Source organism: Peribacillus frigoritolerans, assembly GCF_030676415.1.
GTDB classification, from domain to species: Bacteria; Bacillota; Bacilli; order Bacillales; family DSM-1321; genus Peribacillus; species Peribacillus frigoritolerans_A.
In genome coordinates this window covers 56,479-114,149 of record NZ_JAUUTW010000017.1, presented here as the reverse complement: position 1 = coordinate 114,149, position 57,671 = coordinate 56,479, and the positions used below count along the sequence as shown (strand labels likewise).

The 57,671-nt window shown below is 36.5% G+C and carries 61 protein-coding genes and 4 pseudogenes (2 of these 65 only partly in view); 19 read left to right on the top strand and 46 right to left on the bottom strand.

Annotated elements, in window-relative coordinates:
* The 8 genes and pseudogenes from Q8G36_RS17005 to Q8G36_RS16970 form a co-directional block, all read right to left on the bottom strand.
* Nucleotides 1-368: the beginning of an ABC transporter ATP-binding protein gene (locus Q8G36_RS17005; protein ID WP_305160892.1), read on the bottom strand. It extends 448 nt beyond the left edge of the window; only the first 368 of its 816 coding nucleotides appear in the window; the start codon lies at nt 366-368; the stop codon falls past the left edge of the window.
* Nucleotides 361-891, bottom strand: a complete 531-nt coding sequence (locus Q8G36_RS17000) for a sigma-70 family RNA polymerase sigma factor (protein WP_305160893.1) — start codon at nt 889-891, stop codon at nt 361-363. The genes Q8G36_RS17005 and Q8G36_RS17000 overlap by 8 nt, the downstream gene beginning before the upstream one ends.
* A 412-nt stretch (nt 892-1,303) precedes the next feature.
* The gene (locus tag Q8G36_RS16995; RefSeq protein WP_098186145.1) at nt 1,304-1,738 is read right to left on the bottom strand and encodes a hypothetical protein; all 435 of its coding nucleotides are present in this window, start codon (nt 1,736-1,738) and stop codon (nt 1,304-1,306) included.
* Between the two features lie 287 nt (nt 1,739-2,025).
* Nucleotides 2,026-2,700 carry a hypothetical protein gene (locus Q8G36_RS16990; RefSeq protein ID WP_305160894.1) on the bottom strand — a complete coding sequence of 225 codons (675 nt, stop codon included), beginning with the start codon at nt 2,698-2,700 and terminating at the stop codon, nt 2,026-2,028.
* 420 nt (nt 2,701-3,120) lie between these two features.
* Entirely contained in the window at nt 3,121-3,591 is a 471-nt protein-coding gene (locus Q8G36_RS16985; protein WP_305160895.1) for a hypothetical protein, read from the bottom strand.
* 172 nt (nt 3,592-3,763) lie between these two features.
* Nucleotides 3,764-4,242: pseudogene (locus Q8G36_RS16980) on the bottom strand (VOC family protein).
* A gap of 207 nt (nt 4,243-4,449) precedes the next feature.
* Nucleotides 4,450-4,797 carry a hypothetical protein gene (locus tag Q8G36_RS16975; RefSeq protein ID WP_305160896.1) on the bottom strand — a complete coding sequence of 116 codons (348 nt, stop codon included), beginning with the start codon at nt 4,795-4,797 and terminating at the stop codon, nt 4,450-4,452.
* Between the two features lie 151 nt (nt 4,798-4,948).
* Nucleotides 4,949-5,146 (bottom strand): hypothetical protein, encoded by a 198-nt coding sequence (locus Q8G36_RS16970; RefSeq protein WP_054399311.1) that lies wholly within the window; start codon nt 5,144-5,146, stop codon nt 4,949-4,951.
* Between the two features lie 453 nt (nt 5,147-5,599).
* Here Q8G36_RS16970 and Q8G36_RS16965 point away from each other — a divergent pair, with 453 nt between their 5' ends.
* Nucleotides 5,600-5,902, top strand: a complete 303-nt coding sequence (locus tag Q8G36_RS16965; RefSeq protein WP_305160897.1) for a hypothetical protein — start codon at nt 5,600-5,602, stop codon at nt 5,900-5,902.
* 177 nt (nt 5,903-6,079) lie between these two features.
* On the opposite strand, the gene Q8G36_RS16960 is transcribed toward Q8G36_RS16965, so the two are convergent.
* The 3 genes from Q8G36_RS16960 to Q8G36_RS16950 form a co-directional block, all read right to left on the bottom strand.
* Complete coding sequence (locus Q8G36_RS16960) at nt 6,080-6,337, bottom strand: hypothetical protein (protein WP_305160898.1); 258 nt, start codon at nt 6,335-6,337, stop codon at nt 6,080-6,082.
* Nucleotides 6,338-6,540: 203 nt separating this feature from the next.
* Nucleotides 6,541-7,995 (bottom strand): pyridoxal phosphate-dependent decarboxylase family protein, encoded by a 1,455-nt coding sequence (locus Q8G36_RS16955; protein WP_305160899.1) that lies wholly within the window; start codon nt 7,993-7,995, stop codon nt 6,541-6,543.
* A gap of 1,023 nt (nt 7,996-9,018) precedes the next feature.
* Nucleotides 9,019-10,110, bottom strand: a complete 1,092-nt coding sequence (locus Q8G36_RS16950; protein ID WP_305160900.1) for an NADH:flavin oxidoreductase — start codon at nt 10,108-10,110, stop codon at nt 9,019-9,021.
* 157 nt (nt 10,111-10,267) lie between these two features.
* Between Q8G36_RS16950 and Q8G36_RS16945 the strand changes: the two genes are divergently transcribed.
* Nucleotides 10,268-11,134 carry a LysR family transcriptional regulator gene (locus tag Q8G36_RS16945; protein ID WP_305160901.1) on the top strand — a complete coding sequence of 289 codons (867 nt, stop codon included), beginning with the start codon at nt 10,268-10,270 and terminating at the stop codon, nt 11,132-11,134.
* Nucleotides 11,135-11,364: 230 nt separating this feature from the next.
* Here Q8G36_RS16945 and Q8G36_RS16940 read toward each other — a convergent pair whose 3' ends face one another.
* Nucleotides 11,365-11,850 carry an HIT family protein gene (locus tag Q8G36_RS16940; protein ID WP_305160902.1) on the bottom strand — a complete coding sequence of 162 codons (486 nt, stop codon included), beginning with the start codon at nt 11,848-11,850 and terminating at the stop codon, nt 11,365-11,367.
* 325 nt (nt 11,851-12,175) lie between these two features.
* On the opposite strand from Q8G36_RS16940, the pseudogene Q8G36_RS16935 reads away from it, so the two are divergent.
* Nucleotides 12,176-13,410 (top strand): annotated as a pseudogene (locus tag Q8G36_RS16935) (IS110 family transposase).
* 211 nt (nt 13,411-13,621) lie between these two features.
* Here the strand turns inward: Q8G36_RS16935 and Q8G36_RS16930 are convergent.
* The 3 genes from Q8G36_RS16930 to Q8G36_RS16920 form a co-directional block, all read right to left on the bottom strand.
* A complete protein-coding gene (locus tag Q8G36_RS16930) occupies nt 13,622-14,089 on the bottom strand; it encodes a VOC family protein (RefSeq protein WP_305160903.1) in 468 nt (155 codons plus the stop codon).
* A 196-nt stretch (nt 14,090-14,285) separates the two neighbouring features.
* On the bottom strand, nt 14,286-15,707 hold the full coding sequence (locus Q8G36_RS16925) for a sensor histidine kinase (RefSeq protein WP_305160904.1): 1,422 nt from the start codon (nt 15,705-15,707) through the stop codon (nt 14,286-14,288).
* A complete protein-coding gene (locus Q8G36_RS16920) occupies nt 15,704-16,429 on the bottom strand; it encodes a response regulator transcription factor (RefSeq protein WP_214751461.1) in 726 nt (241 codons plus the stop codon). The genes Q8G36_RS16925 and Q8G36_RS16920 overlap by 4 nt, the downstream gene beginning before the upstream one ends.
* A gap of 241 nt (nt 16,430-16,670) precedes the next feature.
* On the opposite strand from Q8G36_RS16920, the gene Q8G36_RS16915 reads away from it, so the two are divergent.
* Genes Q8G36_RS16915 through Q8G36_RS16905 form a run of 3 tightly spaced genes read left to right on the top strand, consistent with a single transcriptional unit; the run spans nt 16,671 to nt 19,088 of the window.
* Nucleotides 16,671-17,582: an ABC transporter ATP-binding protein gene (locus Q8G36_RS16915; RefSeq protein ID WP_305160905.1), complete on the top strand. Its 912-nt coding sequence runs from the start codon at nt 16,671-16,673 to the stop codon at nt 17,580-17,582.
* Entirely contained in the window at nt 17,579-18,337 is a 759-nt protein-coding gene (locus Q8G36_RS16910; RefSeq protein ID WP_214751455.1) for an ABC transporter permease, read from the top strand. The genes Q8G36_RS16915 and Q8G36_RS16910 overlap by 4 nt, the downstream gene beginning before the upstream one ends.
* Before the next feature lie 16 nt (nt 18,338-18,353).
* Complete coding sequence (locus tag Q8G36_RS16905; protein WP_305160906.1) at nt 18,354-19,088, top strand: ABC transporter permease; 735 nt, start codon at nt 18,354-18,356, stop codon at nt 19,086-19,088.
* A 266-nt stretch (nt 19,089-19,354) separates the two neighbouring features.
* On the opposite strand, the gene Q8G36_RS16900 is transcribed toward Q8G36_RS16905, so the two are convergent.
* From Q8G36_RS16900 to Q8G36_RS16880, 5 genes are all read right to left on the bottom strand, one after another.
* On the bottom strand, nt 19,355-20,194 hold the full coding sequence (locus Q8G36_RS16900; protein ID WP_305160907.1) for a tyrosine-type recombinase/integrase: 840 nt from the start codon (nt 20,192-20,194) through the stop codon (nt 19,355-19,357).
* Between the two features lie 244 nt (nt 20,195-20,438).
* Nucleotides 20,439-20,717 carry a DUF3784 domain-containing protein gene (locus Q8G36_RS16895; protein WP_305160908.1) on the bottom strand — a complete coding sequence of 93 codons (279 nt, stop codon included), beginning with the start codon at nt 20,715-20,717 and terminating at the stop codon, nt 20,439-20,441.
* A gap of 194 nt (nt 20,718-20,911) precedes the next feature.
* Nucleotides 20,912-21,346 (bottom strand): DUF4362 domain-containing protein, encoded by a 435-nt coding sequence (locus tag Q8G36_RS16890; protein WP_305160909.1) that lies wholly within the window; start codon nt 21,344-21,346, stop codon nt 20,912-20,914.
* A 185-nt stretch (nt 21,347-21,531) separates the two neighbouring features.
* A complete protein-coding gene (locus Q8G36_RS16885; RefSeq protein WP_305160910.1) occupies nt 21,532-22,098 on the bottom strand; it encodes an undecaprenyl-diphosphatase in 567 nt (188 codons plus the stop codon).
* Between the two features lie 195 nt (nt 22,099-22,293).
* Nucleotides 22,294-22,779 carry an HIT family protein gene (locus Q8G36_RS16880; RefSeq protein WP_305160902.1) on the bottom strand — a complete coding sequence of 162 codons (486 nt, stop codon included), beginning with the start codon at nt 22,777-22,779 and terminating at the stop codon, nt 22,294-22,296.
* A 157-nt stretch (nt 22,780-22,936) separates the two neighbouring features.
* Between Q8G36_RS16880 and Q8G36_RS16875 the strand changes: the two genes are divergently transcribed.
* The 4 genes from Q8G36_RS16875 to Q8G36_RS16860 all read left to right on the top strand — a co-directional run bounded on the left by Q8G36_RS16875 (nt 22,937) and on the right by Q8G36_RS16860 (nt 26,648).
* Nucleotides 22,937-23,464 (top strand): isochorismatase family protein, encoded by a 528-nt coding sequence (locus Q8G36_RS16875; protein WP_305160911.1) that lies wholly within the window; start codon nt 22,937-22,939, stop codon nt 23,462-23,464.
* A gap of 800 nt (nt 23,465-24,264) precedes the next feature.
* Complete coding sequence (locus Q8G36_RS16870) at nt 24,265-25,422, top strand: FAD-dependent oxidoreductase (RefSeq protein WP_305160912.1); 1,158 nt, start codon at nt 24,265-24,267, stop codon at nt 25,420-25,422.
* A 32-nt stretch (nt 25,423-25,454) separates the two neighbouring features.
* A complete protein-coding gene (locus Q8G36_RS16865; RefSeq protein ID WP_305160985.1) occupies nt 25,455-26,123 on the top strand; it encodes a TetR/AcrR family transcriptional regulator in 669 nt (222 codons plus the stop codon).
* 222 nt (nt 26,124-26,345) lie between these two features.
* Entirely contained in the window at nt 26,346-26,648 is a 303-nt protein-coding gene (locus Q8G36_RS16860; protein WP_305160913.1) for a hypothetical protein, read from the top strand.
* 508 nt (nt 26,649-27,156) lie between these two features.
* On the opposite strand, the gene Q8G36_RS16855 is transcribed toward Q8G36_RS16860, so the two are convergent.
* From Q8G36_RS16855 to Q8G36_RS16835, 5 genes and pseudogenes are all read right to left on the bottom strand, one after another.
* A complete protein-coding gene (locus tag Q8G36_RS16855) occupies nt 27,157-28,386 on the bottom strand; it encodes an NAD(P)/FAD-dependent oxidoreductase (protein WP_305160914.1) in 1,230 nt (409 codons plus the stop codon).
* A 619-nt stretch (nt 28,387-29,005) separates the two neighbouring features.
* Nucleotides 29,006-29,221 carry a hypothetical protein gene (locus tag Q8G36_RS16850; protein ID WP_305160915.1) on the bottom strand — a complete coding sequence of 72 codons (216 nt, stop codon included), beginning with the start codon at nt 29,219-29,221 and terminating at the stop codon, nt 29,006-29,008.
* Nucleotides 29,218-29,364 (bottom strand): hypothetical protein, encoded by a 147-nt coding sequence (locus tag Q8G36_RS16845; RefSeq protein ID WP_305160916.1) that lies wholly within the window; start codon nt 29,362-29,364, stop codon nt 29,218-29,220. The genes Q8G36_RS16850 and Q8G36_RS16845 overlap by 4 nt, the downstream gene beginning before the upstream one ends.
* Nucleotides 29,365-29,474: 110 nt before the next feature.
* Nucleotides 29,475-29,741, bottom strand: a complete 267-nt coding sequence (locus Q8G36_RS16840; protein ID WP_305160917.1) for a hypothetical protein — start codon at nt 29,739-29,741, stop codon at nt 29,475-29,477.
* Nucleotides 29,742-29,991: 250 nt separating this feature from the next.
* Nucleotides 29,992-30,380 (bottom strand): annotated as a pseudogene (locus Q8G36_RS16835) (recombinase family protein).
* A gap of 157 nt (nt 30,381-30,537) precedes the next feature.
* Here Q8G36_RS16835 and Q8G36_RS16830 point away from each other — a divergent pair.
* Complete coding sequence (locus Q8G36_RS16830; RefSeq protein ID WP_057277283.1) at nt 30,538-30,795, top strand: DUF2533 family protein; 258 nt, start codon at nt 30,538-30,540, stop codon at nt 30,793-30,795.
* 210 nt (nt 30,796-31,005) lie between these two features.
* Entirely contained in the window at nt 31,006-32,541 is a 1,536-nt protein-coding gene (spoVB, locus tag Q8G36_RS16825; protein ID WP_305160918.1) for a stage V sporulation protein B, read from the top strand.
* 531 nt (nt 32,542-33,072) lie between these two features.
* Here spoVB and Q8G36_RS16820 read toward each other — a convergent pair.
* The 6 genes from Q8G36_RS16820 to Q8G36_RS16795 form a co-directional block, all read right to left on the bottom strand.
* Nucleotides 33,073-33,546 (bottom strand): YrvL family regulatory protein, encoded by a 474-nt coding sequence (locus Q8G36_RS16820; RefSeq protein ID WP_305160919.1) that lies wholly within the window; start codon nt 33,544-33,546, stop codon nt 33,073-33,075.
* Between the two features lie 567 nt (nt 33,547-34,113).
* Nucleotides 34,114-34,401 (bottom strand): hypothetical protein, encoded by a 288-nt coding sequence (locus Q8G36_RS16815; protein WP_284469652.1) that lies wholly within the window; start codon nt 34,399-34,401, stop codon nt 34,114-34,116.
* On the bottom strand, nt 34,401-34,700 hold the full coding sequence (locus tag Q8G36_RS16810) for a DUF2089 family protein (protein ID WP_096341105.1): 300 nt from the start codon (nt 34,698-34,700) through the stop codon (nt 34,401-34,403). The genes Q8G36_RS16815 and Q8G36_RS16810 overlap by 1 nt, the downstream gene beginning before the upstream one ends.
* A gap of 969 nt (nt 34,701-35,669) precedes the next feature.
* Complete coding sequence (locus Q8G36_RS16805; RefSeq protein WP_305160920.1) at nt 35,670-35,939, bottom strand: hypothetical protein; 270 nt, start codon at nt 35,937-35,939, stop codon at nt 35,670-35,672.
* A 690-nt stretch (nt 35,940-36,629) separates the two neighbouring features.
* A complete protein-coding gene (locus Q8G36_RS16800) occupies nt 36,630-37,136 on the bottom strand; it encodes a hypothetical protein (protein ID WP_305160921.1) in 507 nt (168 codons plus the stop codon).
* Nucleotides 37,137-37,403: 267 nt separating this feature from the next.
* The gene (locus Q8G36_RS16795; RefSeq protein WP_305160922.1) at nt 37,404-37,949 is read right to left on the bottom strand and encodes a TetR/AcrR family transcriptional regulator; all 546 of its coding nucleotides are present in this window, start codon (nt 37,947-37,949) and stop codon (nt 37,404-37,406) included.
* A 236-nt stretch (nt 37,950-38,185) separates the two neighbouring features.
* Here Q8G36_RS16795 and Q8G36_RS16790 point away from each other — a divergent pair, with 236 nt between their 5' ends.
* The 4 genes from Q8G36_RS16790 to Q8G36_RS16775 all read left to right on the top strand — a co-directional run bounded on the left by Q8G36_RS16790 (nt 38,186) and on the right by Q8G36_RS16775 (nt 41,361).
* On the top strand, nt 38,186-39,268 hold the full coding sequence (locus tag Q8G36_RS16790) for an alpha/beta hydrolase (RefSeq protein ID WP_305160923.1): 1,083 nt from the start codon (nt 38,186-38,188) through the stop codon (nt 39,266-39,268).
* Between the two features lie 302 nt (nt 39,269-39,570).
* Nucleotides 39,571-39,918 (top strand): hypothetical protein, encoded by a 348-nt coding sequence (locus Q8G36_RS16785; RefSeq protein WP_305160924.1) that lies wholly within the window; start codon nt 39,571-39,573, stop codon nt 39,916-39,918.
* Nucleotides 39,896-40,033 carry a cyclophilin-like fold protein gene (locus Q8G36_RS16780; RefSeq protein ID WP_305160925.1) on the top strand — a complete coding sequence of 46 codons (138 nt, stop codon included), beginning with the start codon at nt 39,896-39,898 and terminating at the stop codon, nt 40,031-40,033. The genes Q8G36_RS16785 and Q8G36_RS16780 overlap by 23 nt, the downstream gene beginning before the upstream one ends.
* Nucleotides 40,034-40,194: 161 nt before the next feature.
* On the top strand, nt 40,195-41,361 hold the full coding sequence (locus Q8G36_RS16775; RefSeq protein ID WP_305160926.1) for an MFS transporter: 1,167 nt from the start codon (nt 40,195-40,197) through the stop codon (nt 41,359-41,361).
* Nucleotides 41,362-41,544: 183 nt separating this feature from the next.
* Here the strand turns inward: Q8G36_RS16775 and Q8G36_RS16770 are convergent, their stop codons facing one another.
* The 10 genes and pseudogenes from Q8G36_RS16770 to speB form a co-directional block, all read right to left on the bottom strand.
* The gene (locus Q8G36_RS16770; protein ID WP_370694068.1) at nt 41,545-41,898 is read right to left on the bottom strand and encodes an aminotransferase class I/II-fold pyridoxal phosphate-dependent enzyme; all 354 of its coding nucleotides are present in this window, start codon (nt 41,896-41,898) and stop codon (nt 41,545-41,547) included.
* Nucleotides 41,878-42,271 (bottom strand): annotated as a pseudogene (locus tag Q8G36_RS16765) (alpha/beta hydrolase); the annotation flags it as partial. The gene Q8G36_RS16770 and the pseudogene Q8G36_RS16765, both read right to left, overlap by 21 nt.
* A 138-nt stretch (nt 42,272-42,409) precedes the next feature.
* Nucleotides 42,410-43,468 (bottom strand): alkene reductase, encoded by a 1,059-nt coding sequence (locus tag Q8G36_RS16760; RefSeq protein ID WP_370694064.1) that lies wholly within the window; start codon nt 43,466-43,468, stop codon nt 42,410-42,412.
* A 255-nt stretch (nt 43,469-43,723) separates the two neighbouring features.
* On the bottom strand, nt 43,724-45,151 hold the full coding sequence (locus tag Q8G36_RS16755; protein WP_305160927.1) for an MDR family MFS transporter: 1,428 nt from the start codon (nt 45,149-45,151) through the stop codon (nt 43,724-43,726).
* Between the two features lie 61 nt (nt 45,152-45,212).
* Complete coding sequence (locus Q8G36_RS16750; protein WP_098370904.1) at nt 45,213-45,785, bottom strand: TetR/AcrR family transcriptional regulator; 573 nt, start codon at nt 45,783-45,785, stop codon at nt 45,213-45,215.
* A gap of 243 nt (nt 45,786-46,028) precedes the next feature.
* Entirely contained in the window at nt 46,029-46,121 is a 93-nt protein-coding gene (locus tag Q8G36_RS29320; RefSeq protein ID WP_220126990.1) for a putative holin-like toxin, read from the bottom strand.
* Between the two features lie 169 nt (nt 46,122-46,290).
* Nucleotides 46,291-47,280 carry a D-2-hydroxyacid dehydrogenase gene (locus Q8G36_RS16745; RefSeq protein WP_305160928.1) on the bottom strand — a complete coding sequence of 330 codons (990 nt, stop codon included), beginning with the start codon at nt 47,278-47,280 and terminating at the stop codon, nt 46,291-46,293.
* Nucleotides 47,281-47,368: 88 nt separating this feature from the next.
* Complete coding sequence (locus tag Q8G36_RS16740; protein ID WP_305160987.1) at nt 47,369-48,181, bottom strand: class II aldolase/adducin family protein; 813 nt, start codon at nt 48,179-48,181, stop codon at nt 47,369-47,371.
* Nucleotides 48,177-49,616, bottom strand: coding sequence for a sodium:solute symporter (locus tag Q8G36_RS16735; protein ID WP_305160929.1), 1,440 nt, complete (start codon nt 49,614-49,616; stop codon nt 48,177-48,179). Before Q8G36_RS16735 ends, Q8G36_RS16740 begins: the two co-directional genes overlap by 5 nt.
* Nucleotides 49,617-49,716: 100 nt before the next feature.
* Nucleotides 49,717-50,715 (bottom strand): agmatinase, encoded by a 999-nt coding sequence (gene speB, locus Q8G36_RS16730; protein WP_305160930.1) that lies wholly within the window; start codon nt 50,713-50,715, stop codon nt 49,717-49,719.
* A 320-nt stretch (nt 50,716-51,035) separates the two neighbouring features.
* Between speB and Q8G36_RS16725 the strand changes: the two genes are divergently transcribed.
* Complete coding sequence (locus tag Q8G36_RS16725) at nt 51,036-52,439, top strand: sigma-54 interaction domain-containing protein (RefSeq protein WP_305160931.1); 1,404 nt, start codon at nt 51,036-51,038, stop codon at nt 52,437-52,439.
* Nucleotides 52,440-52,943: 504 nt separating this feature from the next.
* On the opposite strand, the gene Q8G36_RS16720 is transcribed toward Q8G36_RS16725, so the two are convergent.
* The 4 genes from Q8G36_RS16720 to Q8G36_RS16705 form a co-directional block, all read right to left on the bottom strand.
* Nucleotides 52,944-53,243 (bottom strand): substrate-binding domain-containing protein, encoded by a 300-nt coding sequence (locus Q8G36_RS16720; RefSeq protein ID WP_305160932.1) that lies wholly within the window; start codon nt 53,241-53,243, stop codon nt 52,944-52,946.
* A gap of 590 nt (nt 53,244-53,833) precedes the next feature.
* On the bottom strand, nt 53,834-54,154 hold the full coding sequence (locus Q8G36_RS16715) for an antibiotic biosynthesis monooxygenase (RefSeq protein ID WP_305160933.1): 321 nt from the start codon (nt 54,152-54,154) through the stop codon (nt 53,834-53,836).
* A gap of 174 nt (nt 54,155-54,328) precedes the next feature.
* Nucleotides 54,329-54,457 carry a hypothetical protein gene (locus tag Q8G36_RS16710; protein WP_305160934.1) on the bottom strand — a complete coding sequence of 43 codons (129 nt, stop codon included), beginning with the start codon at nt 54,455-54,457 and terminating at the stop codon, nt 54,329-54,331.
* A 292-nt stretch (nt 54,458-54,749) separates the two neighbouring features.
* Nucleotides 54,750-54,929 carry an IDEAL domain-containing protein gene (locus Q8G36_RS16705; RefSeq protein WP_063235405.1) on the bottom strand — a complete coding sequence of 60 codons (180 nt, stop codon included), beginning with the start codon at nt 54,927-54,929 and terminating at the stop codon, nt 54,750-54,752.
* A 441-nt stretch (nt 54,930-55,370) separates the two neighbouring features.
* On the opposite strand from Q8G36_RS16705, the gene Q8G36_RS16700 reads away from it, so the two are divergent.
* On the top strand, nt 55,371-56,669 hold the full coding sequence (locus Q8G36_RS16700) for an MFS transporter (RefSeq protein WP_305160935.1): 1,299 nt from the start codon (nt 55,371-55,373) through the stop codon (nt 56,667-56,669).
* A 90-nt stretch (nt 56,670-56,759) separates the two neighbouring features.
* Here Q8G36_RS16700 and Q8G36_RS16695 read toward each other — a convergent pair whose 3' ends face one another.
* Nucleotides 56,760-57,455, bottom strand: a complete 696-nt coding sequence (locus Q8G36_RS16695) for a YjjG family noncanonical pyrimidine nucleotidase (RefSeq protein WP_305160936.1) — start codon at nt 57,453-57,455, stop codon at nt 56,760-56,762.
* 98 nt (nt 57,456-57,553) lie between these two features.
* Here Q8G36_RS16695 and Q8G36_RS16690 point away from each other — a divergent pair, with 98 nt between their 5' ends.
* Nucleotides 57,554-57,671: the start of a sigma-54 interaction domain-containing protein gene (locus Q8G36_RS16690; protein ID WP_370694065.1), read on the top strand. It continues 764 nt past the right edge of the window; only the first 118 of its 882 coding nucleotides appear in the window; the start codon lies at nt 57,554-57,556; its stop codon lies beyond the right edge, outside the window.

Sequence of the window (57,671 nt, the reverse complement as noted above, 5' to 3'; positions counted from 1 at the left end):
CTTAAATCTTTCAACAACTGAAAGGACTGAAAAATGAAGCCTATATTTTCTTTTCGATATGTTGATGCATATGGCTCTTTGTAAATATCTTTTGCACGTTTCCCTGATAGATATAGTTGCCCATTTGTTGGCTCATCAATGGCACTAATCATATTCAATAACGTACTTTTTCCAGAGCCACTTGTCCCCATAATCGCTACCATTTCACCCTTATGTATCGTACAATTTATATTTTTTAGAGCTGTTACATCATGTGTCTTTTGATGATACACCTTCGACAATGCTTCGATTCGTAGTACTTCTTTTAGTTTTTCGCGCGGGACTGGTATTTCATTGATTTTTTCTTTAAATGAATTGTTCTTAATCATAAACATATGCCCCCTTCAGTGCATTTTTTAATACTTTTAAACCTCTCCTAATGTTTGTTTTTACTGTTCCTTCTGGACAATTTAGCATTTCGGCAATCTGTTTTACTTGGTAATCTTGATAGTAACGGAGTAATAACACTGTTTTATACTTATCATCTAACTCCCCTAATACTTGTAATAAATCCATTTGTTCTTCTACTTTTGGTTGATTTGGGTCTTCTATTTTTTCAAGATCGGTCTGTTCAATAAGAACGGTTTTATTACGTTTATTTAAGAAAGCAATTGCCACGTTGATTAATATCCGTGTAAGCCAGCTCGAAAAATACGCTGGCTCTTTTAATGTATGTATGGAGGTAAGCGCTTTGCAAACTGTTTGTTGGTATATGTCGATTGCATCTGTTTCATTACGCACATAAATAAAAGCAAATCTATATAAAGCATCTTGTTCATCTTCTATTAATATCTGAAATGCTAAGTTATCACCATTTCTAGCTTTGATTACTAGTTCTTCTTTTTCTGTCAAAGGACTTATGCCTCCTTTCCCATTTATTAGATAAATGAATAGCTCAAAACGATTCAACTTTTTAAAATTTCATCCTATTTTTTTTTATAGAAAATGCTTACTAAGCCATATTCCACTTTTCAAATGAATGAATAGTTGTAGCTTTGAAATTAAGATTGATCATACGTTCCTCTTGAACTCCCATATTAGTGTAAATAAAAAAAATCCATTTTGAAAAAAGATTGATCAAAATGGATTCTTTTCTAGTAATTAAGTTTACAATTTTTTAAAAATAGTTTGATTATTTTTAGTGATTCTTAATGAACTAACGCACCCGTTAGTTTAAGTACTATTCTTCACAAACTACCAGCTAGTTTAATTCAATAAGAAAGATATAACGTACTGTTGACGAAATTGATGTATGGTTATGTTTTTAATTATCGTTATTAGATAGGTATTCTGCTACATCTTTTGGAACTTTAAAATTCAAATTTAGTTTCTTGGTTTTAAGTTCGATATAAGGACTATCTTTATATGTAATAATTGTAGCGATTTGTTTAAGTTCCTTTTTAACTGTAATAGGCTCTCCAAGTTTGACTGTACCCTCTTGGTACATCTTATAAATATACCCTTTTGTCGAATTTGAAGGAATATCTGCAATACTCCATCTATCAACTTCAAGTGTATTAATAAATTCACTTACATCTTCTTGATTGTCTATAACCTTTAAAACCAATTCTGGATTTTTTTCTGACGATACTTCTATCTTTTGGGATTTATCAAGCCCAGGGTCTTCTTTCAAGTCTTCTTTTTCTATACTACATCCGAATAAAAATATAGATACGCTAAAAGCAAATATAAATTTCATACAAACTTTTTTAATAATTGTTGTCCTCCCTCCAAGAATCAGAACCATACACTCATTTACTAAACCAAGAAAATTTTAACATTTATTGATTATTATTACTATACCTCTACAGTCTAAATTAATATCGGTCTTTAGCCTTAGATTATACAAATAATAAAACCAAACTATAAATTACTTCACTTAAACTAACCTGCCCCTTTAGTTCCATAAGAAAAAGAGCTGCTGATCAGCTCTTGATAATGAAATAAAGCACCCGTTGGTTCAACAAGGGTTGGAAAGGGAAAACACTATTCCCATTCATAATCAGTCACCAGCTCAACCTTTTCTGGCATTATTTTTTGAAGAGAGTCTATTGTTGAAAAGTTTTCATCATTTGAGAATGCGGATATATAATCGCCATCATGCCCTACCCAAAACATAGTGGAACTCTCATTTAAAATTGCTATCAGGGTATTGGCTATCCATTTTAGTTTAATAAGTCTTGTTCGGTTATTTTTAGTCCTTTTTACGGGATAAGGTGACTCATGTTCCCTTTCCTCTAGTCTGAAGACATCCTGTTTTAAGGACCATAATGATAAGTTCAACATGCTCCCATTCCCGTGTAAATAAGGATAATATTGTTTAAATTGCTGTGGGCTGCGGATAATTGCCTTTACAAAGAACGAGTCTTTGCTACTCCCCTTCATATAATTGAACTCTATATTTTGCTTCTTAAACAGCTCTTCATACTCTTCTAGTTGAAAATCATAGATTTCCGCAAGTGAATAAATAGGGTAATAATTTGGGCTCTCCAGCCAATTGCAAAAGAATTCTTCATGGGCATCTGTAAAATCCCCATCAATATAACAAGAAAACTCTACGATATATTTGAACTCACCGGTTATCTCAAAAGGATAAGTGGCTTCTAGGCCAGGCTCAGTTATTATTTCTTCTGGAGGGAAGTAGCTTATTTCTACCTTCATGTTATTCGCCTCTCTTAAAAGGTTCGGATAGTTACATTTTTATTATATACCACGTGAAAATGTTGTTTTCACTGGCTTATTAGAGTATCAGCTTGTTGAACTAACTTGCCCCTTTTGTTGCATAAAGAAAAAGCTACCTTAAAGTCAGCTCCGATCTTCAGCTAACGCACCCGTTAGTTTAAGTAGATTTCTTCACAAACTTTTTAGTATTTCAGTTAATACAGGAATGCTGCCCCGTTTCTAGATAAGGAAAAGGCTATTTTAAAGTTCTTGGTTGATTTTGAATAAATCATAAGCGTTTATGGTATCAAACACCGCATTCTAAGGTGAAAAACTAAGCAAATATACACTTATAATGAGCTTGAAAATGTATCTTCAAGCTTCTAATATTTTTCCGTTCAAAAATAAGGTATTTTTGTATCACTGAATTAAGATATTCCCTACATATTGGGCAGTACCTCTTGAACTTGTGAATACAACTTCTAAAACGTACCCCCCTTTGTTATTGGGGATTTGAAATTCCCTATTTTCATGCAATTCGAGTTCAATTCGTTGTTCGTCTTTCAGTAGGGCAACTGTTATTTTTGGGTCTGTCCAAATATCTCCACTATTTCTTACGTTCTCTTGAAAATCTAAGGAAATTTTTTCGTTAGCAGTAACCTTCATTTTTTCTTGTGATAATCCGAATTCTTGAATATCATCTATTTTTTGATCTACATCTCCACTTGATGAACTCCAACTGACATTTCCTTCTGCTAATTGCACAGATGTAGCAAGGTCTTCTGAATATAAATGAGCAGTTGGAACACCAACATCATAATCTTCTCCTATACATCCTGTTAATATAGAAATTAAAAACATTCCTATAAATAATCTAAAAAAGCCTTTCATTTCATACCCCCTATTTTCCACCCTTTCTAATTTCAATCCAATTATACATTAATATTCCATATTATTCCATTTTATCTGTTTATCATTTTTTTCTTCTTAGTTGCATAAAGAAAGAGCTGCCATAAAGACAGCTCAGATCTTCAGCTAACGCACCCGTTAGCAAAATAAATAATTATGCCTTCTCTTTTTTTAATGTACTTTTAGCTAATTCCTCCCAATCTTCAAAGGACAGTTTATCGGTAATATGTTTTAAAGCATTAGGAACTTCAACATAACACATCATTTCTAAACTGTTACCATCAGGGTCTTCAAAGTAAACGGAAGTATTTTCTGAATATGGTCTAATAAATGGCTCAATAGATTTTCTACTACCAAATGGCACGACTTTAACTTGAATAGAATCTAACCATTTTAAAGATTCTTTTAAATTTTCATATGAAACTCGAAAAGCAATATGTCGTAAGGAGGGATGGTATGGCGTTTGATACTCATTTCCCTCCCACAAACCTAACCAACTTTTTCCTTTTTCAATCCAAAAAAAGCAGTTTCTTCATCACGCCATGCAAATTCTAAACCCAACTTTTTATAAAACTCCAATGAAACATCTAAATTTTTAACAGGCAAATGTGCTTCAAATATTCCTTCTATCAAGTTCCCAACCCCTTTACCATTATGAATATATTACCAATTATAGATTAATAATTGTTTTATACAACTAACCTGCTCCGTTAAGTGCCATTAAAAAAGGCTGCCTTAAAGGCAGCTCTGATCTTCAGCTAAAGCACCCGTTAGTTTAAGTAGATTTCTTCACAAATTCATTAAATCGTTTTTTATCGGCCAGTTTTCAACAAATTTAATTTACTTCTTTTTTATATTTACTGCTAAACCTTCTATACCATTTTTAGTAAGAGTTTCATTCACTATTTTTTCCAGATTTTGTTTTGTACTATCGTAATCTTCTTTTGAAGTTCTAATCCCCAAATTAACTGAGTTGGTTTCTGTGGATATTCCATAAGCTACAACAACGTCAACCTTCTGCTTGTCTAGTTCCTTAAAAATCAATGATTCAATTTCCTTTTCTTTCTTATTTGTTGAAAATATTTCTGGATCTTTAGGAGTATTAGAACAAGCAGTTAAAAACATAAATACTAGACTTACCAAAATTAATTTCTTATTAATGATTTTTCCTCCTCTTTTATTTAGCATATTAACCCTTGAATTTAACATTACCGTAATTATTTTCTTTGCTCAATGGACAAATGGAACTTTTTGGGTTAGCACTTAACTTGCCCCTTTAGTTCCATAAGAAAAAGAGCTGCCAAAGCAACTCCCTTATTGTAAGTCACCTGTTAGGATATTATTGCCTGTCATCGAGCTCTTCCATATCACTCATTATTTTTTTGTTCTTACTAAAATGAATAGCTATATATAAAAGTAAACCAAAACACCCACCAATTAGTACCTTAAAACCTGAACCAACAGCTGCCCATTCCAAGGCGTAGAAAATTATCACACCGAGAAGAACATATGAAAAAACTGTATTAATCAATATCATTCAGCCTTCTTCCTTAATTGACGTACTATATAAATTCTATTTCAAATGCATTATTCCTTGTTGAACTAACCTGCCCCTATAGTTGCATAAAGAAAAAGGCTGCTTTAAAGACAGCTCTTATCCACCATTTAATAGAGGAACTATTATTATTGATAAACCTAAACTTATTAAGAATGTTATAAGCCAATCTCTTTTTTTTGTCATCTTAAAAAGTATATTCAGAACCGAACTAATACATATACAAACTAAAAATACGAATAAAACCATAATATTTGATTCCAAGTAATCCTCCCCAACAATATTTTATATTTTACCATAAAAAACCAAGTTTTTTATTGAACTATCCTTCCCCTTTAGTATAGTAACTAAACTGTAAACGGATTGTTACGCAAATAGCATTGTTGGAGGAGACTTCAATGTATATAATTAATACTCGTTAAGGAGTGTTAAAAGATGATAAGCGTTACAGTAGATAAGTTAAAATTCAAGAAACAATTATCGGTGATTGAACAAATCACACTGAGAGATTTTCTGTATACCTGGGTAGGTAACTCAAGCAAGGGATTGGATGATTTTTTTCACCTTGAGTACACAGTAGATGTATTTGCCAAAATGGAAAAAACGACGAATGACACCGATTTGTTGATTTCTGATGATGATTATTTCAGATACATAACATTGACGGAAGATAATCAAATTGTGATAGGTGTTTTAGATATGAATTCAGAATTAAAACATAGAATAATTGTTCACTAGAGAAGATTAAATAATTCTTCGTTTTCTTTAACCCATACAAAAAGAGGCAGCGTGGTACACTGTCTTTTTTTTGTTCACTATATGTCTCTTATGCGACGTTACTGAACTAAACTGCCCCGTTAGTGCCATAAGAAAAAGGCTGCTTCAGCAACCTTCCTTATTGAAGTAAAGCACTCGTTAGTTCAATAACTTTTCATACGATAAAATTACAATTCCACATATTACAGATACTCCTAAAAATGATAATACATAAAAATAAGGAGGCGTAACACTCCCAAACTCTACCTCGTTTTGAAGGGTTGCTACTGTATCCCATGCACTCTCAATATCTGGTTTATAGTTTTTTGTTTTTATATAACCGACTAACATCATAACTACTACATAGATTACATGAATTGAAATTGAACCTATAATTGCTTGAAGAACCACCTTCATATTGCACCTCTTTTTTTACTCATTTTACCATATTTAGCGACAGAACTGCCCCTTTAGCTCCATAAGAAAAAAGAGCTGCCAAAGCAACTCCCTTATTGAAGTAAAGCACCCGTTAGTTCATTAAGAAAAGCGATTCTTATTGAAAAATCCACACGTTTGTTGAAAATTAAATCCAATTAATTGAACTTTAGCACCCAGTTAATTTAATTGGATTTAGATTTATAACTATGGTGATTTATATAAAATTCATCTATCTTACTAAATATTTTTTGTATAGTTGAGATTGGAGTATAAGGATTTAATAGAACTGCTCTTAACCAACGATCTCCTCTATAAGTTGGCAAGGAGAAAAATACACGTTCTTCATTAAGCAGATACTGTTGCAATTCTAAGTTCCATTGGTCCCATTGTTTCGAATCGACATATTTTGGTCTTCCTCTAAAACAACATAAATTTGTATCAGGTTCACTTGCTAACTCTATGTAGGAGCGTTTTTTAACTTGTACTACAAATTCTTCAACTAATAAATAACTTTCCTTCAATAGTTGGTCGTAACCTTTTAATCCAATGTGTTGAAGCGACAAATATAACTTTAAAATGTCAGCATGACGGGTGCCTTGAACACTAACTTCACCTAAATTTGTAAAATTTGTATCATTCATATATGGAGCAGAAATTCGGAAATCCGTTTCCAACAATTCACGATTCTTAAATAAAACCATAGCACATGTTTTTGCAACATACATCCATTTTTGAGGGTTAAAAGTTATAGAATCTGCCCTGTCAATACCAGAAAGTAATTGACGATACTTTTCTGAAAATACTAATGCCCCACCATAAGCAGCATCTACATGTAACCAGAGCCCATACTTCTTTGCTGTTTCTGCAATGGATAAGATGGGGTCAATACTACCCGTTACAGTTGTTCCAGCCGTTGCCACAACTGCAAAAGGTTTTTTCCCGTCTTCTAACAATTTAATAATCTTTTCCTCTAAGTCAGAGATATCCATCTGAGAATTATGATTACTTTTTACAGCGATTACACTAGAAGTACCTAATCCTAATAACATTGCTGCCTTATGAAGAGAGGTATGGCTCGCTTCCGATACTAAAATAACTGGTTGACCTATTAGTCCAGTTAATCCTGCCTCTTTTACTTGTAATTTATGGTTCCGAGCAACTGCAAGGGCTTGAAGGTTAGCAAGACTCCCTCCACTAGTCATTACTCCCCCACCCTTTTCATCAAAGCCAAACATATTTGCAATTTTTTGAAGCACTTGAACTTCCATTTGAGAGAATACAGGTGACATTTCAAGACTCAACATATTGTTATTAATAGCCGTTGTTACAAATTCACCCAAACAGGAAATTAAAGTTGGCATCGAGTCCATGTGACCAATATAGTTAGGAGTTAGAGGATTCATTGAATTTCTTAAAATTTCTTGTAATTGTAGAAGAATATCTTCAGTAGGAGTCCCTTCTATGGAAAACTCATCAAAATTATAATTTTCTATTTGAGCTAAAAATGGACGCTGCTCAGAATTAGTGGAATTCTCTATAACCAAATCCATAACTTTACTAATTAGACTTTTAACTTCATCAATATTTTGACCATTTGGTTCAATAAAAGAGTCATCAGGAAGAAAATCAATATTCACAATTATCACTCTACTCTCGGGATTATTGCACTTAGTATAACAATCGAGCAGATAGATTCAAGAAAAAAATGGAATACTTCTTAAAAATAAAAGCACACCTAATAAATACAGCACTTTACAACTATCCTGCCTCGTTAGTGCCATAACAAAAAGGCTGCCGAAGCAACCCCTGTTATTGAACTAAAGCACCCGTTAGTTTTAGTACACTTTATCACAATCTTACTATTAAAATAAAAAAAAGGCGTTCTTCATCTTGAAGAATCGCACATACATTAGTTTATTTAAGAAAAATAACCCCTTGACGTGAACAAGGTTTATATCATAATAGTAAATCATTTCACTTTATCTATAAAGTCTTTGATACTGAAAATCAGTTCTTCATTATGCTTTGTTTTTGACATTGATTTGATGGTATAGATTTCAAAAGAGTATATGGAAGATGACTTTTATTGAAACCTCCATATTTTTCAGGATGTATTGAATCTAATGAATTAATAATTGTTAATACAGGTTTTTTAACATTCTTTAGATCTTCAAATGACTTATCTTTAGGGATTTGTAAAAATTTAATCCATGTCTTTTCGATTTGCTCATAGTTAAACTGATCCAACTACGAAGAGGCAGCTGCTGGTTCCTGGCGGAAAATATCGGAATCTTTTTTTCTGTAATGAATAACTCACGACCTCTTAAACACCCATACTTACTAATTAAGTGGTATATACTTGTAAACATTTACCTTGCAGGGTTCTCTATACTTTGATTGCTCCAAGCAGGTCGCCCCCCTTATGAAGTCTAATTATAGTGGCATAACTTCCGTCCTTAAAGCTGTTGATTACAAATAAAGTTGTTAACTTCCGAAGCATTTATGCAACCTTTTATTCAATTAAATGGCCCTTTAATGGAGTAACATGACTGGAGTTTTACAACATCAACAAGAGTAAAAAAGAAAAATCCTGTATTAATTCATACAGGATTTTGATTAAACTTTTTTATAAACGATCAGACTTTATTGACTGGAATTTCTCAGACTATAACTTCTTCTTCTTTCAGTGTCGCTATAGGGTGCAAGAAATAATGGTCGAAAGGGATTAACTTTTTACCTACTTGTACTTTGTTCACCCAGTCCGGATTGACCAATGCACTCGTTCCGATAGCGATTAGGTCAGTATCTCCCGACTCAATGAGGAGCTTTGCTGCCTCCGGTTCTCCTAATTTGCCATTGGCGATGACGGGAAGGCCACTGTATCGCTTAGCTAGCTTGGCAAGCGTCGGTCCGTTCTCCACGAAAGCCGGGACAAACGCCTTGTATTCGGTCGTATGGATGTAACTTGGGGATGCAGCCGCTAATTGTTCAAAAATAATCTTCGCATCCGTCTCTCCGTTTGCCCATTTGTGATGAAAATCGTTTACTTTCCCTTGTGAGATACGAACACCTACTATGTAATCTGGGCCGACGACAGCACGAATGGCTTCCAGCACTTCCACGACGATGCGGATTCGTCTCTCCGTTGAACCGCCATATTCGTCTGTTCGATGGTTCGTATAATCGGTGATGAATTGATCAAGAAGGTAGCCATTCGCTGCATGGACTTCCACCCCATCGAAGCCAATCTGCTTAGCACGGAGAGCAGCTTGTGCGAAGCTGTCGATTGCTTTGCGGATTTCCTCTTGGGTCATCTCTTTCGGAACAGCGAACTCTCCGCTCCCTCCATGATCTTCGAGCATCTTACCCACAGGTTTTACTGCTGACGGAGCGATTGGCGTAAATCTGTCATGCTGAACAAGTGCACCCGCATGCATTAACTGTGCGACAATTTTTCCTCCTTCGCGTTGAACCGCCTGAACGACAGGTCTCCACGACTCAGCTTGTGCATCATTGGCTATGCCGGGTTGATTCTCATAACTTTGGCTGTTCACTGTATCGGGATAGATGCCTTCCGTGATAATGAGACCGAAACCACCTTTCGCAAAACGGGTATAATAACGGACCATACGTTCATTTGCGAGCCCGGACGGTTCTGCACTTGTTCGGGTCATTGGCGATAATACCACCCGATTCGGCAATTTCAGGGACTCTAATTGGAAGGTAGAAAAAAGATTGGAATATTTACTCATATTGAATTCCTCCTATAGTTTACCGTGGCAGCGCAATTTTTTGCCACCGACGCGATTTGTTTTATTAATATTATTGTATTCTATCAACTCCATATAATAAAATGATTAATAATGATATATCCATCAAAATTATTGATGTGTAATTGGAGGGTTTTCTATGGAGTTAACCGATTTAAAAGTGTTTATGGCGATCATAGAAGAGGGCAGCATAACCCGCGCGGCAGAGAAACTGGGCTACGTTCAGTCGAACATTACAATGCGGGTTCGCAAGATGGAGTCGGAGCTTGGCACCCAGCTTTTTCAGAGAAATCCGAAAGGCGTAATACCAACTGAGAAGGGGCTCGTCTTCAGCAATTATGCCTCGAATATTTTGCTTAAGATGGAGGAGGCCATGAGGGCTGTAAAAGAACCAGATTACCCATGCGGACCGCTTGTGATCGGTGTTGTGGAGACGGTCGCTTCCTCTGGACCATTTATTCGCGCGTTATCCAAGTTTCAAAGCAAATACCCCGAAGTTGCGTTATCACTGATCACTGGGACGTCGCCGCTTAATTACGAGAAAGTGTTGAACGGCCAGTTGGATGGCGCTTTCTTTACTGGCGAATTTGACTTTTCCCAGTTGCAAGTCGCCTATGAGATTCGAGAAGAAGTCGTCCTTCTGACTGCCGCGGATGGAAATGAACCTTCAATTTTTCCGGACGTTGAGAATGCAGCATGGGTTGTGTTTTCGAAGGGCTGCCCTTTACGTGCAATCATCGAAGATTGGCTTCACGGCATCGGTGCAACCCCCACGAACATCGTTGAGATCAGCACGCTGGAGACGATGCTGAACTGCGTACGAGCAGGAATCGGGTACACGCTTCTAACCAAATCGGCCGTTGCTGTGAGCGATGATCGCGTACGGGCTCATCCGGTTCCGGAACAGTACCGATTCGCAACAACGCGACTGGTTTCCCGAAAAGAACAGTTTCATAGCAAAACGTTCGCTGCATTTGCAGACTGTGTCAGAGAGACGGGAATTTGATTGAAATTATCTAATATGCATTTTTAGTTAACATAAAAATTTATTATATGAAGTTAGCAAAAAAGCCAATCCCCTGCAGTTCAAGGGATAGGCTTTTGTTTATTTTTTATCGTTAATACAGGTTTTTATACATCGTTGTACATACGACCAAGCACCAGATGGCTGTATAAAAAAGGTGAATTTTATGGTACTCTTACTCAATTAAATGGCCCTTTAATGGCAAGGAAGGATTAAGTGTATAGTTCTTTTTTTAAAGCCTTAATTCCATCAATTACACTTTTTACATTTTCATCATTATTCAATTTGTTTCTTGCATGGAGCAAAACTGGTCTAACAGATTCTACCGAACGTCCAAAATCGTACATCCATTCATATCGAGGAACCATCCAAGTATGAAAATGGTGGGTAGTATCTTCATTATAAAAGTAATAAACATGTTCAATCCCTAATACTTCCCTTTGAGCTTTTCTAATCTTGGATAATAAGTTTATGTAATCAACCTTTTCTAAGTCATTTAACTCGTCAAAGCACTTAATATGGCGTTTAGATGCTAAAATTACTAAACCTTTAATGGGATATGCAACGTCTTGGTGAGCATGAAAGTATTCAGTTTCGACTATTACACCACCATCCGGATCTATTTCCCCACTTGTTAAAGCACAACTTAAACATTCGACTTCAACTGTTTTTCCATTAGACAAAGTAATTTCCCTCATAATTCCCTCCAAAAACATAATATTATTTCTCTTAAAAAGATAAAAATAAACAAACCCTTGTAGAGCTATCCTGCCCCTTCGTATTATAAGGTCAGCCAGATATTTCTGGTTGAACAATTTTTATATCGATATATGATAACGGTAGCTGGGGTAGAACGTTCCTGCCCGTGGGGCTTGGACCCCGTCAACTAAACAGTTCGCCCCCTACTTGCTTAAACATGATTTGGCTGGTTGGGACCAAGATCTCGTATAACAAGCGAAGCTATGATACTGCAAGAAGGATTAGGGGTTACCGGCAATAATATGTTTTTGGAGGAGATAAAAAATGAATCCAGTGGTTGGTCTGGATGTAGCGAAAGGTGAAAGTCAGGTTCAAGCGTTCTTGGATAAAAAGAAGCCTTATAAAAGAAGTTTTAAAGTAGCACATACCATTGAAGGACTAGAGAGCTTACACCAATATCTTAGAGAGATAGAAAACATAACAGGAATTCGACCTCCGGTCGTTTTAGAGTCTACTGGGCATTATCATACGCCCATTGTGCAGTATTTTGAGGAGAGAAGTTACTTATTAATTATCGTTAACCCACTCATTTCTTATCGTGCGAAGAGCTCTAGTTTACGGAAAGTAAAGACAGATTTAATCGATGCACGTCACCTCTGCGAGCTGTACTATAAAGAGGATTTAGAGCCTTATAAAAAACGAGGGATACAACTCTTAAATCTTCGTAATCTTTCAAGACAACATGCAAATATAACAGGTATCTATGTACAAACAAAACTACAGTTTCAGGCTGTTCTTGATCAAGTATTTCCTGAATATAGAGGGGTTTTTGGAGATTTGTATTCGGTTGTTTCTTTGCTTACTCTATTAGAATTCCCTACTTCTGAAGACATATTAGCAGTCGGTGAAGAAACTGTAGCAAATAGGATTAATGAACTTTGTCCAAGTCGTTCTAGAAAGTGGGCGAATACAAAGGCAGAGAAACTTATGGCTGCCTCAGCTCGAAATCCTTTTCAGAGAACTTTATATCAGAGTCACATTTTAAGCCTAGAGATGTATATAAAAATGCTTCTAGAATACCAAAATCACCTATCCAGGTTTGAAGACGAGATAGATGCTTTGGCAAAAGAAATTGAAGAATATAAGATTATCCAATCCATCCCTGGAATCGGTGAAAAAATCGCTGCAACGATTATTTCTGAAATTGGAGAGATTGATCGGTTTAATCACCCTAAAAAACTAGTGGCATTTGCCGGAATTGATCCAAGTATCTTTGAATCAGGTAAATTTAAAGGCACAGTAAATAGGATTACCAAAAGAGGTTCTGGCAGACTACGACATGCCTTATATATGGCCGTTCGTTGTGCCATTCGTGATTGTCGCAAGAAGAAAACGACAGATGAAATCATCCCTCGGAACAAGAGATTACGAGAGTTCTATGATAAGAAACGTGAAGAAGGAAAGCCCTTTAAAGTAGCTGTGATAGCATGTCTAATAAGCTTCTACAATGGATTTATGCACTATTACAAAATAACTCGACTTTCCAAGATCTAACCTAGTTTAAAAGTATAACTAAATAGCACAAAACTTTCCAAATACGGTTCATTGGAAGGTTATTTGGCATGCACAAATTTAGTATAGCATGAAATATTTTAAGTTTTCATTGAAAAATGTTGACTAACTATTAGCTGGTTTAGTTGCATAAAGAAAAGGATTACCACAGCAATCCCCTTGTTAAACTCAATAATCCGTTACTGAAGCAGAGCAGAATTAGTTGTGAGCAGTATTTCGTCTATACCAATCCTCTAATGACATGTCTCCAAAATATTCCTCAAAGTCCAATCTTAAAGGAGCAATCAATTCAAGAGCATTTCCGTCTGGGTCATCAAAATAAATAGCTGCGTGAGCTTGTGGATTGTTATCAAGAACTAAAGGTTGTTGTTCTTCAGTTAAGTCAAAGGTTGTACGAACTTCGATTCCTTTACTATTTAACCAATCTTTTGCTGATGTCATGTCCTCTATATCTATTTGTAAAGCTACATGTCGTATTGAAGGATGGTACGGAATTTCTACATGGTTTGTTTCCCAAAGACCAAGCCAACTTTTACCTTTCTCAATCCAGAAGAAAGCTAATCTATCATTTTGATATGCAATTTCTAAATCTAACTTTTTATAAAATTTCATTGAGTTTTCAAGATTACTTACAGGTAAATGTGCCTCGTAAAGACCCTTTATCATTTCTCGTCCCACCTCGTTATGATATCTATACATTCCTTATATTTACTGTATCATACCAATATTTGGATTCTCTAGATATAAGCCTGAATCAAGCTACACTTATAATCGTATTTTTGAGTTAAATCATAATTTTGTTGAACTAACCTGCCCCGTTAGTTGCATAAAGAAAGAGCTGCCTTAAAGACAGCTCTAATCTTCAGCTAACCCCCCGTTTTAGTGGAAAAATAATATTACATTTGGTACCAAGTTGAGGTTTACTATCTATTTCAATATAACCATCATGAGCTATAACAATTTGTCTTGCAATTGCCATCCCTAAACCAGTACCTGAAATATTAGAAGAAGCACTTATTCCTCTAAAATAACGGTCGAATAAGCGTTCAACTGTTTCTTGGTCCATTCCTACCCCATCGTCCTCGATTGTAAGTTGAATTTCTCTTTCAAGCGAATCCTCATGTAATATGATTCTAACTTTAGTATTTGGAGGGTTGTGTTTGATACTATTCGCAATTAAATTTTCAACTGCTCGCTTTAAATATCTTTCATCCATGTTAAAAATAATTGTATTATTGTTAGGTTCAAAAGAGAAAATCTTATTTTCTGATTCTGGCAATCTTTTCAGTTGTTCCAAAACGTTGTTGATGACTTCTACTAAATTTTTTTCTTCACGTTGTATAGGAAGAGCCTCATTTTTCAATTGAAAAGTTAAGCTAAAGTCTTCAATCAGTTGCTCCATATACTCCACACGTTCTTCCATGGTTCTAGCAAAGTGACGCACTTTATCTTGTTCCCAATCATATTCAGTTGAAGATAATAGTACAGTATAGCCCTTAATAACAGATAAAGGAGTTTTTAAGTCATGGGATACGCCTGTCATCCATTCTTCCCGTGTCTTTTCTAATAACTCTCTTTCTTCTGTGTTTTTCTGAAGGGTTGATGTAAGTTTAGAAAGTGATTGCATCAATTCTTGATATGTTTTATATTCGGCTTTATTGAGTAGGCGTTTTTTAAAATGAAAATTTCCAAAGGGTTCTTCATATTTTCCTTTAGATAGATTTTCAATCCAGGAAACCATATACAGCAATGGAGCACCTAATTGTTTCCCGAAAAATAAGGCAATTAAAATTCCTATTACAATGATGGAAAGAATCCACAGATTATTCATCCAATAAAGAAATGGATTATTGCTTTTCATTGGTTTCCCTAACACCCATGTTAAATCTTGATTGTTTTTGGTTTCATACCATGTAGATAATTGATACCCCTTTTTGGCAGGATATAGGTAATCTGATACTAGCTCTCCAGGTATATAATGATTCGGTATGGTTTTGGGTTTATTAAAGAAGAAGATCTCATTTCCCTGTTCATCTAATACCTGAATCCACATCTGGTTCTTTAATAAATCTTCCTTTGTTTTCGAGTTGATTGAAAGTTGTTGATCTCTAACAACCGTATCAGCAACAATTTTGCTAATTGATAAGCGTGGAGTTTCAATTTTGTTATGCCCTAGAAAGAAGCTGAACAAAAGCGTACTAATCACGATGAGTGAACCCCAAATAAGCATGAGCCAGAAAAGACGTGATACAAAGTAAAATGCCACTCGATTTCTTAATTTCACTTTATATCCTCGCTTGTTGCAGCTTCAAATATATAACCTAATCCCCGAACTGTTTTAATCCATTTAGGTCTGCTTGGATCTGCCTCTATTTTTTCACGTAATCGGCGTACATGTACCATTACGGTGCTATCCCCACCATAAAATTCCCCCCATACATCTTTATAAAGTTGATGTTTGCTCAAAATTTGATTAGGGTGTTTACAAAAATAGAGCAAAAGTTTCATCTCTTGGGTTGGGCATTCTATCCTTGTTCCATCAACAATAAGTCTTCCCATATTGGGGTCTATTTTAAAATAGTCATAATCAAACACCTGCTTTAGAGAGTGAGATGAGGAAACTTGAGGAGTTCGCTTTAATTGAGCTTTGACACGAGCTACAACCTCTAATGGGTTAAAGGGTTTCGTAATATAGTCATCTCCACCAAAACTAAACCCCTGCAATTTATCTAAATCTGTTGCTTTTGCTGTTAAAAACAGTATGGGGGCATTTGTATGCGAGCGAAATTTGCTACATAGAGTAAAGCCATCAATGTCTGGCAGCATAACGTCCAACAATATAATGTTCGGATTTTCTTGTGTTGTTTTTAAGAGGGCCTCGGTTCCTGTAATGGCTGTTAAGATATTATGAAACCCTTCCTTCTCAAAGACAGTTATTAATAAATCTAGGATATGCTGATCGTCATCAACCATCAGGATTTTATGCTCTTCGAGCTTGAAAGTCATATGTATCCTCCCCTTCTATCTTATTATTTTACATGAAAGGGTTGGCTTGCAACGTAGTTATAGAAAAGAATTAATACCCCGTTCAGGATTCTAAATATTCAATTTTTTTATAACCCTGTGGTTATTGAGGCTTATCATATTAAATAGAAATATTCCTAGAAAGTCGTTAAACAAATGTTTAGTAAGAGTTTCGTTCGTGTTTAAAAACTTTCGTTTACGATAGAAGTGAGGTGAGTAGCATATGAATGATCAAATCGTTGTCACGAACGAACTGACCAAAAAGTATAAGAAGCACACATCCGTAGATGAGTTAAATTTACGGATCGAACGTGGGCAAATTTACGGCTTTCTCGGTCCAAACGGTGCTGGTAAAACAACAACAATCCGAATGTTACTAGGTTTGATTAAACCAACAAAAGGAAGTATTGAAATCTTTGGCCAGAACCTAATCAAGAATCGTTTGCAAATTTTACAACGAATCGGGTCACTAGTCGAGTCTCCAACGTATTATGGCAACTTAACTGGTTACGAAAACTTAGAGGCCATTCGTAGGTTACGGGATATACCCGAAAAACGAGTCAATGAAGTTCTGGAAATTGTCAGATTAACTAAAGTAGCTAACCGGCTAACAAAAGAGTATTCCCTTGGAATGAAGCAGCGTCTTGGGATTGCTGCAGCTCTGTTAAGCAGTCCAGATTTATTGATTTTGGATGAACCCACAAACGGTTTGGATCCGTCGGGCATCCAAGAAATGAGAGAGCTGATAAAAGAATTACCAAAGTCAGGAATGAGTGTTCTTGTATCCAGTCATTTGTTGAGTGAAATAGATCAAATGGCTACACAAGTAGGAATCATTAATAACGGAAAAATGATTTTCCAAGATTCGATAGAACGATTACGACAAAAACGTAAACCATTATTAAAAGTCGGGGTAAGCGACGTAATCAAAGCAAAGACACTATTAAAAGGGAAAGGATTAAAGGTTGAAATGCAAAAAGACTTTTTGTGGTTGGCCCAAACAGAACCAGAGTTTGTTTCAGAGATTAACTCCATTCTTGTGCATTCGGGAGTATCTGTGTATCGGCTTGAAGAAGTTAAACGGTCGCTCGAAGATATTTTCTTGGAATTAACCGGAACCGAGGGAAGTCTATGAAAAAGATATTATGGGCGGATCAAATAAAGCTAAAACGTTCCTCGTTATTTATTGTAGTCTTATTGGTCCCCTTACTGATCTTGGCATATGAATTGGTGAATCTCACATATCGAGTTGAGTATGTGGAAAAACAAGCTGAAATGTTCCATGCCGGCTCTATGTGGATGTATTTATTGTATGATAATAGTTTATTATTCGGCCTTGGTTTTCCGTTAGCCGCCACACTTGCTGCGTCAATAATAGCAAATATCGAACATCAGGCGAACGGATGGAAACAAACGCTGTCATTACCCATTTCAAGAGTTCGAATCTATTTAAGTAAATTTGTTTGGTTAGTGGTTAGTTTATTCCTTTCTCTTTCTATTTTTCTAGTTGGCATGGTGTTGTTAGGAAAGATGTTAGTGTTTGAAGGAAGTTTGCCATGGGGGCTGTTGCTCGGCGATTGTTACGGCATGTTGATTACAGTGTTGCCTATATTGGCTTTCCAGCTATGGTTATCCATGATTTTTAAAAACCAGGCATTCTCGATTCTTATTGGATCCGTATCAGCCATGATGGGCCTGTTTTTGGCTGCTTCTCAAACGACGAGATGGTTTCCACTTGCTTATCCTAGTCAGTCTTCAACGGTTATTTTACAGTATGAAGGCATAGCGTATAATCCCGATTTTTCAGCCTACCTTATCATCAGTCTTTTGGTAGGAACAATCCTTTTGTTTATAGGATCTATTCATTTTGCTAAACGCGATGTTTTGTAAAAAGGGAGGGAAATACTTGAAAAACATCTTATTTGTTGAACGGTTAAAACTAAAGCGCTCAAAGTTATGGATACTTTATTTGATAGGCCCCTTACTAGGTGTTCTCCTAGCATATACTAATTTCTTTAAAAACTATGATCTTTTTATGAGTCCTGGAGATAATCCATGGGTAGAAGCTTGGACACAAGTTGCCTTGTTTATGGGCCCTTTTGTATTGCCAATTATGGTGGGCATTTATGCAGCACTTGTTTGTCGGGGAGAACATGTCGGAGGAGGATGGAAACAACTTTTAGCTTTACCAATCAAACACTCAGACATCTTTTTAGGGAAATTCTTAACAGTGGTCCGCATGGTAGTCATTACAATGTTAATTTTATTCATCTTTTTTGTTGGATTTGGTTATATGGAAGGAATGGAAGGTAGTCCTCCTATTATTACAATATTAGGGTTCGTGATCAGGGGGATTTTTGCTTGTTTACCTTTGATCTTGCTACAACTCATTATATCCATCCGAGCTAAAACATATGGAATACCACTTGCTATTAGCATTGTTTTTACGCTTCCTTCCATTATTATTGCCAGTACACCACTTGGACAGATATATCCATGGACACAACCTATGTTAGCCATGTCACCGGAGGATGAATCGCCTATTCAATCTTATATTTTATTTTACACACTTTTAATTGGGACCTTCATCGTTCTACTACTTTACGGTGTGAAAAGTTTTACTAAACGTGACATAATCTAATCTTACCTTAAAAGCTGTTATTTAAATGAATTCATAAGGATTCAAACCGTAAGAAACATACCTTCAGCAAACTTAATCTTTTTTAGGGATTTCTGACAATAAAGGAATTCCCACTATACGTTTCGTTTTTATGAAAGGCTCTGTTAAACGATAATGTTTACAATCAGTAAAAAATACAGGACTTTGGGAGGTCCTTTTTTGGGGTTCTTCTTCAACTAACGCACTCGATAGTTTATTAAGAACAAAATAAAAAGGACCTTGGTCCCTTAAAAATACTTTCTATACAAGTCTCTCCGCATTGCACCACTTAGATATGCATATATTTTTGTGGTTTCACTTTTTTCATGACCCATTAAATTTTGAATCACTTCTAGAGGCGCTCCATTATTCAATAAATTTGTGGCATAACTATGTCTAAGCTGGTGGGGATGAATGCTCTTTTTAATGTCCGTTCTCTTTGCTACCAGTTTTATAATGTTTCTCGCTTGAGAAATACTCATTCGATGGGGTGCGCGTGTTGTCACAAATAGTGCTTCCTCATGATCTTTTCGCTCACTTAAATATCGCTTCAACCATATTTCACAACGAGTATTGAAATATACTTCTCGTTCTTTACGCCCTTTACCTAAAACGATTGCTGATTGATTAGAGAAATTGATTGAGGCCCTATCTAGAGTTATTGCTTCACCAATTCTACATCCTGTTGAATACATAAACTCAAATAAAGCATTTTCGAATGTTGTATGACAAGCTTCCCGCAAATGTTCAATTTCCTCTTCAGACAAGTATTTTGGTACCCTTAATTCTAATTTTGGTTCCTTGATTTTGGAAGCAGGATTTCCATTAATTAAATGTTCATCCTGAGCCCATCTAAATAAAGATTTAATAAATCGAATTCTGTGACCCAGACTGGATGGCTTAAGCTTTTCAGCTGCTTTTCCCAGATAAGCTTTAAGAGAATTAGTTGAAAGTTCTTGAATGGATATATTTCCAAAACTATTCACCAACAAGTTAAATTGGACATAATAGGCCTTTAATGTTTGTTGAGAATAACCTTGGATTTGCTTATCTGCCTTATATAAACCCCATACATCAGTTAAGATCATACCTGTTTCTTTCCAATCTATACCATATTAATAGACAGTATAGTCAAAAGAAGAACTATTATACTAGATTAGTAGAGTTTTCATTAAACAATAACACCTGTTAGTTAAAGAAGAAAAAGCTGCCTTAAGACAGCTCTGATCTTCAACTAACGCACCCGTTAGTTCATTAAGAAAAACGATTCTTATTAAAGAATCGCGCCCGATTGTAGAATATTGAAAATAAGAAAGTCAAACACAACAAATATTATTCAACCATTCTTGTATTTACATATCCAAGTAGAATTACATAACCAATTATCATAATAGGAAATAAAACTTGTGTATCGGGACGGTCAATAAAAGAACCACCGAACATAATCATTCCAATTACTAAGCTATAAGAGCCTACCAATCTTGCCAGTTTATTTTGGTCTCTTACACGTTTTTGATTGTAACCAGATAATAGCCAAGTATGCTTTTTTACTCCTACAAGGTACGCTAGAAGAAATAGGATTATTGATGTAATTATTAATAATTGATTCATTAGAATTCCTCCTTAGAAAACAACAAAATAATTCTTAATATCCGTAAATCCAATATTTCCCTTAAAATTATTTTAACATCTTCTTAAACAAAACTGCCCCGATAGTTCCAAAAAGAAAAAGCTGCCTTAAAGACAGCTCCGCCCTTCAGCTAAAGAACCCTTAGTTGATTAAGGCCAATTAATTACCTGTTTTCTTAGTCTACTCCTAAATAGTAAGGTATTTCATAGCCAGAACAGCCTGTTAAAACATACTCATCTTGGTTGTTCTCATTTTTAATCACTTCGATAGTTTTGCACTGATGTGTTTTAATTGTATTATCTCCATATTCATCTTTTGTGGTATCACGCGTCACTTCAAGAATTTCTACATTAAATGTTATATCACTAATAATCGGGTCTCCTTCTTTAGTATAGGAGACTACCCGTATCTTATCCTCTTTCCCTTTACTTACATTTTGAATAAAATCTTTAAGCCTTGTTAAGTTCTCTATACCATCGTGTTTGCTTACTATGTCTGTTTGTGCTGGGGTGAATTGTTCATCTTTATTATCGGATAGCGATATAGAACAACCTATTAATAAAGTTAATAGCATCACAATTAAAATAAAATATCCCTTTCTAAAATTCATATATCGACATCCTTTCTTACCTTATAGACGTAATAAGAAACTTTAAGTTTCAAACATATTTGATCAACTAACTGCCCCTATAGTTGCATATGAAAAAAGGAGCTGCTGATCAGCTCCTGATAATGATGAAATAAAGCACCTGTTAGTTGAAAAGACTATATAATTTTCCATAGCTAACCAATCTTTCATCCACCTTGTCCTTGGAAAATTGGTCTTTCTATTAGTAATGATATGGGTTTTACCTTGAACAAAAGGTAATGTGTAAATACTGCAATTATCACTCCATTTAAAATTCCCGCAACTACATCTAAAGGATAGTGAACCCCTACCCATATTCTTGAGAAAGCTACTATTATCGCAAGAATAAACCATGAATATTTAAAACGATGAGATGATAGCCAAAGAGTAACAGCAATTGCTATTGCAGATGTAGCATGGTCACTTGGAAAAGAGGAATTAGCAGAATGCTCAATAAGTTGAATAATTTCATGCGATATAAACGGTCGCTCTCTATAAATGAATAACTCAATAATTCTGTTTATTGAATAAGCCAATGTAAATGAAAACATAGCCTGAAAAGCTATCACACGGAAATTACTTTTATTTAGTAGCCATAACATCAAAATTAATAAAACAAAAGCATATTGAACATATTCCGCAAAGAAAATCATTATGTTATCTAATAATGGATATTGTTGGACTTTACTATTGATAAATTTAAACCATTCATAATCTGCTTCTATAAAACTCATTTCATTATCTCCTTCAATGCATCTGTTTAGTCAACTGTTCTGTTCTCCTCTTCTCTTTAATTGAATTTTAACAATTTATTACATATCGGTCCACTTCTTATGGAGCTAACCTGCCCCGTTAGTGCCATAAGAAAAAGAGCTGCCAAGGCAACTCTCTTATCGAAGTAAAGCAACTGTTAGTGGGACAAGGAAGGATTAAGTGTATAGTTCTTTTTTTAAAGCCTTAATTCCATCAATTACACTTTTTACATTTTCATCATTATTCAATTTGTTTCTTGCATGGAGCAAAACTGGTCTAACAGATTCTACCGAACGTCCAAAATCGTACATCCATTCATATCGAGGAACCATCCAAGTATGAAAATGGTGGGTAGTATCTTCATTATAAAAGTAATAAACATGTTCAATCCCTAATACTTCCCTTTGAGCTTTTCTAATCTTAGATAATAAGTTTATGTAATCAACCTTTTCTAAGTCATTTAACTCGTCAAAGCACTTAATATGGCGTTTAGATGCTAAAATTACTAAACCTTTAATGGGATATGCAACGTCTTGGTGAGCATGAAAGTATTCAGTTTCGACTATTACACCACCATCCGGATCTATTTCCCCACTTGTTAAAGCACAACTTAAACATTCGACTTCAACTGTTTTTCCATTAGACAAAGTAATTTCCCTCATAATTCCCTCCAAAAACATCTCTCTTAAAAAGATAAAAATAAACAAATCCTTGTAGAGCTATCCTGCCCCGTTAGTTCCACAAGGTCATTTTCTTTTATTGCAATATTTAATTTCCACCTGTTATATTTAAAAAGAAACTAACAGGAAGTGTTATTTGATGAAACAGGCTCTAATAATCATTGATATGCAAGAAATATTCTTTAATTATCCCCAAAACTATTTATTTAATAATGAGCAATTAGTTAATAATATAAACGAGCTAATTAAGCAGGCTCATGAAAAAAATATACAGGTTATCTTTATTCAACATACTAGTCAAAACGAAAAAGACGCACTTTTTGAAGGGGAAAATGACTGGAAACTTCATAAAAATTTATTAGTATCCTCTACCGATAAAATTATCAAAAAATCAAAATGGGATTCGTTCTATCAAACTGAGCTCTTAGATTACTTAAGAACCAATAAAATAGAACAACTTATTTTTGCAGGAGCACAGACTGAGTTTTGTCTTGACACAACTATTAGAGCTGCCTTTAGTTTAGGGTATCAAAAAAATCTACTTTTTAAAAAGACACATAGTACATTAAATGGTGTAATTTTAAATGCAAGTGATATTATTAATCATCATGAATCTATTTGGAATAATAGATTCCTAACTGTCATTGAAGGTGAAACAAAATTATAAATTACTACTTAAAGGACGGTTATTTACCGTTCTTTTTCTTTTAGAAGAAGGGCAATTGTTCCACTACTGCTTTGAAAATTTTCTATATAATGTACTCACCTCAAAATAAATTCGAGTGGAATGTTAGCTTCTTTTCTTCAACTAAACTGTCTGTTAGCATAATAAAAAGGACTGTCTAAACAGCCCTTTGTGATCTTAAACTAACGCACCCGTTAGCCATCCATGAAGCGCGAAATCGGCGCTTCACCACAGAGAATGAAAATTGGTCTCTATGTCGATAATGTTTTAATGGCTGGCGAAGAAGGTCGTTGAACTATGGTGCCTTTTGAGCCCATCCGTTAGTCTGACTCCGACGTCCACGGTGTACCACCGACTGTCGCGCCCTTTATGGGTAGCACTCATGGGAGATTAATCCTTTTTTGGTCGTCGCGCTAGCCTCTACTTAATTTGCTATAATTGGAGGTTTTTGTTTAACGATTTACCAAACTCAATCAGATCACTCATAAGGCTCAGCCTTTTTTTAAAAAGCATTTTTACTGGGTCTATTTTGTTGTGATTTTTTCTGGATTTTGAGCTTTTTTAATTTTCATGGGAGTTTAAGTAGATTTTTTCACAAACTTATATTAGTTCGCAACTAAGATTTAAGAACATAATTGATAAATCAGCTCTTTAGTTAGTAGAGAAACGTGAACTTAAAAAGTTACCACCAAATATAACGAACACTGTTCTTTACAAACACCGTTCGTTAAGTTATAAATAGAACAAGACATTTAAAATTTAATTTATAGGGGTTGATAATTATGATAATGAAAACAAAAGAAATACAGGAACAACGGATTGCTATTATAGGGGCAGGTCCAGGCGGCCTCACATTAGCTCGCATTTTACAGAAACATGGTGTAAAAACGGTCGTCTATGAAAGAGAAGAGTCTCCCACTAGCCGCCAACAAGGTGGTACATTAGACCTTCATGAGAATTCCGGACAATGGGCGTTAAAAGAAGCTGGCTTATTTGAAAAATTCCAAACGCTTGCTCGATATGAAGGAGAAGACTTTCGTCTTGTAGATAAAACGGGTAAAGTCTATTTGGATGAAGTTACAGATAAAAATAATGGAAAGCGTCCTGAAATCGATCGTGGAACACTTCGTGAGTTATTATTAGATTCTGTTGATTCAACTTGTATTCAATGGGGACATAAGTTGACACATGCCGTTCCTTTAGAAAATGGCATACATGAACTTCACTTTGAGAATGGGCATGTTGATACTGTTCATCTTGTGATAGCTGCCGATGGCGCTTTTTCACGTATTCGCCCTCTTGTAACGGATTCCGTACCTGAATATACTGGACTCAGCATGGTTGAGCTAAATATAAAAAATGTAGCAACATCTCATCCAGGTATTGCTAAGCTTAATGGCCATGGAACATTCTTTGCCATCTCTGATCATAAAAGTATTTTTGCGCAGCTAAATGGAAATGGGAATATTCGTGTATATTTATCATTTAAAGTTGACCACAACTGGCTAGATACTTGTGAAATCCCGTTCAATGAAACTGATAAAGCTAAACAACAGCTGCTTCAGTACTTTAATGATTGGGATGAGTCTCTAAAAGATTATATCCGATTGGCTGATGAAGCTATACTCCCAAGACGTATATATATGTTGCCTATTGGCCTTAAATGGATTCATAAACCAGGTGTAACTCTGATTGGGGATGCGGCACACTTAATGTCGCCTTTTGCTGGAAAAGGCGCAAACTTGGCAATGCGGGATGCTGCGGAATTGGCATTGTCAATTGTTAAGCATGTGAATGTTGATCAGGCGATTCAAGGATACGAGAAAAAAATGTATGTGTATTCCTCCCAATCCGCCGAAGAGTCAGATGCGAACCTCAAGCTTTGTTTTTCAGATAATGCCGCAGCTAAATGGATGGATTTAATGAAACAATATAAATGACACCATTTGATAAAGGAGATTGGAAAAGAATGATGAATAAATCAGAACGCACGATTATTAGCCGTCGTTCGCGGCCTGCTAAGGATCCATTAAGCAAAGATCTTATTGTGAGAACTGCGTTAGAAATTTTAAAGAACCAAGGTCTTTCTGGGCTGAGCATGCGTAAAATTGCCAAAGAGTTAGATACGGGTCCATCTTCTCTATATGTGTATGTCAAAAATGTTCAAGAGTTAAGAGCGTATGTGTTAGATTATGGACTCGAAAAAGTTGTTTTGTCAGATAACCAAGATGGGCATTGGAAAGATGAGTTATTTGATGCACTAGAATCTTATCTAATAACTCTCTATGAATCACCAGGGATCGCTGAACTTGCTTTAACGACACTTCCAATAGGACCTAACTCGTTAGCAATGATAGAATATATCCTTCAGCGGCTTCATGCGGGTGGAATTCATTCTACTTCAGCAGCGTGGGGAGTAGATCAACTATTTATCTATGCTACCTCAGTGGCATTCGAACAAGCTTCACGTAAACAGAATGGAACTGCGATGGATTCCCTTTACGTTTCTTACCAATCAGTGGATGCTAAGGAATATCCAATAATCTCTAGTTTAAAAGAGGAATTATTCTCTGGAGAACAAGAACGTTTTCGTTGGGGATTAGAAGTGATCCTGCAAGGAATGTTACAAATGCAAAAATAAATGAGAACACAGCACGATGAATTTTAAAAATGGTTGTATGCATTGTATTAGTGAGATTAATGAATGCTACAATCCCTTCGCAGCAAAAATCTATCGTGGTGGAGTCCTAAAGTATGGAAGCGCAAAATCATTAAAAAGGATCCGAAAGAAACATAGATATTACAGAACACATAAAAATGAATTCCATGATTATAAACAACAATGAAAAGGCGTGAATTTCTTATGAGCAATCTGGTAACTTTGTCGATAGCTTCGGAGATATTTCTTTTGTTTTCCTTTATTATTATTTTCTTATCAACTAGGAATACGAAAAAGAATGTTCTCTTGATGACCTTGCTCATAATTGGAGGTGTTCCACTTCTATATAAGGTCATAGATCATATTAACGGCCATTATATGGATGCCAATATCGGATTGGGCCTTGCTTTTATGTTTACCTGGATATATAGCGCAATTACTTTTGTCATTGCCATCATTCTCTTAGTAAAAAAGAAAAGAAATAATAATATTTCCAAAGAGCAGTAATTATCCTCTTCTCCAATTTAGTTTCGATTGAAAATTGGCTTGAAACATGGAAAGCCAGTTATCATTATGTTACTAGCATCACGAAGGATGGCATGATGCAGAATCCGTTGCAGGATGTCAATATCCTTCGTGTCCTTGTAAAATCGATAGCGAAAATTTTTTTCAGGTGCCTTCTTATGGCGCTAACTCAACCGTTACTTTAAGTACACTTTTTCACAAACTTGTACAAAAGTAACGATTAAATTACGATGCCTTTTTTCAAATAATGCCTCGTTCTACCAAGTTTATTTACCGACTTTCCATTGAAACATTTCCCTAAAATCCTCGAATCACTCTTTACAGACCTATTGACAGGGTAAGTCCAGAAGATAGGCTTTTCTATGATCTTGTGAAGGATTGTACTTAAACTAACCTGCCCCGTTAGTAAAATAGGTACCCTTATGATTGCAATGCACCTATTTGTAATATTATTTTTGTACTTGAATCACTTAATTTCTAAAAATCATTGCTAGATCGACTGCATAATTCGTGCGAGTTCTTTTTCTAAAACAACGGGCTCGTTTGCGTAATTGTAAATCCCTAAAAACTTCTCTATAGCCTCTGGATGGGAACTGATTAGCTTGTTGACAGCATCCTGTTGTTCAGATATGCGTTCATTCTTCGAAATTTGGCATCCCATGTGAAACCGAACCATAAACTCATCTTCTATTGCCTTTTGATATTCTTCAGACATTTGATTTGATTGATCGGATTGTCCCTTATACTTTAATAGAATATTGGATAATAAACGTGCTCCACATATAGCATCATGGATACCCTGCGCCATGCCAGGATCTTTAAAACAAACTGCATCTCCAACCAACGCCCATCCTTTTCCCATTCCTTTATACCAGTAATTATCATATCCTAGAATGCCTTTGACCGGTTCTACTAGGTCTGCATTTTTCAAGCGCGCCCCAATTGTTGTATTCGGAAAGTTATCTGTTAAGAGATTGCGTAGACAGCTCTCCGGATTTAATTTAAACCGTTCTATCAATTCCTTATTTTCTAATGGGAAAATACCGACAATAACATATAAATCATCATTCGTCGGAAAGAGAATGGCTGTGTTATCTTTTATCTTGTATACTTCAAATTTAGGGACATTATCGTGGCGAAATCCAGAGAAATACCCGAAATAGATGCCGACTGTTGCCGGAATACTTATTTTGAGTTCACTTTTTACCAGCTTGCGAATAATAGAGGATCGGCCGTCTGCTCCGACTACCAGGCGAGCTAAAAATTCTTGTTTCTCGTTGTTGCCGCCTAAACCTTTCACGCCTATTACTGTTTCGTCATCACGGATGACATCCGTCACACGAAATCCTTCTAAAACGGTTACATTCATTTGAGATTTGGCTTGTTCAAGTAGGATATGATCGAGATAAGTTCTTCTAATACAATAACAACTGTCCTCTCCGTAAACCTTAGGGATGAGACCTTCTATCACGGTATCTTCAAATTGAAATTTAATATCCCGTACCGGTGGTGCCTTTGTTTCCAATAACTTGTCCAGGACACCTATTTCTCGAAGAAGAGAGACAGTATTATTGAAAAAGGTATGGGTTGATAATGTGTCCCTTGGAAAAGTCGATCGGTCCACTAACAACACATGGAAACCTGCCTTAGCAAGATAAATTGCCAGGGTAGAGCCGGCACATCTAGCACCGGTAATGATGACATCATACGTCTTATTCATCGTATCACTCCATTTTTAAGTACAATTATTAACTTGCTTATCCATTAGCAGAGTTCTAAAGTTAATGCTCCTACGAGTTAAAGTAATGGGGAAAATTGATAAGAATATCCTACATACATAAAGTATGGAAGTTAAAACGAAATAAGTACAGAGAATTCCATCCTGAAAAGCCGATCTCTTCTACGTTAAGGAATCGACTTTTTTTACTTCTTCTTATAGAACTAATGCACCCGTTAGCCATCCATGAAGCGCAAAAATCAGCGCTTCACCACAGAGAATGAAAATTGGTCTCTATGTCGATAATGTTTTAATGGCTGGCGAAGAAGGTCGTTGAACTATGGTGCCTTTGAGCCCATCCGTTAGTCTGACTCCGACGTCCACGGTGTACCACCGACTGTCGCGCCCTTTATGGGTAGCACTCATGGGGAATTAATCCTTTTTTGGTCGTCGCGCTAGCCTCTACTTAATTTGCTATAATTGGAGGTTTTTGTTTAACGATTTACCAAACTCAATCAGATCACTCATAAGGCTCAGCCTTTTTTTAAAAAAGCATTTTTACTGGGCCTATTTTGTTGTGATTTTTTCTGGATTTTGAGCTTTTTTAATTTTCATGGGAGTTCTATAAGAAAAGCGAACCTTGTTCAAGAATCGCGCCCGATTGTTTAAGCCGTTGTTGTTTTTCTTTCTTGTTTCTGACGATGAATCCAGCAATTAATAAACTCCAAAATCCAATAATTTTCACAATTATATGTCCTATATTCCCCATACCATCAATAGATAATGAAAATAAAAAAGCCCCAAATAAAATGAATATTATAGCAAAGAACCACCTCAAAATATTAACTCTCCCCTCCATAAAGAAAGCAGTGGACCATGTTTCAGCAATACAACATTCTCTAATTCTTTCGCCAATCCTAATAGACCCATTTTTTTATTCACTAAATTGTCTCCCATTTCCTCGAATATTCTTTCATGCACTACCTATCTCCAAATTATAACAGTTTCTTAATGAACTAACCTGCCCCATTAGCTCCATAAGAAAAAGAGCTGCCTAAGCAACTCCCTTATTGAAGTAAAGCACCCTATAATTAAATAAACATTTGAAATAAAAATCTCATTGCTTCAATACCAATAAAGTAAAATAAACCAACTAAAATACTAAGACCTAAAGATACCCTTTTCCAATATCCCTTTTCGCTGAATCCAGCAAAAATCAAAGATAAAATAATTCCTGTTATCATTAATAAACGAAACGTTGAGACTTCAGGATTAATGATAAATGTTATAGCCATACCAAAGAATCCAATCACCAACATTATTAAAGTGAATGAAATAACTCCAAAATATTTTTTCATTACCTTCCTCCCCCTTAACTTATTTTACCATTCTGTAGAGGGGATTTATTTTTATTTTCTTTATTAAACTATCCTGCCCCGGTAGTTGCATAAAGAAAAAGGCTAACACTATTAAAGTCTCGTCTCTTTCACTTTAGCTAAATAGTGGAACTCCTGTCATTTTTTGCTATCTCTTTTACACTTAAATCCGTTAGATTCTCTCTCCTGAAACAGCTTCAAAGCCTTTTTAACGTCCTTCTCGTCCTTTCCTTTACGTCCCATATGGAGTTCCTTTAGCTTTTGCCCTTTCACGTCCCTCAGTGGTCCTATCTTTGATTAAATCACGTTCAAACTCAGCAATAGCCCCCAGCATAGTAAACATTAGCTTTCCAGATGGTGTACTAAAATCAATCTGTTCTTTGATGAATACTAAAGCTATTCCCCGTTCTCTAGTTCCTTAGCAATCTTTTGTAAATCAAATGTACTCCTAGCTAGTCTGTCTATTTTGTAAACAACCAGCTTGTCTCCTTCCCTTAAAAAGTCTAGCGCCTTAATCAGTTCCTCACGATCACTTTTAGCACCACTTTGTTTCTCCATGAATATCTTCTCACAGCCATATTTTTTTAACTTCTCTTCCTGTAAATCTAATGATTGATCAATGGTGCTTACTCGTCCGTATTCATAATCACATCCGATGCGTGAAACAACTACCTTTTGGATTTATCTTTTATAGTTTTTGCTATTGCTAAAAAAATGATGATGTTAATATAGAAGTAGCTATTAGAAAAATAAAAAAAAATTATAGGAGTGAAGGACAATGAGTGTACATAAAGCCCTTACGTTACATGCTCAAAAACAAAATCAACTTTTTACTAAATTTTCCCTATTAGACCAACAACGTGAAGATTATATTCAAGGAGCTATAGAATTATGTAAGGCTGAAAAGGATTTTACAACAGACCATATTAATCAAATCACTATGCAAATCAATGTTCTTGCAAACCAAAGGCTAATACCTACTCGTAAATTAGTTACCCCAGAAATGGTTCATTCATATGTGGAGTCATTAAAGTAAAATAATTTACTGATCTCTTAGTCGTAAGAAAAAGCACCGAATATCGGTGTTAACCCTCGACCTCCTGACACTCATTTTATAGATGAGTGTTTTTTTATGCTCAAATCTCCAAAAATACTCGTTAGTTCTACAAAAAGAAAAATATAGAAAGCTAGTTTACCTTTATCCTGCATATATTCAAATATGGACAAGATAAAGGGTGAATAATTGATGACTAAACAAACTCTTTTTAAAGGAACTATGATTTTAACAGTTGCCGCATTCATTACAAAGATATTGGGATTCGCTAACGGAATAGTATTAGCAAATGTAATAGGTCCTGAAGGCGTCGGACTTATCATGATGGCAATGCCTGTTACTGGTCTTTTAATTACATTAACTACGTTAGGACTTCCCATAGCTATATCTAAACTGGTTGCTGAAGCTGAAATAAAGGGAAACTATAGACGTGTAAAAAAAATCCTGATTGTATCATTAGTAACTACTAGCTTTTTGGGCTTTATTTTAATGATTATTGCAATTTTCGGTGCTAAGGCATTATCTTCACACTTCTTAACAGATCAAAGAGCTTATTATTCTTTACTTGCCGTTATACCGATAGTCCCTATTGTGGCAGTTTCTTCAGTCATAAAAGGATATTTCCGTGGCAAACAAAACATGACGCCAATTGCGCTATCCCAAGTAATTGAGCAAGTTGTTAGAATTGGGCTTATATTTTTTCTAGTTCAGTGGCTTCTTCCTTACGGAATCGAATATGCTGCAGCTGGGGCAGTTCTTTGTGGAATTATTGGAGAAGGATTTTCTCTACTATATTTATTTTCTGTTTTTAAATGGTCCAAACATAAAAAATTCAAATTACACCATTCCTTTATTAAACAGCTCAGCAAAGGTAAGGAAGTTTTCTTCGATTTACTTCAAACTGGTCTGCCGACAACTGGAAACGGCTTAATACAATCTTTGATAGGAATTATTCAGCCCATTCTGATTACACAAAGTTTGGCTCTGGCCGGTATTGGAACGGCTTTAGCTACCAAACAATATGGTATTGTGATGGGATATGCTATACCTCTAATGCTTCTTCCAGGTTTTGTAACTAATTCTTTATCAGTAGCTTTAGTACCAGCCATTAGTGAATCGAAAGAGAATAATAATCACCTTCTTATTAAGAAAAGAATTCAACAAGCTGTTAACATAGCTTTGATTGTAGGTGTTCCATGGACAATCCTTTTGTACGTTTTTGCAGAGCCCTTAACGACTCTGATATATAAGTCACCGGAAGCAGGTGCTTTTCTTAAAATCATGGGGCCATTCTTTCTATTACACTATTTCCGTACTCCCTTTCAAGCAGTACTGATTGGTTTAGGAAAAGCGAATACTGTCATGATAAATAATTTAGTGGCTTCAATAATATCCTTAATTTCTATAGCCTTTCTGGCTTCAAACCCTGAATTAGGGATTTATGGAGTCGCCCTATCTTTAAATATAGGATTGACCTTAGGTACATCCCTTCATTTCTTTTCAATTAAAAAATTAATTAGGCTTTATTTAAACCTAATCGATACTATCAAAGTTATTTTATCCGGTATTATTATGGGGTACGGTGGATTAATTACATTTAAATATATTCAAAATGAGACTACAAATTCAATCGTGATATTGGTTATATCTTTAACGATTTCCTTGCTTAGTTATCTACTATTTCTACTTTTTTTCAAGATCATTAATTTCAAAAAATTGCATAAGTAGCATACATTTAACTAACTTACTGATCGGTGACAATACAGTTATTTAATTTTTCTTTTATAAAACACACTTAACACCGTCCTATTATTCAGACGGTGTTAAAATTTTCTTTAACCATCAGCAGAAATAAGTCATTTAAACGTCTTCCTTAAGCAACTAACGCACCCGTTAGTTTAAGTACAATCCTTCACAAACTAACTTTGGAATAGGAAAAAGAGGTGCCGCAGCTACCTCCGTTGTTCAACTCAAGCTCCCTATAGTTCAATAAGGTCAATGAGTTTGACTGATATTAAAAGGGCGTTAATTGCCTAACTTATTCAATTACAAGCAGGATCAGTTCTGGGACAAATCTTTTTAATATTCTAGTTAACTATTTCATTAGCTGAATAAGGGTATTTTTTTACTTGAATTTGAATGATTTATTTTGATGGATGCATTGCTTTTATTATTAATAAGAAGTTGGTAAAAAAGCATTTATTAATCCAGGAAACTCGCCTTTCATATGGGATCTGGCGAGTTTATTGGGTTATTGATTTACTTTTTATTTTTTTCTTTATCTTCAAAGGCAATTTCAATAAAGAAGAATAATAGAACGGCACCGATTTCTGTTGTCACTGGAATGGCAATACTATTCATGAATTCATCTACTGTGTGTAATGACAGCCAAGTAAATGTGCAATCAATGACCATACGTGTGATAAATAATTTATATTTACCTAACACATATAATGATGATAAGTTGATGAAGGCAATAGAGAATAAATCAAATATAAAACCGAGAAAAAAGAAAAACAAAACAAAAATTAAGAGTGAATAAAGAGATTCATACTGCACCCCGAATAAACTGAAAAAACCTGCAATGCCTAAGAAAAAACTCTCTAAAACAAAAGAAATGGACAGAATAACAAGGAATATTAATGCTGTAACGACAAATATCTTATTAAATAAATTCATGTCTCGGAATGAATCATTATCATTATCTTTATCTTTATCTTTATCTTTATTCATTGTTTAGTAACAAATCCTTTTTGGAAATTAAAATGGCTAACATTTATTACCTAGCACTATAATATATCTTCATTTACTAACCTTACCCTTATTTATAAGGGTGTTTTTACTACAATTTGAAAGTATGATTATATAAAAGTTAGTACATTAGCCTCCAATTGGCGGCCTTCTTATGGCGCTAACGCACCCTTTAGTTAAACAATGAATATTAAATAAAATCTATTAAAACAAGTGCAAGAATGCTGAAGCCCATTACTATAAGTGTTAAACTCCCTTTCTTGTTTTTCTCAAGATGAAAGTAGAAACCATTGAATATTAAAGACAGACACATAGAAACCATCACCCAAGACGAAAGAATTAATCGTAATGCTATTGCCTCACTAACAAAAAGTGAATATATAGCAAGAATAACCGTAACTATTGCAAATAGTATCCCTATAATTCTAAGTGTTCTTATCATTCGTCCCCCTATTTACCTTGAATTCCCATAAAATATTTGTCTAAATTAATATGATAGATTAACTTTTTTATAAAAAAGTTTAATCATTTTTAAAGTTCTTGTGTTCGTCAATTAATATCATGTAACTTCATTTTTTCTAATTCTTTCATTCTTTTATTTTTTAGAGATTCTCTTCCCTGAGCCCAGCCTCCCAATAAAATCATCAATCCAGTAAATGCAACAAAAATAGTGTGAAAAGGATGTCCATTATCCATTCTATTGGACAACCATTCAAAAATAAAAACTAAATACAGAACAGGTAAAATTGCTCCCCAGTAAACATTGGTTCTTCTAGATAAAAAAAATTGAACCCCTAATATTCCAAAGGCTATTAACCATTTATAAACTTCATCCATTATTCATCATTCCTTTCGTTTTTATATTTATCAATAATCAATTTTGCCGTTTCTAAACTCATCCGTTCATCAATAACAAAATTTTTAATCATATTTACAAACTCTACATCTTCTGTTTTGCTATTCAGTTCAATTTTTTTAATTAATGTATCCAACTTAGCCCTTACTGTCGGATAGGAGACATTATAAATTTTAGATATATTTTTTAAAGACCCAGAATTTATAATGAATTTTCTTATAAATTCAATAGATTCTTTATCTAAAGATAAAATCCAAGCTGGTACATCCTCACGATTCATGTTTCCACCCCACTTTTTAATAAAATTAAGGTATATTTAAATAAAATTCAAGTATATATTAATATTATTTAAATATGAGGTGTGATAATCATCCCTTAAACTAGACTGCCCCGATAGTTGCATAAAGAAAAATCTGCCTTAAAGACAGCTCTGATCTTCAGCTAACGCACCTTTAGTTGAATAAAAATTATTTTGTTAAAAGCCAAATTGCAAATAAAACAATAGTGATTATAGCCCAAATAATAGCCTGTCTATTTTTCGAACCTCTTTTTTCTATACTCAAATAACCATCTCCCTGATTTATTTTACCATAAAAATCCAATGTCTTTATGCAACTATCTTGCCCCTTTTGTTGCATAAAAAAAGGTTGCCTCAGCAACCCTAATGAAGTAAGTACCTGTTAGTTGAAGAAGAAAAACTAACATTTGATATTGACTTATTTGATGCCTTTATCTGAACTAGTTCAAACAACAGGCAGCTACTTTACATAATTAAAATTTCTAGGAATCAGCAAAAAAAACACCTCATGGTGACGTGGATTTAGAATATAAGGTTATCTTTTAACCTTTCGTGCTTACTGAATAGAGATCAACTACACTAGGAGCACCTTCATACACAGAATTAACTATTATATCGTGATTTCTCCTGAATCAGGTACTAAGTAATCTTTAGAAGAAATATTCCAAACTTAAACTCAAAATAAAATACAATGTGGCTGCCAATATAAAAGCGAGCACTGTACCTACACCAGCACGTGCTAGATATAGTTTAACGCTACTTGATTGAAATTTAGCAAACTTTAGCTTCTGCACATATTCTAAAACAATAAAAATCGAGGCGAGTCCAATAAAAATAGCGACAATGCTACTCATTACTGTGACCAAACTTTTAGTAGGACCCAATTTGAACTAAATCTGAAAACCTTAAAACGGCTGCTCCGGCAAGCCCTTATCATGCTATAGCACTCCTTTAGGAACTCTTTTTCTTTAAATTCCAGTAAATCACAAGAACTAATGTAATAATAAGTGGAATAACAATAAAAAATGAGAATGTCCAAACTGTATTCAATAAAAATATTGCATTACTACAGCCCTGTGTCCCACATTCCGTTGCTCTTATTCCTCTTTCATTTATAGCTGTAAAATAACTTATTAGTCGTATTCCGAATAAGAAAAACCATACTACCACAATTGCAATTGAAATTATAATTAATTTAGACCAACTACCTACTCGTTCCATTTAAAACCCTCCCAAACTACTTAATAACTTGGGAAACAGCTGTTTTCGTTATTCCATTAAAGCCTTATAAGATAGAAAGGTCCTGGAATTATAAATTAAATTTTTCAAGCTCTTTCACATAAAGCTCTATAAACCCACAATTAGGGCAAACAAAACAAGGACTTATACTACTCATCGTATTAACATTAGGTTTTTCACCTGATTTGTAAATTCTAATGGGAGAACTATCTAGTTTAGCCTCTACCATAACTGTCTTACATTTTGAACAAGTATTCTCCAATAACGTCACCTTCCTAATAATCATTTCTTCGTTTATATTTATCATACTTTCAAAAAATACTACTCTTTGATTGAATGAGATTATTTGTATATAATACCATAAAAAGAAATAAAACCCTTATATTGTTGATTTTATACTTTTTTAGAATATACATTCTTAATGGAGGAATTACGTCATGGAGCTATTGCTATAGGAGCTTTTGTACAGAAATGTTTAGATAAAAATAAGAAGTAACACAATAGCTCTCTAGAGTTTAAAAAGTTGTTTGATTCAGTTTCGATTTTATGGAAAAAACGTAACTTTTTCATCTTTTTCTTATTGAACTATACTGCCCCTTTAGTGCCATAAGAAAAAGGTTGCCGCAGCAACCCTTTGTTAAACTATCGACCTCGTAGTTGAGGAATGATTCATTAAAACTTAATGTTTAATAATTCTTTCATTTCAGGAAGAACATCAGAATGTTTTTCTTTTGATAAATACATCATTTTCTGTCCTGCTCCATTTTCTTCTTGCTTCTTTCCGATCCGTTCTTGAAACATAATCCTTCCATCACTAAAAAAATTTATAGTGTATACTTGGTTATTCATTGTTTCTTTATCGGATAATATAAAAAAGTAATTCCCTTTTTTATTTAATTCTTTACTCTTCTCCAATAACTCCTTATTAGGAGGTTGCACAACTTCCATTTTGTTCACTTTATCTATAAAAGCATGTATTTCATTAATATCTGTAATGACCTTTGAAGTTGACTCGGAAGATACCCCGTCCTCATCAACACCTTGCACTAATAAAGTTGTATATTCATCTTTATTAGGTATTTCTAAAATTTCACTTTTCGTTTTTGTAGTTTCTAAACTACAAGCATTTAAGAATATTATCAGTAAAATGCAAATAGAAAACATCTTGAAAAATCTCAAATTTCATTCCTCCATTTCTTCATTCTACAATATATGTAAATTGAAAAAGTATCCATGCTTGGTGGACTAACCTGCCCCGATAGTTTCATAAGAAAAAGCCGCCTTAAAGACAGCTCCAACCTTCAGTTAAAGCAACCGTTAGTTTAAGTACAATGATTCACAAAATACATTTTAATGAATAGTAAGAAACAGGTATCCTATTAAAAGCATCTTCCAAAGAAATTATCCTTTTCTTCTTCACTAATTTAAGGGAGGTTTTAGTAGTAACTATATAATTCTCTCTAACAAATCCCCCACTTTTTCTGCCATGACACGAGGTGGATAAGGCATTCCATTCTTTAACCACCATTCCACTACCCCTACGTAAGCATTTGCAACAAATTGAACAATTACATCTTCATTTTGATCGGCATTTTTCCCTTTTGTTATGTCCACATCTTTCTTGAACTCTTCGATATTGAACTTAAGGAACTGACTGCGAAAATATGGAGCTCCTTCACTTGCTAACATCGTCGAAAAGAATAAATAATTACTCTTAAAGTATTCCATACAGTGTACAGTCGATTCTATATAATCCATTTCAGTTGCCGACTCACAAAAATTACTCATGTTGTTTATATGTTCTTCCATGACTTTATCTAATAGATCAAATTTATCTAAGTAATGAAGATAGATGGTTCCTCGATTAACATTTGCTCTGTCTGCAATATCCTGAATGGTAATGTCATCAAAACTTTTTTCAGACATCAGTTCGATTAGAGCTTTTTTAATGGCTTCTTGGCTTTTGGTAATTCTTCTATCTATTTTCGACATTGTTTGGTCACCAGACTTTCCTAAAAATAATCAACAATTTTTATTGATTTGTTGAGTAATCAACGAATTGCGTTCATTTAACCATTGAGAGCATCGTGTTTCTATTTATAATTATAAGCAGATGTTGATTAATCAATCAATGATGCTTTCTTTTTTGAACGAATCAAAGTACACCATGATAGTTACAAAAGAAAATTATTTTCAAAACAAAAATAAGGAAGGGTGTTATTTTAAAAATGAAAAAAAAATCTATTATGCGTGTACTCACAGTGATAGCACTGGGTTTGCTTTTATCCGCGACAATCATTGCATCCAAGACTGGCGTTGGCGCTGCATACACGCCGGACATTTCCAATGGAGCAGACAACTTTTACAAGAGCAACAAGGTAACCATGAAGAAGGTTGAGTTTAAAAACCAATACAACATGAATGTTGCAGGGAATCTCTTTATCCCCAAAGGTTTGAAGAAGAACACCAAAAATCCCGCGATCATTGTCGGGCATCCCATGGGCGCAGTAAAAGAACAAAGTGCGAATTTGTATGCCACTAAAATGGCTGAACGGGGATTCGTTACTTTGTCCTTGGATTTGTCTTTCTGGGGAGAGAGTGAGGGTCAGCCTCGCAACGCTGTTTCGCCGGATATCTATGCCGAGGATTTCAGTGCTGCGGTGGACTTCCTAGGCACCCGGCCGTTTGTTGACAGGAATCGGATTGGTGTTCTCGGGATTTGTGGCAGCGGGAGCTTTGCCATCAGCGCAGCCAAGATCGACCCGCGCATGAAAGCCATTGCGACAGTCAGTATGTACGACATGGGTGCAGCCAACCGTAACGGGCTTAAACACTCGCAGACTCTTGAGCAGAGAAAGAAGATTCTCGAAGAGGCAGCGGAGCAACGCTATGTAGAGTTCACAGGCGGTAAAACCAAATACACCAGTGGGACGGTACATGAACTAAATGAAAACTCTACCGCCATTGAGCGTGAGTTTTATGACTTCTACCGCACTCCAAGAGGTGAATACACGCCTAAAGGTTCGTCGCCAGAACTTACAACACACCCGACGCTGACCAGTAACGTCAAATTCATGAATTTTTATCCGTTCGAAGACATAGAGACGATTTCTCCTCGTCCCATGCTTTTCATCACGGGTGAAAACGCTCATTCCAGAGAGTTCAGCGAAGACGCATACAAGCTAGCAGGCGAACAGAAGGAACTCTACATTGTTCCGGGCGCAGGTCATGTGGATCTGTACGACCGGGTGAATTTAATCCCCTTTGACAAGCTCGAGTCCTTCTTCAAAGAAAATCTGAAGAAAAAATAAGGCTTGTGTTGAAGATCGTAGAGAGCTTTGCGTGCCAAAAGTTAGTTGAGTGAAACCGCTGTGTGAATCCTGCATATCTTGTCGGGATTCACACTTTTTTGTTTGAATAGAATTTCATTCGCTTTGTAGATTTGAAGGGTATTGTTAATCATCACCATATGCTAGAGTTCTTTATGCTTGGCGTATATAACGAATAGAGAAGATAAAAATAACGATATTCAACTTGGATTAGTGGTCAGATAGTAGCCAAGTCACGATGAATTTACGAGACAATAAAACGAAACTTGGAGGAGGAAAACGGGATGAAAAAACGATTATTTCATTCATTTGCGGTGTTGCTAGCCCTCATCCTTACTGCTTGCAATAACAATGATACTGATACAAATGACAACTCTCAACAAGAAGAGAATTCCTCTGGAGCTAAGTCTGGGGAATATGCTGCGATTGGATCCGGGGCGAACCTTGTTAAATTCCCTGAAGAACTTGAAGAGGGGATCGTGTTTGCCACTTACGATCAAGGAGATATTCATGAAGACATCTATGTAAATAATAAGGAAGCAATTGAAGCAGTGCAGAACGGAGAGGAACTTCCGAGTGGCACCATTATTACTCTTGTAGGATATAAGGATGGAGAGCTTGATCAATATTAAAGAGGCACCATCAGGATTTGACCCTACCATTGGAGACTTCACTTATTATGCTCCATGGGGGAATTTAGCTTTTTTTATAAGGACTTTGGATATTCAAATAGGCTTATTAAACTAGGGAAAATTGAATCTGGAGTAGAGAAATTTCTAATATCAACAGTGATTTTACAGTTACAATTGAAAAAGTTGACTAATTGATAAAGGTAAGATAACTCCTTAAATAACTCACCTTTACGTAATTAGAAAATGACACTTTCCTGAAAGAAGGATATCTATTTTATGACTAAACGAAATAACTTACTTCTATTTATATTAACCATCGGTGTTTTCGGAATTATTAATACTGAAATGGGGGTTATTGGCATCTTGCCTTCCATTGCTGATCACTTTCATGTCAGTGTATCAAAAGCAGGATTACTGGTGAGTCTTTTTGCCCTTGCTGTTGCTGTATCTGGTCCAACTATGCCGTTATTGTTTTCCGGAATAAATCGAAAAATGGTCATGTTACTTGTACTAGGTGTTTTCGTTTTGGGGAACATCGTATCCATATTTACAACTAACTTTACCCTTGCATTAATTGCTCGTGTAGTTCCTGCCTTTTTTCATCCAATTTACTGTTCATTGGCTTTTACAGTAGCTGCAGCCTCAGTTAGCAAGGAAGAAGCCCCAAAAGCTGTTTCTAAAGTTTTTATTGGAGTATCTGCGGGAATGGTAATTGGTGTACCAATCGTAAGTTTTATTGCTAATGCCGGTTCGATTGAAATGGCGATGGCATTCTTTGCTATTGTGAATGCTATTGTATTCATTGCTACATTGATTTTTGTACCATCTATGCCTGTTAAGGAAAAACTTTCTTACGGAGCGCAATTTTCCGTATTAAAAAAATCAATTACATGGCTTTCCATTGTGGCTGTCATTTTATTAAACTCAGCAATATTTGGTGTTTATAGTTATCTTGCTGAGTATCTGAAAACTGTTACGAATATGTCTTCGAACACAATTAGTTTAATGTTACTCATATACGGTGGAGCAAATATTATTGGAAACATTGTGGCAGGGAAGTTACTTACTAAAAATGCGAACAAATCTGTAGTGATTTTCCCTTTTGCATTGGGAATCATTTATATTGTATTATTCTTATTTGGACAGTTCACCATACCTATGGCTATCATTACGTTAATTTGGGGAATTTTAGCTGGTTTAGGGGGTAATATCAATCAATATTGGATCATGTCTTCAGCCCCCGAAGCTCCTGATTTCGCTAATGGACTATTTTTAACAGCGGTTAACTTGGGAACAACGATTGGTGCTGCAGCAGGTGGATTATTTATATCAGAAATAGGTACACAATACGTGGTATTCGTGGGTTTACTATCATTGATATTAAGTTCGGTAACGATTTTCCTAAGAAACTACAAGTTTACTCCTACACAACAACTTTCTTAATAAGGAATTAATTAAACATTCTTAAACAAGTATGAAAAGGCTAACCAATTCTAAGCCCTGGACTAAGAGATTTAGATAGGCTTCCCACATACAAAACCGACTTGCCTCTGGTGGCGGCGGTGGTTCGTCAATCCACAGATCTCGATACACATCGTCCTCAATAAGAGGAAGTCTTTGTGTTAATCACATTTCCAGTATAGAGTTTCTCCTAAAAGAAGGCATAACTATACCCGTTGGATTATGGAAAGAAGGAATTGAATAGATTGCAGCACGATTTTGGTAATTTCTTATATTACAAATTTCAAAAGGAATCATCCCCTTTTCATCCATCGATACACCCCGTAAATGGATACCGGCAGACTGGGAAGCATGCCTGGAATATAGATATGATGGTGTATTTAAAAATACTGTTGATCCCTCTTCTAATAGCCCTAATGCTATAAGTTGCAACCCATGGGTAGCTCCTGATGTCACAAGAATGCAATCTGGGGATGTATTAATCACCCTAATTTTCAAGACATCTTCAATGGACTCCATTGTTATGACATCTGCTATTTCTAATTGTTCTGCAAATTCCTCATAATCTTTGTTTTTTTGTTTTGTATATTTCGAGTTTTTATATTGGTCAGCAATTGCATCTAAAAAAATAAAATTGGTGTTTCTTTTGGTATGGGAGGGTTTGATTTTTTACCGTTTTCGTAAGTCTGTAAAAGCTCATCCCCTCCATATCATCATTTAAAAGGTGTTTATAGTATAATGCTTTATAAATTTCTTTTTCCTCTTCAGTTAAAAAAGATTGCGGAATCCCTTCAGAATTATAAGTAGCAGAAGGAACAAGTCGATGCAAACCAATTTTCGTTAAAATATTTATTCCTCTTACTGTCAATGAATCAACTATGGTGGGCTTATTTTAGTATGGTCTTTCACTAATGTGTTTTCATACAAAAAGGCGACCCTTCTTGAAGAAGAATCGCATCAGTTATAGAATAGGAAGTATGGTTAGTGCGGTGTCCAGTCATGAACAAGCCTGCCTTATATCTTATCTCTATTAAATCAGTTGCCCTAAATGTTTCTTTGCCTCGTAATCAACAAGTTTTTCATCCTGCTTAATTCGTGCCAGGTAATCCGGGTTGGCTATAAGCGGACGTCCAATCGCCGCAACGTCAATGATGCCTTTTTCCAATGCAGCTTCTGCAGTTTCAGGATCAAGCCCGCCCACACCGACTATAATTCCATCCCAGTGGCTTCGTACCAATTCATGCATGGTCAATCCTCTTGCAATCGGTTTGGTAAATTCCATCGTGGATGGGTGAATCATTTTAACTCCTGTTTCATTGAACGCTTCTATAAATGTTTGGATCGCTTTTTCAGGGTCTTCCCACATGTAAGACGGCTGGTCAATTTTCAAAGCCGAGAAACGAATAAGGGTGCGTTCCACTCCAACCGTCTCAATAACTGCTTTTAGCACTTCCTTCATAAATGTCAGACGCTGTTTTAATTCACCACCGTACCGGTCGGTCCTTTTATTGGAAGTGTCAGAATTGAACTGGTCTATTAAGTAGCCGTGTGCCCCATGAATTTCAACTCCGTCAAAGCCAGCATCCATTGCATTCTTTGCAGCTTGTTTATATTGGTTCACAACTTCTGCAATATCCGTCTCTGTCATTTCTTCAGGAATGTCAAAAGGTTTACCGAATCGTGAAACCTTTCCTTCTGCTGCAATAGGTGACGGAGCCTGCGGAGGAAGTCCTCCTGCTATTTCATGGTGGCTTGCACGGCCCACATGCCAGATTTGCGCAATAATCGTCCCGCCTTCTGCGTGTACTGCTTCCGTTACTTTTTTCCATCCGTTGATTTGCTCTTGAGTAACTATTCCGGGAACGCCAGGATTGCCCTTTGCTCTTGGTGAAATCACTACACCTTCAGTAATGATAAGTCCGATTCCATCTTGAGCCCGTTTTCGGTAATATTCTACGGTCAGGTCATTCACAACACCAGTTTCGTTATCGGCAAACGACCGAGTCATAGGAGCCATTGCCGTTCTTGTTTTTAAGTTCCATGCTCCTATTGTTACAGGTTCAAACATTTTGGTTTTTATTGTATTCATTTGAATTCCTCCTGTTAACCGCTTTATTGAGCTAACTTTTAGTAACTATTACTGTGTAAGATTATCCGATAAGTGGTTTATTTTCAAATAATTCACTCTGATTTTATTCCTTTTGATAAAATATGGTAATAAAGACCAATAAAAAACCGATTTATCCCTCAGCATTGTATTATTTACTGCTTTTTTAAACAAAAAAGCCAGACAGAGAAAATCTTTTCCCTGCTGGCTAATTTATTTTTCTTCAGTAATATCTTATTAGTCTCGTGCTGTTCTAATAAAAAACGACACGATCAAACCAATGATTGCAAGGACAAGACCGAAAATGAAGGCATCTTGAACGCCTGCAGTCAATGAACCGCTTATGGCAGATGGATCGAACGGATCTTCTGCATTTGCCATATAACTTTTTTGTGATGCTGACATGATTGTAATGGCAACAGTTGTACCGATGGCCCCCGATACTTGTTGCAATGTATTCATTAGAGCCGTTCCATCCGGATAAAGATTTTTCGGCAGTTGATTCAGCCCATTTGTCTGGGCCGGCATCATGACCATCGAAACACCAATCATAAGGAGAGAATGCATGACGATTACCATAATGATCGCAGTTTCAGTCGTTACGTTCGTCAAAGTCCATAACATGACAATCATGATAATGAAGCCTGGGATCACTAACCCCCTTGGCCCGAACTTATCAAAAATGCGCCCCGTAACCGGAGACATGATACCATTAAGCACTCCCCCCGGTAAAAGCACCAGGCCAGCTGAAAACGCAGCTAATGCAAGCCCGGTTTGCAGGTATAACGGTAAGAGAATCATGGATGACATGATGATCATGAAGGTGATGAAGACGGTTATTAAACCTAACGTGAACATCGGGTATTTAAAAACACGCAAGTCAATCATCGGTTTATCCATGTTGAATTGCCTCACAGCAAACAGGAATAGCGCTATAAGTCCAACAATGATCGAGGATAGAACTATCGCATTGCTCCATCCTTGCTCTCCAACAATACTAAAACCATAAACAATTCCCCCAAAACCAATGGTCGATAAAATGATGGAAGGTACATCGATTTTAGGTTTGGTGATTGTTGAAACGTTTTGCATATACTTGAGACCGAATAGTAAAGCGATCACAAAGAATGGCAAAGACACCCAGAAAATGTAATTCCATTTTAGATTTTCAATAATCAAACCTGAAACTGTCGGCCCGATGGCTGGGGCAAACATGATCACCAGCTCCATCAATCCCATCGTCGCTCCCCTTTTATGAATAGGGAAAATCAATAAAATGGTATTGAACATGAGAGGCAATAAAAGACCCGTTCCGATTGCCTGGATGACACGGGCTAGCATCAATAGGCCGAACCCAGGTGCAATTGCTGCAATGAGCGTCCCGATGATGGAGAACACCATTGAGGCAATGAATAATTGACGAGTATTGAACCACTGAATCAAGAGTCCCGAAACGGGAACCAATATCCCCAATGTTAATAGGTAACCCGTTGTCAGCCATTGCACGGTCGAAGGACTGACATTGAATTCCTGGATTAAATCCCCCAACGCCATGTTTAAAGCCGTCTCACTGAATAACCCAATGAACCCTGCAATTAAAAAAGCAATTAAAATGGGGGTCGTTCTAATGACTGGGTTTTGTTGCTGTGTTGCCTCTGTAGACATAAAATAATTCCTCCAATTACTAACTGTTCGACCTAAGCTTATGATAATTTTCCCGCATGACTTATTTATTTATCAGCAATAATGGTATCTGTTCCGCAATGGCTTGGAGAGGTTCCCCGTTTTTCGCCGTTAAGGATAAAAGGATACCGCCTTCAATTAAAGCATTAATTACGATACTCAATTCCTTTGCCCGTTTCTCACTGAATTCCGCCTCGAGTAATTTCTTCACATATATGGATTGCCAATCTTCTATCGCTTCTTGACAGGCCGTTCTTATCTGCTCACTCGTCGTATATGTTTCCGCTGCAATCGTCCCGATTGGCAGCCCTAATAGATTTTCACTATCACCAAAAACCTCGGATAAATGAAAAATATGAGACTGAATGGCTTTGATAGGGTCTTCGATTTCATCAAATCCCCGTTTAATTTCATCTATCACGAATTCTTTTGTATGAATAATCGCCTCGATCGCCAATTCTTCTTTGCCTTTCGGAAAATAATGATACAGCGAACCTTTTGGGATACCACTTTCCTCAATAATGTCCTTAAGCCCTACACCGTAATATCCACGTATACGAAAAAGTCGGGATGCAGCTTCAATAAGAATGTCTTTCGAGTTTCGTTTTTCTGCCATAGCTGGATCACTCCTTCGAATTATATCAACCGGTCTATTATAAACTATACTTGTATATCATTGTTTTGTCAAAAATGACAGCCTCTGAGCGGAATATGCTATTGAAAACAAAAAGAACACCTCATAATGGTGTTCTCTGCAAGTTTAAAAAATCGAGGAAATCAATACCTTCTATATAGAATCCGGTATTTTTTTAAACGCTTCCATTATTAATTCAAATACATCGGCCTGTCATCATTATCTTCAAGGATTCTTGTCATGATTTTTGAAATCAAGAATAGCAATTACAAACATGCCAAAGCTTAGCATTAGGGAAATAACTTCGAAAGTACCCATTCATACATCGCCTCCTTATATCCAGCTTTTCCTGATCAGAGATTGTCCTATACAAGAAAAAAATGAAGGGGTGGCTTTTAAACAAAAAAAGCAAACCCAATCAGGGTCTGCCCGTACTTCATTCTTATGATTGATCGTTGAAACTTTCTTTTCAAAAGACCGATCACTGTTAATAACCAAGTTTTTTTTCCACAACATTCATTAGGGGTTTACCGTCAGAAAAAAGCTTTAAATTTTTCAGGAATAATTCCATCACACGATCTAGGTGTTTGGAAGAGTTGTATGCATTATGTGGGGAAACCATGACATTTTCCAGCTGCCAGAAAGGGTGATCCTTAGGTAAAGGTTCTACTTCAAACACATCGAGAGCCGCTCCTGCTATGTACCCATTGCTCAAGGAAAGAATTAAATCATCATCTACAATCGTATTACCACGGCCGACATTAATTACATAGCTGCCTTTTTTCATTTTATTTAAGCGTTCTTTATTAAAAAAGTATGAGGTATCTTTTGTAAACGGGAGTGCCAAGACAACAAAATCGGACTTAGAAAGGACATCATCCACTTGATCCATTCCCATTATCAAATCAGCAGGTTCATATTCTTTGTTTCTCTTGGAGGGATTCCGGCGGCACCCAATAACATTCATACCTAGTGCTTTACATCTCTTGGCTATCTCATAGCCAATATCACCATACCCAATTATCCCCACTGTGGCATTTTCAAGATCTTTCACAGGAATTTCAACCCAAGTTTTGTTTATTTGATTTCTGACCATTGTCGGTACGCCTCTTGCTAACGAAGATAGCATCGCAATTGTATGCTCGGCTATCGGGACAGATGTGCAGCCTTTGACATTAGTGATGATGACATCGCTGTTTTGTATATCTTGATTCAGCATGGCCTCCACTCCAGCACTGTCTGAATGGACCCATTTAATCTTTGGAGCTTTTTTTATAATGTTAAGATTATCATGAAGCCCCAGCGTATAAAGGACATCAAACCTTGATAAATCAACTGTTGGCTGTGGTTCAGGTTCGCCGAATTCCCATGGCTCGACAACAACCTCTGAACAAATCTCCTTAAACTCATTGATGTATTTTTCCGGTATATCGCCCCTGATATAAAGTGAAGGTGCTGTTTTCTTAGAACCAGACATTATAAAACCTCCTCAAGAACCTGCGATTCCTTTTCCCTCTTTTATGGGAAGGCAATCCGTTGCGATTATACCATGCCGTGCTTTATGATCACTTCAAGAAATCTGGTTGCTCTTTTCTGATTTTGTCCCAAAGAGGCTGAAAACTCAGCCATCCCTCATATTCCGTTCCCGTTTGTTCTGCCGTTAACTTTGCATACTCTTCTTCTATAAAAATCGGCTTACCTACAGATTCAGCCATTATCTGTGCTTGACATGAACGTTCCATCGTTATGAACCACCAAGCAGCTGAATCTACAGATTGGCCCACCGTTAACAATCCATGATTGCGGAGGATGACAGCTTTGTATTGACCTAAAGCCTTAGCGATGCGCTTTCCTTCTTCGGATGCATAAACCACACCAGTAAAATCATCAAATAATGCATGGTCATTGTAGAATTGGCAGGCATCTTGCGTAATCGGATCTAACAGTCTTCCTAAGGAAGACCATGTCTTTCCATAGACCGAATGAGCATGTGCCGCTGCAATCGCGTCCGGTCGCGCTTTATGAATTTCAGAATGAATGGCAAAAGCAGCACCATTCACTGAATGTTCACCCTCTACAATATCACCTTTATGGTTAACCAATATAAGATCCGAAACGGAAATTTGACTAAAATGCATCCCAAACGGATTGACCCAGAAATAGTCTGTATATTTAGGATCACGGACCGTAATATGGCCAGCTATCCCTTCATCGAAACCAAACTTTGAAAAAAGGCGGAATGAAGCTGCCAAACGTTCCTTCCGGTGATTGCGTTCTTCTTCCATTGTATTAAATGTTGCGGGTTGCAAGGAAATTGTCTTTGTCATTTTTACTTTCCTCCTCGATTCTTTTTCCTTTTTTTTTGCCGAACCATCAATTAGCCATGGTGTCCATGTCAGCTTTACCCTTTACATCTTGCTTTACTTCACTTTCGTTCTTGTGTTCATTATTCGAACTTAGGAGAGTAATCGTAGTGATGACGGCAAAACTAGTAGCGAGCCCGTACAGAATTGGTTGAGTGGAGGAAGGTCCATTAATCACCAATCCCACAATAATAACGATCATGCTGGCCAGAATGGAGTAAAATGCTGCTGTAGCCGTAACCCTTTTCCAAAAGAAACCAAGAATGATCGGAAAGAACACGGCACCTGATAAAATGGCGTAAGCTACATCCAATGCAACTAAAATATCTTGAATCCATATCGAAACGATTATGGTCAATACACCAATCGTTAAAGTTGTGATTCGGGATGTTTTTAAAAATTGACGTTCATTCATTCCTGGACCCATATATTTTTTTATGATGTCATTAACAACTAAAGTGGACGAAGCAAGCAAAGTTCCTGAAGCTGTGGACATAAGGGCAGATACCACACTCGCAATGACAACCCCCAATAGACCAGCAGGTAAAGTTACCATCGCTATACTGGTAAATGCATTTTGTGGATCTCCTAAATTAGGAAGGATAATAAAAGCGCACATTCCAATGATACTGATTGCAATCGCATAAAAAACACTATATATACCCGCTCCAATCGTTCCCCCACGAGAAACTGCTTTGGTTCGTGCGGTAAAAAGACGCTGCCAAATATCTTGACCAACAACCACCCCTAGAGTAAATAGCAGGAAATATTGAAAAATTGTCTCTCCGCCAATGTTGCCTAATTCAAAATGTGATGCAGGGAGATTTTCTTTAAGCGAGCCCCACCCGCCTGCCTTAGAGATGCTCATCGGAAGCATGATAAAGAAAATACCGATCGTCATGATGACGAATTGCACGACATCAGTCATGGTGACTGACCACATACCTCCTAATATTGTATAAAATAAAACGATTCCACCCCCGACTATCATGGAAACAGTTAAATTCCAGCCAGCCAAAACATGTAAAATTGTCCCCATCCCAATCACTTGCGTTACAGTCAGCATGAATGTATAGATAACAGAGACAAGGGCACTGATCAATCTTGTTTGAGAATTATAGCGCTTCTCAAGCATCTCACTGATCGTCAATACTTTTAAATTAAATATCTTATTTGTCAAAAATAACCCGATAGCGATAATGCCGAGTCCGATCATCACCACTAGCCAAATACCGGATATCCCAAACTGATAACCTAACTTTGCTGTTCCTAGAGTAGAAGCACCCCCTAATATCACAGCAGCTAAACAGGATAAATACATAAAATGACCGAGATTACGTCCTGCCACAATGAAATCATCTGCTGTTTTTGCCCGTTTGGATCCAATTACTCCCACAATGATTAAAACAGAAAAATATAGAATCATGATCGATATATCCAAAATATGCATGTACACATCTCCTTTTGGGCTTGTATTGTTCTTATCGCTTTGTAAAGAGGGAAGAAAGGATTTCACCGATTCCTTCCTTCTTTACAGTTAAATGAGGAAACTAGTTGTTAAGCTGCGTTTCCAAATCTTCCACTCTCTCTTTTTTCTCCAGTTTCCCTTTTTTTGCGAGAGCGATGAGTGTGATGAATTCATAGACAATATTAGCGGCTGCGGCAGCCGTGATTTGTCCGTGATCGTATGATGGTAAAACCTCAACAAGATCGAATCCAACAAAATCTATATTCGTCAATCCTCTCACCAAGGCTAGAGCATCATCAATGCTGGCACCGGAAACTTCAGGGGTGCCCGTTCCTGGAGCATAGACCGGATCTAAAAAATCAATGTCAAAAGATAAAAACACCGGACCATTCGCAACACGCTCATGAATGACCCCTAGCATCTTTTCGACCCCGATACGTTTATAATCGTTTGTCGTATAAACACCCAAACCTAAATCCCGGGCATCCTGAAGATCTTCCGGTCCGTACAGACCACCTCTCATACCAATTTGCAGAGATCGCGATACATCGATGAGACCCTCTTCTATTGCACGGCGAAAAACGGTTCCGTGATTATACTTTTGATCAAAATAACTATCCCAAGTATCAGAGTGAGCATCGAATTGAAGCAGGGCAACTGGTCCATGTTTTTTTACGATCGCACGTAACTCCCCTAGCGTAATGGAATGATCGCCTCCCAATGAAATGGGAATGATTCCTTTTTCAATGACGGGAGTAAGCTCTTCTTCGATCTTTTTATATGTTTCAGAAATATACCCCGGAATGATCGGAATATCCCCATAATCAATTCCTGATATATAGTCAAAAATATTAATATCTTGTTCTGGATTATAAGGACGTAAAAGGATTGAGAAATCGCGAATGGCTTCTGGTCCGAATCTCGCACCCGTTCTAAATGATTGCCCGGAATCAAAAGGAATTCCCGTAATGACAAAATCCATATGTTCATCTACCCGTTCAATAAATGGGAGCCGCATAAACGTACGCACTCCACAAAAACGGGGTGATTTGAATGAGTCTTTCGGTTGATACTTCATCATGTAACATCCTCCTAAATTCTAATTCTGCTATTATTATTTTTCACTCCACTGTCATTCCAGATGTCATACAAACCTCCATCTTTTCTAATAGAATGGATATATATAACACCCTTGTTTAAAATTCTCTTCTTACCCTTTACACAAGCAAGATTCAGGCCAACTATTTCACTGCGGCATATAAGGCTTTTCGTTATTTTGTTTCATCAAATGATTAAAAACTTAATCGTTTTCCAGTTTTTTAATTAATTTTTTGATTATTTAGACTTTTTGATTTATATTTTAATTAAACAGCATCCCAAAAACCCAAAGGAGCGGAACTTATGTATGACGATATGCTGGAGGAAGAACTAAATAAGATTATTGAAACATCGAATAATAACATTCTCATTACCGATCAAGATGGAATCATTTTATATTCTAACCCAAAGCTTTGGGAGATTTATGGTATGGAAAGTGACTCTTATATCGGTACCTCCGTCTATCAACTAGAAAGCGAGGGCCTTCTCACACCTTCCATCAATGCGATTGTTTTAAAAGAAAAGAAAGCGAAGCGCATAATGCAAGAAACGAAAACGGGTCATATTGTCATGTCGACTGGCTATCCCATTTTTAATAAGGAAGGACATCTCGTTAGGGTAATCAGCTATGGTCAGGATCAAACCGAGATCCTGCAATTGCAGGATCAATTTGAACAATTACAACGAAAAGTAAAAGGCTATCAAACGGAAGTCGAGGATTTAAGAGAAAAGGAACTGGATTACCATTATATGATTGCTAGAAGTAATGAAACGAAGCATATTTTAAAAACGATCCATAATGTTGCAAAAACCGATGCCACGATTCTCTTATTAGGACCTTCCGGGGTAGGGAAAAGCACTTTTGCCCGTGCTGTTCATGACCAAAGCAACCGAAAGAAAGAACCTTTCATCGAAGTGAATTGCAGCACGATACCTGATAGTTTGTTTGAATCAGAAATATTCGGCTATGAGCCGGGATCATTTACAGGGGCAAATAAACAAGGGAGGCAAGGCCTGATTGAGCAGGCTGACAGCGGAACTCTTTTCTTAGATGAAATCGGGGAACTCCCACTTGCCATGCAAGCTAAATTACTGAAAGTATTACAGGAAAAAAAGATAAAGCGCATCGGTGGAAAAAAAGAAAACCATATTAACTTCCGCCTGGTTACAGCAACTAATCAAGATTTGAAGGAGATGGTAAGTCAAGGTAAGTTTAGATTGGACTTATTTTATCGTTTGAATGTGATTCCCATCCAAATTCCGGCATTACATGAACGTAAAGAAGATATCCCTCTCTTAATTCAGCATTACTTACAGAAAACCAGTGATAAATACCAGAAATTCAAAAAAATCCATCCATCGACTTATGAAGTTTTGACCCATTATCATTGGCCCGGAAATATACGGGAATTAGAAAACTTAATTGAACGTTTAATCCTGACCATCGAAGAATCAATTATCTTTCCCGAACACCTTCCGCAATCCATCACAGGGCAAATAGAACAGCCTGAAGACTCCACCTTCTTGGCTATCGAACAGGAATGTGAAGAGAATTTCGATTTAAAGAAGACACTGGAAAAGGTTGAAAGGCAACTGATTGCAAAAGCATGGAAAAAATGTAAAACCACATATGAAATGGCAGAACATTTGGGCATCAGCCAGCCAACAGTCATCTATAAATTAAAGAAATACAAAAAGTATTTGTAAATTCATCCGGACTAGAACCCCCTGTAAACCATGAATGTCCTTAGCCTTTAGTCATAGATGCTATTTAAGCTAAGGGCGCTTTTTGTAAACTTATATGCCGGCAATTCGAAGTGAAACCTATTATGAATATCGATAATAAGGCCAATTAAAAAGCCCTGAACATTCAATCAAAAAAAATCCAATATCACCTTTCCATATTATTAATGTTACAGCTTACATTAATTCAGCCGAATGATCGTCACCTGTTAGCGACCAGTCACAGGAACGGTAAACAGTGTTGGCTCCATTCACTGTGAATGACCCTGAATTTTGGTTACTCGGAGGCGGAACGTTGGTACCTAAAACAGCTCCCATCCCTATTAGAAGCAAACATGAAATTAGAAAAATCCCTGGTATGTTTGCCCCCCAAAAAATGTGGTTTTTTCACATCTTAGTCGACATGCAAAAAGGCTCCCATAAAAGGAAGCCATTCATTTACTAACATAGCAATCTTGCCAAACATTTTTATGCATTCAAGCTTTTTTCCAATTTGGAACCGCAAGATTCGCGGATGATCAACTCATCTTCCAGAACGAATTTTTTCTTTTCAATGGTTCCGCCTTTCATTAAGGTCAGCAATAAGTTCGTTGCCTTTTTCCCTATTTCGTACTTAGGCTGGTCAATGGTCGTTATATGAGGATTAAAAATCGATGCAATTTTCAAATTATCAAAACCTGCGACAGCAATATCCCCGGGAACGCTCAAGCCAAGATCCTGGATCGCCTTTACAGATCCCAGCGCCATTTCATCATTAAAAACAAACACTGCTTCAGGGCTATCAGGTTATATTGGGAGATACGGAGAACGACATTAAGCGGGAAAAGGAATACATCAAATATATTTAGTTAAAAGCATTTCCAAGGAGAATAGCTCTTCGTCGTAATTGAAATCCCAGCTAAGATCGATCTGGGTTCTCTTTAAATTAACCACTACTTTATAGATATCGTTAATGGTATTTTGGTATATTAATATTTCTAAACTCAATTGACTTTTAACATAGGAATTCCAGCTATTCTTAGAACAACAGCCCAATTATTTCATATATATAAACTTTTTAGACGACCTTCCTGCTCCCCATTACTTCACATTTCCATAAATGTCTCCATTTTAAAGAAAATAAAAGATATTTTACTATATCAACAGAATAGGAATTACATACCCTATCCCGACATCAACAAAAAGAGGCACCCTTAATGGGAGCCTGAATTTTAGTGAAGGTAAGCTATTGTATGTGAACGGTAACCATTCCGCATCCTTATGCGCCTCGATAGTTGAGAAATGGGATATTTCACCCAGTAACTCAAGAAATATCTAATCCATTGTACGGAAATTAAAACAGGCTAGCTTATAGTCTGTTATTTCACTGCCTTTTTAATAGCTTCCACTTCATATAATGATCCTTCCGAACTGACGATATATTCAGGCTTTGGTTTCCCAAGGTTTGCTTTATGGCCTGCGATATGGGCTTCACTCTTTTCCCACTGCTTCCAATGCGCCTCCGACTCCCAATTGATCATAACGATGACCTCTTCATCCCCGCGTCGCACTTTTTTCACCATAACACTTAAATCGATGAACCCTTCCTGCTTTTCTATGATCCCTTCTCCACTGAACCGTTTTACTACTTGTTCTGCATTACCTTCTTTAACCACCGTTTTTCTCATTTGAACGAACAATAGGAACAACTCCAATCGATATACTTATAATGAATCATCTTAGTCGATAACGATTCTCATTGTCAATTATTGAGGTTCTGGCTTAGGGACACTGTCTTAAAACTCTAAATCCAAAACAAAATAAAAAATGGATCAGGAAGTTATGCAGATCTTCCTGATCCAATTTTTTGTCATTCACTTTTTATCTTTAAGACTTTTGGGAACATAGTCATTCAGTTTGTTAAATAAAGAAGTAATGTAGGAGCTGAGTTCGAATCGATCCTCCTGAACAAATTCAACTAATGACACTCCATTCTTTTTCATATCTATTCCCCCTTTTAGTTTTTATCCCGATGCATAAACTTTTCAGCCACTAATACCTGTGAATCCCGCCATTAGCTTACTTACATATCTTCTCTCCATCGTTTTCTTTATTTGATTATACAAGAAAGCGCTTACAATGTAAAATATTATAATTCTATAGATTGCTATTTACTTAGAATGTTCCAGATAAATAAAGTTTCGTCTTCATGATATTTATATTATCAAGCTGTGCTGGCTTTTAGGTGTACTTTCTATATCATAACTACTTGTCTTGTTCACCGTGTATAAAATTTCAGGAAATGCCCTTCAATATTTCAGTTAAACGTAGGAACTCTTCCTTATCCCGATTCTTTAATGAGTCATCGATTTCTTTTTCGATTTGTGCTTTCCGGTAATCACTAAGGGCCTTTTTTAAAACCATTTCAGCCATCTCTTCAGGTTCAAGCGATGTTCCTGGCAATTGCTTCTCCATACGAAACCAACTCCTTAACCTTTTTTCTATTATACTAAATAACTTGGAGATTATTATTATTTATTAAAACTTATCCTTTCCTCTTTTTCATTTCCTTATCCACATGATTTCCACTTTGCCACTCTTCTATACATGAAAAATAGCTAAAACTTTTCCATTTCATTTCGCTTAAGTCATTTTATCCGAGATGGTCGAATCGTTTATTTCCATTACTTTAGAATTAATTATATTCCAATACAGGTGATGAGAGCTAAGTTATTCGCTTCATTTTTTTCAGAAAAGTCAGAAATATATTGACCGATATGGATAATCCCCTCTAAAATAATCTAAATAATCCAGTTATTTACTTATATTCCTTCACCATCATTTTTGTTCATTTCGGCTTTATTTATTTTTGAAAACAATTTTGATGAAAAACTATGCATTAAAGGAGCATTTCCCATGAAAAAAAGTCGAGTTCTTTTCGCTAGTTTAGCTGGTTCCGTTATTGAGTGGTATGATTTTTATTTATACGGTACAGCAACAGGCCTAGTTTTTACAACTCTATTCTTTCCCAATCATGATCCTGCGATTTCACTTCTTCTCGCCTTTGTCACTTTCGGGGCTGGTTACGCAGCCCGTCCAATCGGAAGCATCCTATTCGGTCATATGGGTGATCGCATCGGACGGAAGGCAGCACTCATGTTCACCCTTATTGGTATGGGAGGGAGTTCAATGCTTATCGGTGTTCTGCCCACTTATGCCCAGGTTGGGTTGGCCGCCCCCGCCATCTTGGTGGTGCTGAGGTTGATTCAAGGAATTTCCTTGGGAGGTGAATGGGGCGGAGCCATCCTATTGGCAACGGAATCTGCTCCAAAGGGTGTCCGTGGGTTATATGGATCCATTCCCCAACTAGGGGTCCCCATCGGTTTGGTAGCCGGTTCGTTCAGCCTAACCCTTATCAGTTCCTTGACAACCGATGCCCAATTTTTATCTTGGGGTTGGCGGATTCCATTCCTTTTAAGCGGTGTACTGATCGGATTGGCAATCTGGGTAAGGAGTGGCATTGAAGAAACGCCGGAATTCCAACAGCAGAAAGATAGCGGTGATCTTGCGAAAGTTCCCATTATTGAAACGTTGAAACACGATTGGAGAAGTGTGCTGCAAGTGATCGGACTAAAAATTGGGGACGGGTTCTTCAATGTATTCATCATGTCCTATGTTCTCGTCTTTACTACACTGTATTTTGGTTATTCCCAAGAGTCAGCCCTTACCGGGTTAACGATCGGCTGTGCTACAATGCTAATTACCATTCCTGTCATTGGTTACATTTCTGATTTTATCGATCGAAAAATCATCTATTTTGGGGGCCTGATTCTCCTTTTCGTCTTGGCCATCCCATATTTCACAATGATTGGGCGTGGGGTCGGCTGGTTCTACTTTATGCAGGCAGTTGTACTCGGCGTCATCTGGGGAGCCATTTTTTCTACACAAGGGACATTATTCTCGGAGCTCTTTCCTGCCAAGGTCCGTTATACTGGATTATCCGTGGGTTATCAGGTCGCGGCAGCCATTGCAGGTTTCGGTCCGCTCATCTGGACAACCATGGCTGAATCATATGGCCCATCCCCTTTGGTATTTGGCGGATTCATGATGGCAGGTCTCGCAATTTCCCTGGCGCTTTGTATATTATCACCGCATTTCAGCAGAAGGATCGAAAAGGATCAAACGCTTAAACCACATGAGCTGGATTTGAACTGATTCTAAAATCCCTGGCATAAGAAAAAACAGAGGCTGCGCGTCCTATCACTTGGACAATCGGCCTCTGTTTTTTAGAACGCATATACCTCTCTAAACTTCCTTACTTCCTACAATCTCCAAAAGATCAGTCAGCGTCCGGATTTCATAGGTGGGCTTGATTCCCAGATTATTATCCTTTTGATGGGGATTGTACCAGCATGTATCCATTCCATAATTCAAGCCGCCCTGTATATCTGATGTCAAGGAGTCACCCACTATCAACGCTTTCGATTTATCTGTAATTTTCAACTTGGAAAATGCATAATCAAAAATCTCTCTATCAGGCTTCTGAAACCCAGCCTCTTGTGAAACTATCAAAGTTTCAAAAGTATTACAAAGGGGTGAACCGCCGATTCTTGCTGTCTGCACTTTCGTGAAGCCATTTGTTATAATGGCCAGCCGGCATCCTCCAAGCTTCCCGCAAACCTCTAAAGCCCCCGGCACAAGATGTATTTCCTTTCCCAAATGTTCTAAGTAAGCACGGCTGAAAGCATCCGCATCGATATCAAGCCCATGCTTCAGGAACAATCGCTTGAACCTTTCCACCCCCAGATTTGTTAAATCAATAAGCCCCTGTTCCAAATCTCTCCATAAAACCTCACTGATTTCTTGATAGCATCCCGCATAATCCTCCGCCCCTCTAGGCAAACCGAACTCTAAAAAAGCTTCATGCAGTGCCTTTTTTTCCGATATTCCAAAGTCTAGCAATGTATCATCAACATCAAATAAGATAATCTCGTATTTCATCGCTGCCTCCATAATCATAATGAACATCATCTGTATTACTACTATACCAAAACATAGAAAAGCCGAATACTACATCCACAGAAACACAAACGTATACAATGTTAAAAGCAAATGAAGCAAGTAGTGAGTCAAAAGTGACTCATGACGAAGATGAAACGGGGAGATTCATTACTAACAGCGGTAAAATCAACCGCATCCTCACTTTTTGTGAAAAGG

Coding starts and splice junctions, on each gene's coding strand:
- Q8G36_RS16995 (WP_098186145.1), bottom strand. CDS start 1,738: ATGAAATTTATATTTGCTTTTAGCGTATCTATATTTTTATTCGGATGT.
- Q8G36_RS16990 (WP_305160894.1), bottom strand. CDS start 2,700: ATGAAGGTAGAAATAAGCTACTTCCCTCCAGAAGAAATAATAACTGAG.
- Q8G36_RS16985 (WP_305160895.1), bottom strand. CDS start 3,591: ATGAAAGGCTTTTTTAGATTATTTATAGGAATGTTTTTAATTTCTATA.
- Q8G36_RS16975 (WP_305160896.1), bottom strand. CDS start 4,797: ATGCTAAATAAAAGAGGAGGAAAAATCATTAATAAGAAATTAATTTTG.
- Q8G36_RS16970 (WP_054399311.1), bottom strand. CDS start 5,146: ATGATATTGATTAATACAGTTTTTTCATATGTTCTTCTCGGTGTGATA.
- Q8G36_RS16965 (WP_305160897.1), top strand. CDS start 5,600: ATGATAAGCGTTACAGTAGATAAGTTAAAATTCAAGAAACAATTATCG.
- Q8G36_RS16960 (WP_305160898.1), bottom strand. CDS start 6,337: ATGAAGGTGGTTCTTCAAGCAATTATAGGTTCAATTTCAATTCATGTA.
- Q8G36_RS16950 (WP_305160900.1), bottom strand. CDS start 10,110: ATGAGTAAATATTCCAATCTTTTTTCTACCTTCCAATTAGAGTCCCTG.
- Q8G36_RS16945 (WP_305160901.1), top strand. CDS start 10,268: ATGGAGTTAACCGATTTAAAAGTGTTTATGGCGATCATAGAAGAGGGC.
- Q8G36_RS16940 (WP_305160902.1), bottom strand. CDS start 11,850: ATGAGGGAAATTACTTTGTCTAATGGAAAAACAGTTGAAGTCGAATGT.
- Q8G36_RS16930 (WP_305160903.1), bottom strand. CDS start 14,089: ATGATAAAGGGTCTTTACGAGGCACATTTACCTGTAAGTAATCTTGAA.
- Q8G36_RS16920 (WP_214751461.1), bottom strand. CDS start 16,429: ATGACTTTCAAGCTCGAAGAGCATAAAATCCTGATGGTTGATGACGAT.
- Q8G36_RS16915 (WP_305160905.1), top strand. CDS start 16,671: ATGAATGATCAAATCGTTGTCACGAACGAACTGACCAAAAAGTATAAG.
- Q8G36_RS16910 (WP_214751455.1), top strand. CDS start 17,579: ATGAAAAAGATATTATGGGCGGATCAAATAAAGCTAAAACGTTCCTCG.
- Q8G36_RS16900 (WP_305160907.1), bottom strand. CDS start 20,194: ATGATCTTAACTGATGTATGGGGTTTATATAAGGCAGATAAGCAAATC.
- Q8G36_RS16895 (WP_305160908.1), bottom strand. CDS start 20,717: ATGAATCAATTATTAATAATTACATCAATAATCCTATTTCTTCTAGCG.
- Q8G36_RS16890 (WP_305160909.1), bottom strand. CDS start 21,346: ATGAATTTTAGAAAGGGATATTTTATTTTAATTGTGATGCTATTAACT.
- Q8G36_RS16885 (WP_305160910.1), bottom strand. CDS start 22,098: ATGAGTTTTATAGAAGCAGATTATGAATGGTTTAAATTTATCAATAGT.
- Q8G36_RS16880 (WP_305160902.1), bottom strand. CDS start 22,779: ATGAGGGAAATTACTTTGTCTAATGGAAAAACAGTTGAAGTCGAATGT.
- Q8G36_RS16875 (WP_305160911.1), top strand. CDS start 22,937: ATGAAACAGGCTCTAATAATCATTGATATGCAAGAAATATTCTTTAAT.
- Q8G36_RS16870 (WP_305160912.1), top strand. CDS start 24,265: ATGATAATGAAAACAAAAGAAATACAGGAACAACGGATTGCTATTATA.
- Q8G36_RS16865 (WP_305160985.1), top strand. CDS start 25,455: ATGAATAAATCAGAACGCACGATTATTAGCCGTCGTTCGCGGCCTGCT.
- Q8G36_RS16860 (WP_305160913.1), top strand. CDS start 26,346: ATGAGCAATCTGGTAACTTTGTCGATAGCTTCGGAGATATTTCTTTTG.
- Q8G36_RS16855 (WP_305160914.1), bottom strand. CDS start 28,386: ATGAATAAGACGTATGATGTCATCATTACCGGTGCTAGATGTGCCGGC.
- Q8G36_RS16840 (WP_305160917.1), bottom strand. CDS start 29,741: ATGAAAAAATATTTTGGAGTTATTTCATTCACTTTAATAATGTTGGTG.
- Q8G36_RS16830 (WP_057277283.1), top strand. CDS start 30,538: ATGAGTGTACATAAAGCCCTTACGTTACATGCTCAAAAACAAAATCAA.
- spoVB (WP_305160918.1), top strand. CDS start 31,006: ATGACTAAACAAACTCTTTTTAAAGGAACTATGATTTTAACAGTTGCC.
- Q8G36_RS16820 (WP_305160919.1), bottom strand. CDS start 33,546: ATGAATAAAGATAAAGATAAAGATAAAGATAATGATAATGATTCATTC.
- Q8G36_RS16815 (WP_284469652.1), bottom strand. CDS start 34,401: ATGGATGAAGTTTATAAATGGTTAATAGCCTTTGGAATATTAGGGGTT.
- Q8G36_RS16810 (WP_096341105.1), bottom strand. CDS start 34,700: ATGAATCGTGAGGATGTACCAGCTTGGATTTTATCTTTAGATAAAGAA.
- Q8G36_RS16805 (WP_305160920.1), bottom strand. CDS start 35,939: ATGGAACGAGTAGGTAGTTGGTCTAAATTAATTATAATTTCAATTGCA.
- Q8G36_RS16795 (WP_305160922.1), bottom strand. CDS start 37,949: ATGTCGAAAATAGATAGAAGAATTACCAAAAGCCAAGAAGCCATTAAA.
- Q8G36_RS16790 (WP_305160923.1), top strand. CDS start 38,186: ATGAAAAAAAAATCTATTATGCGTGTACTCACAGTGATAGCACTGGGT.
- Q8G36_RS16785 (WP_305160924.1), top strand. CDS start 39,571: ATGAAAAAACGATTATTTCATTCATTTGCGGTGTTGCTAGCCCTCATC.
- Q8G36_RS16780 (WP_305160925.1), top strand. CDS start 39,896: ATGGAGAGCTTGATCAATATTAAAGAGGCACCATCAGGATTTGACCCT.
- Q8G36_RS16775 (WP_305160926.1), top strand. CDS start 40,195: ATGACTAAACGAAATAACTTACTTCTATTTATATTAACCATCGGTGTT.
- Q8G36_RS16770 (WP_370694068.1), bottom strand. CDS start 41,898: ATGGAGTCCATTGAAGATGTCTTGAAAATTAGGGTGATTAATACATCC.
- Q8G36_RS16760 (WP_370694064.1), bottom strand. CDS start 43,468: ATGAATACAATAAAAACCAAAATGTTTGAACCTGTAACAATAGGAGCA.
- Q8G36_RS16755 (WP_305160927.1), bottom strand. CDS start 45,151: ATGTCTACAGAGGCAACACAGCAACAAAACCCAGTCATTAGAACGACC.
- Q8G36_RS16750 (WP_098370904.1), bottom strand. CDS start 45,785: ATGGCAGAAAAACGAAACTCGAAAGACATTCTTATTGAAGCTGCATCC.
- Q8G36_RS29320 (WP_220126990.1), bottom strand. CDS start 46,121: ATGGGTACTTTCGAAGTTATTTCCCTAATGCTAAGCTTTGGCATGTTT.
- Q8G36_RS16745 (WP_305160928.1), bottom strand. CDS start 47,280: ATGTCTGGTTCTAAGAAAACAGCACCTTCACTTTATATCAGGGGCGAT.
- Q8G36_RS16735 (WP_305160929.1), bottom strand. CDS start 49,616: ATGCATATTTTGGATATATCGATCATGATTCTATATTTTTCTGTTTTA.
- speB (WP_305160930.1), bottom strand. CDS start 50,715: ATGATGAAGTATCAACCGAAAGACTCATTCAAATCACCCCGTTTTTGT.
- Q8G36_RS16725 (WP_305160931.1), top strand. CDS start 51,036: ATGTATGACGATATGCTGGAGGAAGAACTAAATAAGATTATTGAAACA.
- Q8G36_RS16710 (WP_305160934.1), bottom strand. CDS start 54,457: ATGAAAAAGAATGGAGTGTCATTAGTTGAATTTGTTCAGGAGGATCGA.
- Q8G36_RS16705 (WP_063235405.1), bottom strand. CDS start 54,929: ATGGAGAAGCAATTGCCAGGAACATCGCTTGAACCTGAAGAGATGGCT.
- Q8G36_RS16700 (WP_305160935.1), top strand. CDS start 55,371: ATGAAAAAAAGTCGAGTTCTTTTCGCTAGTTTAGCTGGTTCCGTTATT.
- Q8G36_RS16695 (WP_305160936.1), bottom strand. CDS start 57,455: ATGAAATACGAGATTATCTTATTTGATGTTGATGATACATTGCTAGAC.